The sequence below is a fragment of the Pedobacter cryoconitis genome, assembly GCF_014207135.1.
GTDB classification, from domain to species: domain Bacteria; phylum Bacteroidota; class Bacteroidia; order Sphingobacteriales; family Sphingobacteriaceae; genus Pedobacter; species Pedobacter cryoconitis_D.
The window spans coordinates 115,343-173,013 of sequence record NZ_JACHCC010000015.1; the positions used below are offsets into that span (position 1 = coordinate 115,343).

The following is a 57,671-nucleotide window of genomic DNA, read 5'->3' on the forward strand; positions in this document are numbered from 1 at the left end:
TTCTGAGAGAAGGCCAGGGCTTTCTGTAGCGTAATATAACCAGGAATAGTTCCGCCAGATTTTGGGGTCCATGGAGCGCTTCCCGGGATATCAATAGTAACTGGCTCATTTAAGACCTGGTAACAAGGAGAATAACCATTTTCAATAGCGACTGAATAGGTGAAAGGTTTGGCTGTTGAACCAACCTGTCTGGTACCCATTTTTACCTGATCATATTTAAAATGCTCATAATTAATTCCACCTACCCAGGCTTTGACATAACCCGTTTTCGGGTCCATAGCCATCATCGCATTTCTCAGCAGTAATTTGTAATACCTAACCGAATCGATAGGCTTCATTAAGGTATCCAGATTCCCTTTCCAGGTAAAGATGCTCATTTCGGTAGGCGTATTAAAATCAGCTTTAATCTCTTCATCTGATTTTCCTTCCTGTTGTAATGCTTTATAGCGGTCAGATCTTTTGATCCCCTGATCAATCTGTAATTCTTTATCCTTAAAAGGGTTTTTTCCTTTCCAGCCTCTGATAAATTGTGCCTGAAGTGTTTGCATTGCCTCTTTTTGTGCTTCTTCGGCATAGACCTGCATATCATAATTGATCGTGGTCACGATTTTTAGTCCGTCCCTGTCCAGATCATAAGGAGTACCATCGGCTTTTAAGATAGATCGTTCCTGGAAAATTCTTTTGATATCATTTTTAAGCACAGCTCTGAAATAAGGAGCAATCCCGTCATTAACTGTCGCTGCACTAAATTTAAGGGCTAATGGTTTTGTTTTTTCCTCATCAAACTGCTGCTGGGTCATCAGATCTTCCTTTACCATATTCGCCATAACTGTATTACGGCGGGCCAGTGACCTTTCAGGGTTGCGGGTAGGAGAGTAACGGGTAATTCCTTTTTGCAGTCCAACCAGTGTCGCTGCCTGGGTGACTGTCAGTTTATCGGGAGTAGTGTTGAAATAAACTCTGGCTGCCGATTTGATTCCATAGGCCTGGTTACCAAAATCCACTGTATTTAAATACATGGTGATGATCTCTTCCTTGGTAAAATTACGTTCCAGTTTTACGGCAACAATCCATTCCTGAAATTTCTGCATCAGACGTTTAAAGAAATTACGCTGACGGCCTTCTTCAGAGAAAAGGTTCAGGGCCAGCTGTTGTGTAATTGTACTGGCACCTTGTTTCTTACCGATGATATTATAAAAAATAATCGAAAAAGTACGTTTGAAGTCGATCCCCGAATGTTCTTTAAAACGGGTATCTTCTGTAGCGATCAGGGCATTAATCACATTTTGTGAAATCTCCGGGTAAGTTACATTAGAGCGGTTCTGTACAAAATAAGTACCCAGAACCCTTTTATCTTCTGTTAATATTTCAGTAGCCTGATTACTTTTTGGGTGTTCAATATCTCTGAAGGATGGCAGGGTTCCAAATAGCCCGAAACCAATTGCAACGATAAAAAGGGCAAACAGGATCACGCCGCCTATTAATAACTTCCAGAGTGTGATATTATATTTTTTAATCTCTGCAGCTGAAATATTTTTGGTCATTTTTAGTAATTATTTTTGTAGAATTCTAAATATCTAGTTACCAGATCCTTGTTTTGAAGTTTTTCGAAATTCTCCTTACTGATAATGAAGCTGGTGTAGATTCCCACCGGTACTTTCATAATCTGTTTTAAATTCGGAGTTATTCCATCCGCGTAACTTTTTGCTTCTGCAAAACTAATAAAGTTCCCAACATATATCAGTTGGTCATTGTCAAATTCTGTTAATTGATGTCTCAAACCCGCTCCAGGATAATTTCCGCGATTAAACTGGCCGATCCCAAAACGGGATGAACTTAAGGTCAGACTGGCATCTGCCACATCAATGACAAAGTAATATACCTTTGAGATATCAGTGCTGAATGTTTTATCCACTTTAACCGGAATCAGGGGAGGAGGGGTTACAACCGGAACCTCCACTGTTTTTTCTGCCGGCTGTTTGACTACTTCTACCGGCGGAACAATGGCAGCAACTACTGTTTCTGGTTTTACTGCTGGAGGAGTAACCACTGTAACAGGTGGTGGAGCAACAACCTTGACTTTTTGAGGTGTTACTGTTTGCACGATAGGTTGAACAGCCACAGGAATCACTGGCTGGACAGTTTTTTCAACGACAGCGGCTGTGGTAAAGAAGCGTGGTTCTGCCGGATCAAAATCCGGTAAAGCTACTTTTCTTTTTCTGAATTCGCTCTGGTGTGTAGCAATGTAAGCAAGGTGATCTTTAACCAGGGGGACGATTAATTTATCATCAGGATAAAGATTCGTGATTGCTTTGAAAGCCAGTGTCAGACTATCAATGGGCTGAGTCCTTCCGATTGCAATTGCTTTAAGGTAACTCAGCTGAGGATTAATCAGACTGGCAGGATATTGTTTGATTGTCGCGTTGACCTCAGTAATTACTGAAGGGAATACTTTCCCCACGTAAAGATCAAATACCTCATTATACTTTTTAATTGCAGCCGCTTCAAGATCTGACTGTTTCATTGAGTAATCTGGATCCAGGATAGTTTTTGCGTAGACACTTGCCGGAAACTTATCTAGTACCAGTGCCTTGTATTTCGCGGTATTCGCCGGATCTGTTTTTTTATAACCCAGGTATAAGCTATAATAGATAGAGGCCAGGTGGCTGTTATCAGGAAAACGGGTCAATATTAGCTGGTAAATCCGGATAGCTTCTTCCGGGTCATCCAGTTCCTGCTGATAGAAATTAGCGATTTCATAATATGCATCAATGATTTTTCCATTGGAAACTGTAATGGCTTCAGGCGTAAGCGGGATGGCAGACAGATAGTGTTTTCCACTGGTGTCTTTCTCTGCAATCACTTTTTCTGCGGCATCTTTGCCTAGCGGATAACCATTATTTTCAACTTTAGCAATACTTTCGGAGGTAGTTTGTGCAGATGACTTAATACTCTGACGCCAGTTATCTTCCGGTTTTCGGTTCCCCCATTTAGTCAGGAAGTCTGTATAACCCCTGCTCAGTGCGGTAGTATTGTTAAAATAAAAAGTCGATGATGCTCCGCCGGTATTGCCTTTTCTGGAGTCAGGGAAATAACTATTTCTGATATCCGGGGCAGAGACAACAGGCACAACTTTAGGGGTCAGGATTTTTTTGATTCTGGCCAGACGACTACCTTCAGGTAGTTTTGCCAGTGCCTGCAGGGTGTCCTGAAAAGCAATGATGTCATATCTGGTAGTGATATATTCCAGGTTCTGACTTTTCTTTACGATTTGTGCATATCCCGGATAAGTTTTAGGTAAGGTATTAACCGTACTGTCATAGTACGATTTTGCCTTCAGGAAATCTTTGAGTTTATTGAAATTCAAATCGGCCATCCTGAGATAAGACAAGCCTTTCTGATAATTATTCTTTGTACTGTTCCGGATAGACTTCTTATAGAATTTTTCAGCCTCAGTAATATTATTCTCTTCTGCGTAATCTTCAGCTATCTGAAAATAGATCTGGTCATGATATTCCAGATTTTTGTCATCCTTGAGCAAAGCCAGCAGCTGTTTTTTTCTGTTTAAGTGTTCACCATTTAATATACCACTTACTTTGATCTTATTCAGGTTTGCATTGAAATACAGTTCAAAACCAGCATTACTTTTCTCTACTTTGGTGTAAAGAGCAAGCGCCTTCTGGTATTTTTTTTGTCTTTCATATAATTGAGCGAGGATATAAGTCCAGCGGATCCGGTTACGTTGTAAAGGGCTTTCTTTGATTGCATTCTCCAGGATAGGAATGGCATCATTGAATCTGTTCTGATAAATATACGACTGAGCGATAGTCGCCATTGGTTCGGATTTCTTCGTTTTGATCAGGGCAAGGTTATCATAAACGGTATCCAGGATAACTGCAGCACCTTCCATGTCATTCAGTTGCATCAAACTTCTGGCTTTCCAGTTTTGAGCTGTGATCAGGACGTTTGGCTGCTTATGATATACCTTGGCTGTATAGTCGAAATATTCCTCGGCAACGAAATAATTGGTTTTAAGAAAATAGGCCTTACCCAATAAGAGATAGGCATCATCAATATAATTACTGAAAGCTTTGTCTGCAATAATAGCTCTTGATTTTTTGACAATGGCATCCAGGGCTCTGTCATTTGCAGGTGGCCTGAGGACAGTTTCTGAACTGAACTTATCAGGATCGGTGTAAACCGGTAGTATATCGCTATAATTATCTATATAAGAATTATATAGATCCTCCTCATAGTTATTCAGAATAACGTTGGCGTTATAAATATAGTTATAACGTGCAGTTAAGTTTTGCATTGCCCTGCTCGTTGCTGTATCTTTAGGGGTGCTGCAAGCCACTAAGAGAAAACTTCCAAGGCAAAACAATAACAATTTCAAACTGGAATGGCGGGGAGTCTTCAAATAAGTAGTATGAGTAAGCATTTAAAATATACTAGAATGTATGCAAAAATATTTTATTCATCAATATTTCTATGCAAAATATTAATTTTTTTCACACCAGTAAACCTATGAGCGATAAGCAGAAGGATAAAAAAGCGACAAATTTTATAAAGTATTCGGGAATGGGTTTCCAAATGCTGGGTACAATAGGCATTTTAGCTTTTATCGGCTATAAAATTGATCTGTACAGAGAAAGTGCTCAAATGATTTTTACCGCTCTGCTGGGAGTTTTGGGTGTAATTGTCTCCCTTTATCAGATAATCAGGCAATTGAATAATAAAGAGTAAGACAAACATTCGCTCTTAATTTTATACTTTTGTCAAAAAAATATATTTTGAGTATCTTAAAATTTACGCTGTATTATCTGATCTATGCGTTGCTCCTTGCCGGGGTGGCTGTTGCCTTACCTTTATTATTTCCAAACGTTCCTTTACTTGCCCGTAAGTTCTGGCTGCTGTTTGGTTTTATCGGGGGACTTACCTATATAGCTTATATTATGGCCTCTTTCGGGATTAGTTTGAGTCCTGAGACGGGTGTAATGGCAATTATGGGGTCAATAGTTTTGAAAATGATATTTTCTATGGCTTTTGTTCTGATTTACAGCCTGAACACTAAAGAAAAGGGGTTAGTTTTTGCGCTCAACTTTTTTTCTTTATATTTATTGTTCAGCTTCTTTGAAATATACTCTCTGTTATGTAACTTGCGCCACCAAAATAATAAGTAAAAATCTGCCAGTAAATGGATTGTAGCCACGTTTTTGATTTTAAAGTTAATAGGTTAACTGTTGTTTTTACGCTTTTTTTAGCGTTATTCTTTGTAACACCCCTGTTATATGCACAGGAGGACACATCGAAAGCAGCCTTAGCCGCTCATGCCAAACCAGAGGATGAGAAAAAGTTCAATTTAGGTAAGTTTGCCTTACACCACATTGCGGATTCGCATAGCTGGCATGTAATAGGTGATTACCATATCGGACTTCCTGTCATTTTGTATACACAAAGTGGATTTGTAAGTTTTAATTCTAATGAGTTTCATGGAGATGATGAAGCAAAATTAGTTATTGAAAAAGACGGTCAGCGTTTTGTGAAAATGCATGAGAAGATATACTATGCATCTGCTGCTGCGAATGAAGAAGGAGAGTATGTTGAGGTTGATGCTAATCATCACGCGAAAAATGCACGCCCTCTTGATTTCTCTGTAACGAAAAATGCATGTACACTATTTATCTCTGTAATCGTTCTGCTTGCAGTATTCCTTAATGTAGCTAATGGTTACAAAAAGAGAAAAGGTAAGTCGCCTAAAGGATTACAATCATGGATGGAGCCTATTATTCTGTTTGTACGTGATGATATTGCCAGACCAAACTTGGGTCACAAGTATGAGCGTTTTATGCCATACCTGCTGACAGTGTTTTTCTTTATCTGGTTTAACAATATGCTAGGACTGGTTCCATTCCTTCCGGGAGGAGCTAACTTAACAGGAAATATTGCTGTTACAGCAGTATTAGCAACAGCTACATTAATTCTTGTCGTAACTAACGGTAACAAATATTACTGGAAACACATCTTTACACCAGATGTACCATGGTGGTTATACATCGTATTGGTACCAGTTGAGATCATCGGTATATTTACTAAACCAATCGCTCTTGCGATACGTTTATTTGCCAACATTACTGCGGGGCACATTCTGGTCCTTTCACTGATAGGTCTGATCTTCGTGTTTAACTCTTTATTTGTATCTGTTGTATCAGTTCCGTTCGCCTTGTTTATCGGTGCTATCGAATTGCTGGTTGCATTTATACAAGCGTTTATATTTACAATGTTGTCTGCCCTGTTCATTGGAATGGCAATAGAAGAACACCACTAATTAGAATTTTTAACAACAATTAATATATATAATCATGATTACAGGAAGTATTGCTGCAATTGGTGCTGGATTAGCTGCTATAGGCGCTGGCGTGGGTATCGGAAAAATCGGTAGTTCAGCTATGGAAGGTATTGCTCGTCAACCAGAAGCAGCCTCTAAAATTCAAACTGCGATGTTGATCGCTGCTGCATTCGTTGAAGCAGTTGCTCTTTTCGCGGTAGTAGTTGCATTAATTGCAAACTAAAAAAAATGGTCATGTACTTTGTAGGATTGCTACAAAGTACATACTATAGATTTAAGAAATAAAGATTTAATATATATACTGAGATGGAATTATTAGTACCGGAAATTGGTTTAGTTATTTTTCAGACGATAGCATTTCTATTGTTGATGTTCGTGTTGGCCAAATTTGCATGGAAACCTGTATTAGCAGCTATCAAAGAACGTGAGCATAACATCGATGAAGCTTTAAACAAAGCTGAGTTAGCAAAACAGGAAATGGTGCGCTTGGCTGCACAGAATGAGGAGTCTTTAAAAGGCGCCCGTGCAGAGAGAGATCTGATGCTGAAAGAAGCGAAAATTTTAAAAGATTCAATCATTAATGAAGCGAAACATCAGGCACAGACTGAAGGCGCTAAATTAATTGAGAAGGCAAGAATTGAAATTGAAAATCAAAAGAAAGCTGCATTGGCTGAATTGAAAGATCAGGTTTCATCATTATCAATTGATATCGCTGAACGCGTATTGCGCAATCAGTTAGCTGATAAAGCTAAGCAACAGGATTTTGTTGCTGATTTGTTGAAAGATATTGAATTGAACTAATTCCCTGCCACACAAATTAAATTAACATGTCAGAAAATAAAGCAGCATCAAGATACGCCAAATCATTAATTGATCTTTCCACTGAGCAGAATGCTTTGGAAGAGATGAAAATTGATATGGTCCTGATTGAGCAGGTTATTGATCAGAACAGTGAGTTGGAGGCTATTCTTCAGAATCCTGTTATTACGCTGGATAAAAAATATTCAATTTTAGAAGGAATCTTTGGTAAAAGCATTCATGCCATTACTAAAGCCTATCTGAAACTGCTTGTCAATAAAGGCCGTGCTGCTATTTTATTTGATACTACTAAGGCATTCATCAGACAATATAATACTATCAAAGGTATTGTAACTGCCGAAGTATTATCAGCAACAGCATTGACCGATGCGAATAAAGCAGAGATTATTGCAGTGGTTAAAAGGGAAATTGGCGCAAACGAAGTAATCATTAAAGAAAAGATCAGCGAGAAATTAATCGGTGGTTTTATCCTGAAGGTTGGCGACAAACAATTTGATGCCAGTATCTCTGGTAGTCTAAATAAACTAAAAAAGGAATTGGCCCAGGGCGTGGTTTAGATCCGATAACAATATACAGAATTACAAAAGAAATAATATAAAATTATGGTAGAGGTAAGACCAGACGAAGTATCGGCAATTATCAGGCAACAATTGTCGGGCTTTAAATCAGAAGCCGAACTTGAAGAAGTTGGTACCGTATTACAAGTGGGTGATGGTATTGCCCGTGTTTATGGTTTAACTAAAGTTCAATCAGGTGAGCTAGTTGAATTTGAAAACGGCTTGCAGGGTATTGTTTTAAACCTTGAAGAAGATAATGTTGGTGTGGTTTTATTAGGCCCGTCAAGCACTATCAAAGAAGGTGATACAATTAAACGTACTAAAAAAATTGCCTCTATTAAAGTTGGTGAAGGTATGTTAGGCCGTGTAGTAAATACATTAGGTGAACCTATCGACGGTAAGGGACCAATCATTGGTCAGACTTACGAAATGCCAATCGAACGTAAAGCTCCTGGTGTAATTTACCGTCAGCCGGTTAATGAGCCTCTTCAGACAGGTATCAAAGCTATCGATGCGATGATTCCAATCGGTCGTGGTCAGCGTGAGCTGGTTATTGGTGACCGTCAGACTGGTAAGAGTGCCGTTTGTATTGACACTATTATCAATCAAAAAGAATTTTATGAAGCAGGTAACCCTGTTTTATGTATATATGTTGCCTGTGGTCAGAAAGCCAGTACTGTAGCTAACGTTGTACGTACTCTTGAAGAGAACGGAGCAATGGCTTATACAGTAGTTGTTTCAGCTTCAGCTGCAGATCCTGCACCATTACAGTTCTATGCTCCATTTTCTGGTGCAGCTATTGGTGAGTACTTCCGTGATACAGGTCGTCCGGCACTGATTGTTTATGATGATTTATCTAAACAGGCAGTAGCTTACCGTGAGGTTTCCCTGTTATTGCGTCGTCCACCGGGACGTGAGGCTTATCCTGGAGACGTATTTTATCTGCACAGTCGTTTATTAGAGCGTGCTGCTAAAATCAACTCTAACGATGACATCGCACAAGCTATGAACGATTTACCTGAATCATTAAAAGGTATCGTTAAAGGTGGTGGTTCATTAACAGCACTTCCTATCATCGAAACTCAGGCTGGTGATGTTTCTGCTTATATCCCAACTAACGTAATTTCAATTACTGACGGACAGATATTCCTGGAATCTAACTTGTTTAACGCAGGTGTACGTCCGGCTATTAACGTAGGTATCTCTGTATCACGTGTAGGTGGTAACGCACAGATCAAATCAATGAAAAAGGTAGCTGGTACATTAAAACTTGACCAGGCTCAATACCGTGAATTAGAGGCTTTCTCTAAATTCGGATCTGATTTGGATGCTGCAACAAAATCTGTACTGGATAAAGGTGCAAGAAACGTAGAAATATTAAAGCAAGGACAGTTCTCTCCAATGACTGTAGAGAAACAAGTTGCGATCATTTATATTGGTACTAAAAACCTGATGCGTTCAGTTCCTGTAAATAAAATCAGAGCATTTGAAGCTGAATATTTACAACAACTGGAATTACGTCACCCACAAACATTAGCTGCTTTAAAAGCTGGTAAACTGGATGATACAATTACATCGGTATTAGAAACTGTAGCTAAAGAATTAGCAGGTAAATACTAATTTAAAAAGAAGTTCTGTTTAAATTTTAAGCAGGAAAAAGAAGATTAAAAAAGAATGGCTAATTTAAAAGAAGTAAGAATTCGTATATCATCAGTGCAGTCTACGCAGCAGATCACCAAAGCCATGAAAATGGTTTCGGCGGCGAAACTGAAGCGTGCAACTAATGCTATTATACAGTTACGTCCGTATGCTACGAAGCTTAAAGAGATCTTAGGGAATCTTTCTGCCAACCTGGAAGGATCTTCATCCCCATATATTGAAGAACGCGAGCCTAATAAAGTATTATTAGTAGTAGTTTCATCAAACCGTGGTTTAGCTGGCGCATTCAACATGAATGTGATCAAGGCAACTAATAACCTGATTGCTGATAAATACAGTGAGCAGTATAAAAATGGTAATGTAAGTATCGTCGCTATCGGTAAGAAATCTCAGGATTTCTACGAGAAGAGAAATTACAATGTAATTGGAAACAATAACGAAGTATATGCTGCATTAACATTCGAAAACGTAACTAAAATCACTGATGCAATTATGGCCGGCTTTAAAAACGGCGATTACGACAGAGTTGAATTAGTTTATAACCGTTTCAAAAACGCTGCAGTTCAGATTCTGACAACTGAGCAGTTATTGCCTTTGCCACAAAACGAAAAAGAACCGGAGATTAAAGATCATCATCAGGTAGATTACATTCTTGAGCCTTCACAAGAGGAAATCGTTAAAGAATTAATTCCTAAGTCGATCAAGATCCAGTTGTATAAAGCGGTATTGGATTCTCATGCTTCAGAACATGGTGCAAGGATGACTTCAATGGACAAAGCAACAGAAAATGCGGGTGACCTGTTGAAAGCCTTAAAACTTTCTTACAACCAGGCACGTCAGGCTGCGATTACTACAGAGCTTACAGAGATTGTAAGTGGTGCTGCAGCACTGAACGGATAATCAATCCCGTTAAGCTAATAAATAAAAGGCCGTTATCGTGAGATAACGGCCTTTTTACATATAAATAACCTTTCTGGACAGATGAATAATTATTTTTGCCAAAACATTTTACCATGACCAAGATATTTCTTCCTGTAGTTCTTACCTGTTTGCTCCCATTGGGGCTGTTTGCACAAACTAATCCAGCTGCTGAAGCAGCCAAAGACTATACTATTGCAGTGGCCTGGCAACAACATTCGGGAGAGTACAGGGCGCTTTCCTTTCAGGCTTATAACTTTGCCAGGTTTTCTTTACTGGAACGCTTAAAAACTGCTGATCGGTCAAAACCCAACTGCGTAATTGTAGATATTGATGAAACCGTATTGGATAATTCACCTTTCCAGGGACATGAAATCCAGAAAGGCTTAAGTTATGCAGCCAAAGACTGGGCAGACTGGACCGCTAAAGCAGCAGCTGATACTGTACCCGGTGCCTTAGGCTTTTTAAAATATGCACAGTCTCAGCAGGTAGAGACTTTTTACATCACTAACCGTGATCAGAGCGATTATAAGGCAACATTGACCAACTTACAGCGTCTTGGCTTCCCTTTCGCTGACGAGGCCCACCTGGTCGTTAAATCGGGTACTTCTGATAAGGAGTCACGTAGACAGAAAGTGCTTGAAAAATACAATATCCTGTTACTTTGTGGTGATAACTTAAGCGATTTCTCTAATGTCTTTTACAGAGAAGGTAAAAACACAAAAGAGGAGGTGGATAAAGCACAAAAAGAATTTGGAAATCATTTTATCGTATTGCCTAATCCAATGTATGGAGATTGGGAAAAGTTACTTTATAAAGGTGATCATCTGAATGAAATAGAGAGAGCTAAACAGCGCAGAGAGGGGCTAAAGGGATACTAAGAGCCTATTTAAAACTCATTTGATAAATTTAAGCAGGCTATGGGAAAAATTCTCCGGTGAACATGCTTTTTTTGTCGGAATAATATTAATTTTGCAGCGGAATTAAAAAATAAAATAATGGAGCAAACGCCAAAACACAATACTAAAAGCATGCAGAATGCAAATCAGACATCAATATATAAATTATTGATAGCAGGTATCGTTGTGAGCATCGTAGGGGTTTATCTGCGTTTCGCATTTGACTCAACTACTTTATCATTAGTATCATGGATTATCTTATTCCTTGGTGCATTTATCTGCTGTAAAGCAGTCTTCAAAATATTAGGCTCTTAATTTTAGAAACATATACTAAAAAAGCCCTTCTGCAACATTTTTGCAGAAGGGCTTTTTTGTGCTATTAAATCCCTAAACAGTTATTGCTTTTGTAAAAAACAGAGGTGCAATTTGAGGTGATTACTCCTGGACTCATTCCTGTAAAAGGTAAGTGCTTAAATCCTTTTTCTTTTAGAAAGGGAAAAACCTGGACATAATCGGCGCGCTCTGAATTGTCCAGTACGATTACTCCGTTCTCAGTGAGTGACTGTAATGATTCTTTGCAGCAATTAACACGATCTCTGCCATCTACAATAATGATGTTAAACTTTTTATTTGTCTTAACAGCACTTTTAGAATAATCACCGCCACGGACCAGTTCACAATAGATCAGTTCTACGTTAGGTAATTTCATATTTGAATTTCTTTCAAACCATGCTTTATCATGTTCTACAGATGTAACCGACCCGGAGTTCTTTGCATAAAACAAGGTTGAATTTCCACAACCAAATTCAAAAATATCATGCTGATTGTTGATCCTGTCTTTTATGAAATCGATAAAGGAATAGGTAACCCAGGGAATTGCTTCTCCATTCTCGTCTACAGACGATCTTGTTTCAAGAGCTTTAAACCAGCCCTTTTCTGCTAAATATCCCTTAAATCCCAGTGATAATAACGCGCGTAATTTAAAGGGATTAAATAATGTCAGTTTTGATAGATTACTATCCATAATCGATTAAGTCTTAAATATAATATTATTTTACCCTTTTCTGGTTGTCTTTAGCAAAAGCACCCCAGCCGGAATATGATTTTCCGCTACCACCCGAAGGTACCCGCTGAAAGGAATGACAGACAGCTACTGCAAGTCCGTCCGTCGCATCCAGAAACTCAGGTGTCTCTTTAAAATTTAATAATCTTTGCAGCATTGCCGCAACCTGTTCTTTTCCTGCACTCCCGCTCCCGGTTATAGACTGTTTGATTTTTCTGGGGGCATATTCTGTAATCGGAATGTCTTTTGATAAAGCTGCAGCCATACAAATACCCTGGGCTCTGCCGAGTTTAAGCATGACCTGTATATTTTTCCCGTAGAAAGGAGCTTCCAGAGCCATTACATCCGGTTTATATTGTTCTACCAGCCCAACTGTTTTGGCGAAGATGCGTTGCAGTTTTAAAAAGTGGTCGTCTAAATGATTCATCTTGATTACTCCCATCGCAATCAGTTCTATCTTACTTCCCCGTTCCAGTATCACACCGTATCCCATCACAGCTGTCCCCGGGTCAATACCCATGATTACCCTTTCCTTTTTTTCCACCAACATAAAACAATATTAAGCATATTTGCACAATATAAAAGAAACGATAAGTTGAGATCAAATTATAAACGCATATTTTCTTATGTTCTAAAAGTAGCCATAGTGGCCTTTGCGTTTTGGTTCATTTATAATAAGCTGTCTTCCAATACTAATCTTAAAGATTTTCGCAATCTTATAGCAGATGTGCCACGTGCAGAGATTATTTCGGTGATCTCATTTGTGATCTTACTGATGCTGGTCAACTGGGGGCTGGAAGCGCTCAAATGGAGACGTCTGCTTCGTCAGATAGAAAAACTTAGTCTATGGAGGGCCATAGAATCCGTATTTTGTGGTCTGACCCTGGCGATATTTACACCAAACAGGATAGGAGAGTATGGTGGAAGAGTATTTTTTCTCTCCCCCAAGAGGAGGATTATCGGAGTTGTCGCTATGGCGGTAGGTAACATCGGACAGATGGTACTGACAAATATATTCGGAGCAGTTGCGCTCAGCATTTTTATCAACCGGTTTCTTGGGCTCGATTATAGACTTAATTATGCACTCATAATACTTTCAGCTATGTTTTGTGTGTTTTTTCTGGTCTTCTTTTTTAATATCCGCTGGTTAAATGGCTTGCTCCTTTCCATGCGTTTTACCAGGAAATACAAAAAATTCTATAGTATCTTAGGCAGGTACCAAAAGAAAGAACTTTTAAGAATACTTTTATTTTGTCTGGCACGATATGTGGTCTTCAGCACCCAGTATTTTATTATGTTTTATTGGCTGATTCCTGATATTCACTATTTGGATATCCTGATGATGGTTTGCATTCTGTTTTTTGTACAATCCACTTTACCTTCTCTGGATTTATTTGATATTGGGGTAAGGAGTGTAACTGCATCTTATTTTTTTAGCTTTGTCACCAAACAGGATGTTGCCGTGATTGCATGTACTGCAAGCATATGGCTTATAAATATTATTATTCCTGCTATATTAGGTTCATATTTTGTTTTTAAATTAAATTTTTTTGGAAATCTTAATCGTCGTTAGTTATCTATCCGCATTCTTAACCATTATCTACCTCTTTGTCGTTACCGGATTTATCAGGGGCTGGCATAAACTGATACCTTTTAAATATAAACAAACAACGGGTTCAACAGCTGTTTCGATTATTGTAGCGGCGCGTAATGAGGCTGATAACATACATCGTACCATAGAGGCATTATTAGCTCAGGATTATAATAAAGCATTGACTGAGATCATTTTTATAGACGATCATTCTACAGATAATACTGCCGAAATTGTCAGATCTTATGCAGACCAGGGTGTAAAACTCATCTCTCTTAAAGAAAATCAGGCGCTAAATTCCTATAAGAAAAAAGCTATTCAGACTGCTATAGGTCAGTCGACCGGCGATCTGATCATCACCACAGATGCAGATTGCAGAATGGGGACCAGCTGGCTTAAAACGATCATTGCCTATTATGAAGAGAAACAATATAAAATGATCTCTTCACCTGTGGCATATGATGAAGAAAAGAGCTTTTTTGAAAGATCACAGTCACTGGAATTTCTATACCTTATTGGTTTGGGTGCTTCAACCATTGGGAATAAAAAACCTTCTACCTGTAACGGGGCTAACCTGGCTTACGAGAAAAAGGCATTTTATGAAGTTGGTGGATTTCAGGGAATTGACGATCTTGCGTCAGGAGATGACGAATTATTGCTGCATAAAATAGCAGCCCGTTATGAGAACCGTATTGGTTTCCTGAAAAATTCTGATGCGATGGTATATACCCATGCAAAACCTAATCTGAGTGAGTTCCTGCAGCAACGTAAACGCTGGGCTTCAAAAAGCACACGTTATAAAAACAAATCCATTATTGTGCTGGGCGTATTTATCTGGTTTTTCAATGTGAGTATCTTGTTGAACCTGATTACAGGAATATTCTTTATTGGTTTTCTTAAGGTTGCACTGACTCAGCTATTATTAAAAATAATTGCTGAATTTATCTTCCTGATGGATGTGACCAAATTTGCCAGGAGAAGAAGTCTGATGGTTTTACTGCCAGTATTAAATGTATTGCATATACTTTATATCATCTATATAGGGATTGCTGGTAATTCCGGTAAATATAACTGGAAGGGCAGAATGGTTAAATAATGGAGAAAAATACTAGTCCGGCGCAAAAGATATGGGCCAGGTTTAAGAGAAATAAACCTGCTGTAGGAGGACTAATATTTATTCTGATATTGTTGGTGATGGGTGTTCTGGGTTATTTGATTACACCCGATCAGACACCCATGGCAAATACCATGCATTTACAGCTGAGCAATAAAAAACCAGGACGCACATTTCAGTTTCTGGTCATCAGTAAAACAGAGGGAGTCAGTAAAGTAAATATCCTGAGTAAAATGTTATATGGCCAGGAGAAAGCACTTAAAAGTATCCCCATTACAGCTCATAGAATATCCAATAACAGATTATTCATTAAAGAATACATCGGTGACGATGAAGAAGCTACAGAAACCAGCTTTCCACTCCCTGTTAGTCATCAGCAGGAATACCTTAAAGAACACCTGTATAAGCAGACTTTCTGGCTGGGAACAGACGGATATGGAAGAGACCTGTTAAGCCGTCTGATACTGGGCATTCGCGTTTCATTATCTGTGGGATTACTCGCTGTGCTGATCTCTATGAGTATAGGTCTGAGCCTGGGGGCAATGGCAGGATATTTTGGAGGAACGATAGATACCGCTATCAGCTGGCTGATGAATGTGATCTGGTCATTGCCCTCCCTGTTATTGGTGATCGCCATTTCATTTGCTTTGGGGAAAGGATTCTGGCAGATATTTATAGCCGTAGGTCTATCCACCTGGGTAGATGTAGCAAGGATGGTCAGAGGGCAGGTTATCGCGCTTAAGGAAGCAGAATTTGTAGAGGCAGCCAGAGCATTAGGTTTTCCCACATTTCGTATCCTCACCAGGCATATTCTGCCTAATATTGCAGGTCCTGTCCTGGTTATCGCATCAGCAAACTTTGCATCTGCTATTCTGCTTGAAACTGGTCTGAGTTTTCTTGGTTTTGGTGCACAGCCACCTATGCCCAGCTGGGGAAGTATGATCAAAGAAAATTATGGTTATATTGTAATGGATGCAGCTTATCTTGCGATTCTGCCCGGGATGGCCATTATGCTGACAGTGTATGCTTTCAATCTGATGGCAGTTGGTCTGAGCGATGCATTTAAAGTGAAATCACCTGGTACAATAGTATAAAATCAACAATCAATTTTTATTAAATCAGAACATATGTTATTAAACTGTTTTCAACAGGAATTTTTAGAAGCTGGTTGCGATGAAGCAGGCAGAGGCTGTTTAGCCGGACCTGTTTATGCAGCTGCTGTGATTCTTCCACCCGATTTTATTGCAGGAGAGTTAAATGATTCAAAAAAACTATCGCATAAACAACGCGTAGGTTTAAGACACATTATTGAAAAAGAGGCGTTAGCCTGGGCGGTCGCTTCGATAGATAACTATGAAATTGATGAAATCAATATACTAAATGCTTCCTTTCTGGCTATGCACAGAGCGATTGAAAAACTGGTTATTCAGCCAGGATATCTGAGTATTGACGGAAACCGTTTTAAAACATATCCTAGCATTCCTCATAGCTGTATCATTAAAGGAGACGGGAAGTATCTGAATATCGCTGCCGCCTCTATCCTGGCAAAGACACATCGTGACGAGTTTATGGATAATATTTCGGCCGAATATCCCCTGTATCAGTGGAAACAAAACAAGGGTTATCCTACTAAAGTTCATCGTTCTGCGGCTTTGCTTCACGGGCTTAGTCCTTACCATCGTAAAACTTTTGCAATAAGCGATCCTGCGGCTTTTATCGTTTCAGATAATGCCGGATAATTCGTATTTTCACCCTATTGAAAACACTTATACTAAGTAACCGCGTTCCTTTTCCTCCCAATAGTGGTTATCCGATCGTAGTTTACAATACGATGAAAGGATTACTGAATGTGGGGGTTGAGATTACTTTGTTTAGTATCAATACCAACAAACACCGTGTTGACGTCGATGATATTTATGATCCTGTGTATGAAAGGATCAAATTTCATTCTTTTGACCTGGATACTGAAGTTAATCTCTGGGGTGCATTTTTCAATATCTTTTCCAACGAGTCCTATAATGTTTCGCGGTTTTACGACGATGATGCCGCAAAAATTCTTGAAAATATTCTTCGGGAAACAGAGTTTGATATTATTCAGTTTGAGGGATTATTCGTTGTGCCTTATCTTGATGTGGTTAAAAATAATAGTAAAGCGAAATTAATTTATCGTGCACATAATATTGTCTTTGATGTCTGGGAGCGCTTAGCTAACTCAGAACGTTTTACCCCCAGGCGCAGGTACCTTCAGTTTCTTGCCCGCAGGTTAAAGGTTTATGAAACAGAGCAAATCAACCGTTTTCACCAGATCTTTTCCATCAGTGAGCCCGATCGCCACAGTATTCTGCAGTTTGGCTGTCAGGTAGGTGTCGAAGTATTTCCTGTGGCACTGGATTTTGAAAAATATATTATTGATCAGTCGAAAACGAGTTTTCCTACATTATTTCACCTGGGTGCAATGGATTGGCGTCCGAATAAAGAAGGGCTCGAATGGTTTATTGATGAAATCTGGCCGGATATAGAGAAACTAAGCTCCGAACTCAGGTTTTACATAGCCGGTAAACATATGCAGCAACATTTTTATGATTATGACTCCGATAACCTGGTGGTGGAGGGAGAGGTTTTCGATGCTGTTGAGTTTATGAATTCCAAGGCGATTATGATTGTTCCTCTGCTTTCCGGAAGTGGGATGCGGGTAAAAATTATAGAAGGTATGGCTATGAAAAAATGCATTATTGCCACCTCTTATGCAGCCGAAGGACTAAACTGTGAGAATGGTAAGGATATCCTGATCGCAGATACCGCAGACGAGTTTTACCGGTGTATTTTACAATGTATTACACATCCTAACCGATGGCAGGAAATAGGGGAAAATGCCCGTAAAACGGCCGAAAGAGATCATAATTTAGCTACTATTTCCCAAAGGATGCTGAATGTCTATCAGCGGTTAGTAAATGGATAATTTTTATGTACTTTTGCCCTCAATTTTAAGAGCAATAGCGCATGAATAATACCGCATTAACAGAGAAACACATTTCATTAGGAGCTAAAATGGTTCCATTTGCAGGATACAATATGCCCGTTCAGTACGAAGGCATTAATGCAGAACACGCTACAGTCAGAAAAGCCGTAGGCGTTTTTGATGTCAGCCATATGGGCGAATTCATCCTGAAGGGTGAAAATGCATTGGATCTGATTCAACGTGTAAGCAGCAATGATGCTTCGAAATTATATGACGGGAAAGTTCAGTATGCGTATCTTCCGAATGAGGATGGTGGTATCGTAGACGATTTATTGATTTATAAAATCGATGAAATTACCTACATGCTTGTTGTGAATGCTTCGAACATAGAAAAAGACTGGAACTGGATTCAGAAGTTTAACACTAAAGGTGTGGAAATGCACAATATCTCTGACAAAACATCTTTATTAGCTGTTCAGGGACCAAAAGCAGCAGAAGCATTACAGAGTCTGACAGAAATTGACCTGGCTTCTATGGAGTATTATACTTTCAAAAAAGGTGTTTTTGCTGGTGTGGATAATGTAATTGTATCTGCAACAGGTTATACAGGTGCCGGAGGTTTTGAGTTATACTGTGATAATGAGCATGCCGAAACTGTTTGGAATGCCGTTTTTGAAGCTGGTGCTGCGTTTAACATTAAGCCAATTGGTTTAGGTGCGCGTGATACCTTACGTCTGGAAATGGGCTTCTGTTTATATGGAAATGATATTGACGATACTACTTCTCCGATTGAAGCAGGTTTAGGCTGGGTAACCAAGTTCACCAAAGCATTTACCAATTCTGAAGCACTTTTAGCTGAGAAAGAAGCTGGTGTTAAACGTCGTCTGATCGGTTTCGAGATGATTGACCGTGGTATCCCGCGTCATGATTATGAAATCGTTGATGCCGCAGGAAATGTAATCGGTAAAGTAACTTCAGGTACACAATCTCCATCTTTGCAAAAAGCAATAGGCATGGGTTATGTAACCAAGGAGAATGCAAAAGAAGGTTCGGAGATCTTTATCAGTATCCGTAATACCCCGATCAAAGCTAAAGTAGTCAAATTCCCATTTTATAAATAATCCGCTGCCTGCCCTTATATGCAAAGAAAGATAGAAGTCTGTTTAACCCCTGCACTTATAGATTTATACGCTATTGAGAATAGCATTGTCGTAGTTATAGATATTTTAAGAGCAACCTCTTCCATCGTTTATGGAATTGATAATGGGGCACAGGCTATTATTCCCGTAGCCCAGGTAGAAGAATGCCTGGATTATGCCGGTAAGGGCTATTTGCTGGCAGCAGAACGAAACGGGGAAGTAGTTGAAGGCTATGACTTCGGTAATTCCCCGTTTTCCTATACCGCCGAAAAGGTGGCCGGTAAAACTATTGTTTTAACGACAACAAACGGAACCAAGGCACTAAATCTGGCAAAAAAAAGAGCAAGCCAGGTAGTTATAGGTGCTTTTTTAAACCTGGAAGCTTTATGCGGCTGGCTTAAAACACAGGATAAAGACGTATTGCTGCTTTGTGCTGGCTGGAAAGACCAGTTTAACCTGGAGGATACCATTTTTGCAGGTGCTGTTGTGCATCAGCTCCGGAATGGATTTACACATTATGACGATGCCAGCGTTGCTGCCGAAGATTTATACCTGGTTGCCAAAGACAATCTAAGGGCTTATATTAACAAATCGTCACACAGCCATCGTATGATTGCACTCAATATCGAAGAAGATGTCAACTTTTGTCTGCAGTCAAATATCTGCCAGACTATTCCTGTCCTGACAGGAGACCGCCTGGTAGCTCTGAAGACAGAAATCTAAGCATTAAATTCCCTGGCCAGTTCTTTAAAGGTTTCGCTATGCTGAATGGTTTTTAGCGTTTCTTCGTAAGCCAGCCAATAAATTGTTTCTGCTTTTTTCATATCAAAGGTGCTGATTTCTCCCATTCCTTTCGGTTCTATCAGCATATTACAGAAAGCAGATTTCTGTTCCATATCCTTATTGACTGACATTAAACCTGCCCTGGCCATTAAGGTAGTGATATGCGTGATGCTATCCACAGGTTTCAGGTGATTACAGGAAGAACCAATGATAAAATCACAGTTATTGAGTAAAGGTTCGACCGGGAAATTATTCAGAATGCCCCCGTCTACATACATCTGACCATCAATCATAATCGGTTTGAAAATCCCCGGGATACAGGATGATGCCTGAATGGCCTGTATTAACGGACCTTTTGTAAAGTAAATCAGTTTACCCTCACTGAAGTTTGTGGCCGTAATGGTCAATGGAATTTTTAGTTCCTCTATTTTATCGGCCGGAAAATAATCTTTCAGGAGCTGAGCAGTCTGTTCGATACTCACGAGTCCCAGTGCCCCTAATGATGGTCTTACAAAGCGGAGCAGTTTCGTTTTCATGAAGATATCCAGTGCTTCTTCCGGATCAATCCCGGCAGCATAAAAGGCACCTACAATAGCTCCTGCACTCGTACCACTGATATGACTAAAAGTTATTCCTGCATTAGTCAGCGCTTTCAATACACCTAAATGGGCAATTCCCCTGATCCCGCCACCTGACAAAACAATTCCTACTTTCCTCATACTTTACTGTTCATTTTTGGTTTATACTTTGCTCCGTTCAATATCTTCTGCGGATCTTGTTCTTTCATCAGCTCCTGCAGCGTAACCTTAGGGTTCTCTGCCATATATTTTCTGACCATCTGCCAGCCTATCCAAACACCCAGTTTTGGCGCGGATTCATTCTTTTCTCCCAAACCAGGTGTAAAAGGCGCTTCGCTCACATACATCTGTATTTTCTGGTCGTCTGTCTCAAACAGTAGCTTATTTTCTATAAGATAAGCCCAGATGTCCCCTTCAAAGCTTTTACACCAGGCTAATTGTTTCTCCGTATACCCAATTTTCAGGGTGTCCGGAACTTCATCCGCCAGAACCTTATCCATAAAATACAGGATTTTTCCGTTTTCAACCATTTTAGCTAAAAGAGAATGATCTTCATCTCTTTGCGGGAACATTTCTTCTCTTGCAAAAGTTTCCGTTAGTCTGGGTACAACATAATCAGGAGTAAAACGTCTGGATAGGTATAAAGGTACACTCTCTATAATCGCTCTGTAAAATTTGCTGTTTTTACCTAAAAACATATCCAGTCCTATACCCATATAACCATCACCGATTGGCGTCTGTACAGAGAAGCCGGATACAAAGGTGATAAACCTGGGGATTTTAATCTTCGGGTAGTAATATTTAATATATTTAAAAGTCTGGTTCAGGTCTTTCTCTATGGGGGCCATATCCCTGAACACACTGTCTGCTTCAGTATTCAGGTCGGTATAAGCCTTATCCTTATATAGCGTAGACAGGATTACCTGATCAGTATAACTTTTATCTCCTACCATTCTGTGGATGTAATCATCGTAAAAAAAGCCATATTTCTTCTGGAGGGAAAGATCTGTTTCCACCAGATTTTTGTGCTTTCCTGCATATAAGTCCCGGTCAAATCTTTCGATGTGGATATCCACTTTAATATCATCCACATTAGGCTTCCCACCTTGTTTGCAGGAAAAAAATGTGACTACACACAGAAAAATTAGATAAATTTGGAGATGTTTAACGTTATACTTCATTGGTAACAAATATAAACAGATCAGGGGTGTCTTCAATACCCATCACAAACAAATATGATACAAATGAAACAAATACTTACCGGAATTTTATTGACAATTTTAACAAGTACTGCCTTTGCTCAGCAGGGGCCGGAACCTTATTATGGTTTCAGATTAGGTCTAACTGCACATCCGACTTTTGGCTGGGCTAAACCGCAGAATGGTAAAGGTGACGGTTTTAGCCTGGGTTTTGCCTACGGATTACTGGCAGATTTCAATTTTGCTGAAAACTACAGCTTCTCAACCGGGTTAACGATTACCAGTATCAATGGAAAAACAACAGAAATCAATCCGCGGCCATATTATGATGCTACGGCTTATCCGAATCCCACTGCCTATAATCTTAAATATAAAATGCAGTACATTGAAATTCCGCTGACGGTAAAATTAAAGACGGAGAAAATAGGGGATGTACGCTGGTACGGTCAGTTTGGTCTTTCCAATGATTTCAATATCAGCGCAAGACAGGATGTATCTGTAGCCGGAAAAAGTATTGTTCAGGATGATCATATTGGTAAAGACACGAATTTCTACCGTGCAGGTTTGATTATCGGAGCTGGACTGGAATACGATGTGGCAAGAAATACGAGTGTAACTACTGGTTTAACATTTAATAACGGATTTACTGATATATCTTCTGCACCAGGCAGGAGTACACGCAACCATTTCGTAAGTTTAAATTTCGGGGTATTCTTTTAGCAGATTATGAAGATAGCATTGGCGCAGCTTAATTACCATGTGGGTAATTTTGAGAGCAATACAAAAAAAATTATAGACCATATTAAACTGGCAAAGGCCGATGGCGCTGACCTGGTTGTATTCGCCGAGCTGGCAGTATGTGGTTATCCGCCACGTGATTTTCTCGAATTCGAAGAATTCATCACTTTGTGTGAAGAAGCGGGGGAGGAAATCGCCAGTCATTGTGAAGGGATTGCCTGTATTGTCGGCCTTCCGGTCAGAAATGAGCAGGCAGCTGGTAAAGACTTGTTTAATGCAGCTTATTTTATTGCCGATAAACAGATCAGATCTATAGCAAGGAAGGCATTGTTACCTAATTACGATGTTTTTGATGAATACAGGTATTTTGAACCTGCATCTCAGTTTGAATGTATCGATTATAAAGGAACGCGGATTGCGCTGACTATCTGTGAGGATCTGTGGAATATTAACAATAATCCGTTGTATGTTTCTAATCCGATGGATGAGCTGATCAAACAGCGGCCGGATGTGATGATTAATATTGCTGCCTCCCCGTTTTCTTACCAGCATGATGATGAACGCAGGATCGTGCTTGCTGACAATGCGAAAAAATATAACCTCCCACTGTTGTATGTGAACCAGGTTGGTGCACAGACAGAACTTATTTTTGATGGGGGATCAATGGTATTTGACAAAGAAGGGAACATGCTCGATGAGATGCCTTACTTTAAAGAGTATTTAAGGACTTATACGCTTGCCGGACAGAGAATCGAAGGGTATAGTCCGGTTGAACATGTGCTGGTGCCTGACATCGCTCAGATTCACGATGCGCTGGTTATGGGAATTCAGGATTATTTTGTGAAATCTGGTTTTTCTAAAGCTGTACTGGGGTTATCAGGAGGAATTGATTCTGCTATAGTTTGTGCACTGGCCTGTCGTGCCCTGGGACCGGAGAATGTAATGGCAGTCTTAATGCCATCGAAATATTCTTCGGATCATTCTATACAGGATGCACTGGATCTGGTGGAAAATTTCGGCTGTAAGCATGAGATCATTTCGATTGCAGAAGCTGCAGATGCTTTTGATAGTATGATGGCAGGTGCATTTAAAGGTTTACCTTTTAATCTGACAGAAGAGAATATACAAGCCCGGAGCAGGGGGATTGTCGTGATGGCGATGTCTAATAAGTTTGGTTATATCTTGCTGAATACCTCTAATAAGAGTGAATGTGCAGTGGGTTATGGCACTTTATATGGTGACATGTGCGGCGCGATCGGTGTGATCGGGGATGTATATAAAACACAGATTTATGAGCTGGCACATTATATCAATAAGGATAAGGAACTGATTCCGGAGAATACGATCGTTAAACCACCTTCGGCAGAGCTTAGGCCAGGTCAGAAGGATTCGGACTCGCTGCCTGACTATGATACCCTGGATACGATCCTTTATCAGTTCATTGAATTGAAAAAGACTTCGAAAGATATTATTGCTATGGGTTATGAAGAAGGGCTTGTGAGGAGGATAATTAAAATGGTGAACGGAGCCGAGTTTAAACGTTATCAGACACCCCCTATACTGAGAGTTTCTCCTAAAGCATTTGGAAGTGGAAGAAGGATGCCGATTGTAGGCAAATATCTGGCATAAGTTTTAGTAAACTGGATAAAAAACAAGAGGTCGTTATTTTTGAGCCGGATCTTTAGCGAAAGATATGCTCAAAAATAACGACCCCTTGTTTTTTATTTCTGGTGTTTTTTCTTCCTGATAAAAGTATAATAAGGGATGAATAAAGCTAGTATAATACCCGTAAGGCTTAACAACTGAGCAATAATATCTCCGCTTTTTACATAGAACGTAAGCTGGTCATTAAGGTTCACATCCATTTTCAAAGCGTCGCGTGTCCACCATTTGGATTGTTTGACAACATCTCCACGTTGATTGATGAAACCGGAAATCCCTGTGTTGGCCGAACGGACAACCCATCTGCGGGTTTCGATAGCACGTAGTTTAGCATACTGGAAATGCTGGTCTTTACCCGAAGTATTACCCCACCAGCCATCGTTGGTGATGATGGCAATCAGCTGCGCTCCGTTTTTTACAGATTCTCCGATCCAGCTTCCCCATAGTGATTCATAACAGATTACCGGAGCTACACCCACACCATTTTGTGAGTAAAAGACACCTGGATTATCCTGCCATCCCCAACCAGAAACTGTTCCTCCAAGACCTGCAAATGCAGGGGCAAGGAAGGATAGGGTTTTTGGGAAAGGCATTTTTTCGACCCCGGGTACGAGTTTTGATTTATGATAAAACTGGACGTTGGCAGAGTTCTCTACCTGCATGGCAGAGTTATAATTATCGAAGTATTGATTCGCATTAGGGTTAAACTTAGCCGAGATGGTTCGCTTGTCATTGTAGAATTTCAAACTTTCTATACCTGTAATCAGCGTACCGTTTTTATACTTATTCAGGAAAGACTGAGCAGTGATAAATTCAGAAGCACTACGGATCCGGTCTTCATCTGCATAACTTGGAATCGCTGTTTCCGGCCAGATAAAGTATTCAGTATTGGGCTGGGCAATTGAATCAGACAAGTGGATCAGGGTTTTTAGCTGATCAGCAGGAGAGATTCCTCCCATTTTTTCATATGGATCAATGTTTGGCTGAACGACAACCACGTTGATGGGCATAGTCTTTTCTTTGTAGCCATAATATTTAATCAGGGAAATTCCTGCCGGGACAATCAGAAAGACCAGCCAGGCCAGACCAGGTCTGATTTTAAGATAACCCGTTTTTGATCTGAAACTTTTATATGCTTCAAATGCCAGAATATTACTGACCATAATCCATACAGAGCCACCGTATACGCCGGTAGTCTCATACCACTGGGCAAGCTGATGCATACCCGCAAGCCCGTTCCCCAGGGTCATCCATGGAAAGGCAAGATCCCAGCTTGCATGTAAATACTCCATGCCAACCCAGAAGCTGACTAAAGCAAGATAAGCAATGCGCTGATTGCTGACCACTGTGCGAAAGCGGTAATAGAGCCAGAAGGCAAAGGTCATCAGCAGGGCACCTAATCCATAAGGGATCAAAGAAATTAACAGCGCAACAACAGGACTGTTATAAGCACTGATCGCATTGTAAACCCAATAAATAGTAGCGGTGTTCCAGACCAGAAAAGTAAGACCTGAAGTCAGAAATACCTTTTTGCCTGTTTTCTTTTCTCCTTTTTTGATCAGTTCATCCAGTGCGATGAATAAAGGAACAAGACCGATCAGTAGCAAAGGAGCGGCGAAAGTATGCGGCGGCCAGGCCAGCCATAATAAAAATGCACTTAAAAGGGCAAGCAGGTAGGTAGATGTAGCTTTCATTGATGGGGTTATTGAGCTCCTTAGAACGTATCTAGTATATCAGCTTTTTTAGCTTCGTATTCGGCCTGGGTAATTAATTGTTTATCGTATAAAGTTTTAAGCTTTCTCAGTTTAAGGGTCGTCTCATCCTCAGGTTCTTCTACCGGTACAGGAGGTACATAAGCAACCACAGGTTCCTCAGCAGGAATAACTTCGGTCGCAGGTGTTTCCGTTACTGGTGCAGTAACTGGCTGATTAGCTCTTTTTTCATCCAGATCAAGCTGTCTTTGTTGTTCCTTATAGGCTTCTAATTGTTCATAAGCAGCCTGATATAGTTTGCGGGCCTGTACTTTAGGAATATATTCAGTAATGATATTTTCACCATGCTGCGGAACACAGATGAATTTAGAACCGAAGATTTCTTCTTTGAAGGAAACCTCTTTAATGCTTTTCCAGGAGATATCCTTGAAGTTCATCGTGATCCCGAAGTTTGCCGGCTCACAGTAAAAAATACGTCTGTTACTAACTACGATACAGTCAGGAAGAAGATTTACAGCAGGTCTTTTTTGTACCGCAAGGTAGATCAGCTCCTCGTTCGTTGTCAGCATGTCATTCAGTTTACCTAAAACTTTTTCAACAGCTTTAGGGTCCTGCTCATCACTCAAAAATCTATCTATTAAAATCATATTGTTTTATTTTTAAAGCCCTTACGTATTTAGTCCTTTTCGTAAGAGCGTTTTTCCTTTTTAGTTTCTTCTTTTCCGGCAACACAAATTACAAATTCACCTTTTAAAATATTGTTTTCAAAATGTGATTTTATCTCCATCAGTGTACCTCTCACAGTTTCCTCATAAAGTTTGGTCAGTTCCCTGCTAACAGAAGCTTGTCTTTCCTCGCCAAAAAACTGGGCGAATTCTTCCAGTGTCTTCAGCAAACGATGTGGGCTTTCATAAAGAATGATCGTTCTTTCTTCTTCAGCCAGCTTTTTTAAGCGTGTTTGTCTTCCTTTTTTGACAGGAAGGAAACCTTCAAAAACAAAAGAATCCGTAGGCAGACCAGAGTTAACCAGCGCTGGTACGAACGCTGTGGCGCCAGGTAAACATTCTACGGGCAAATCATTTTTTAACACTTCCCTGACCAGGAAAAACCCCGGATCAGAGATCGCAGGTGTTCCGGCATCAGAAATCAGTGCTACATTTTTCCCTTCCTTCAAAAACCGGATGATCTCTGAGGTCGCTTTATGTTCGTTATGCTGATGATGTGAATAAGCTTTTTTATCAATACCAAAATGCTTTAATAAAGGCGCACTGGTACGGGTATCTTCGGCCAGGATGACATCTGCTTCTTTTAAAACGCGGATAGCCCTGAAAGTCATGTCTTCCAGATTGCCGATAGGTGTAGGAACCAGAAATAGTTTACCGCCCATAGTATTCTCCAAACTCTTGTTATATTTGTTAAAAAAATTAAATAATGCTGCAAGTTAACTATATCCGCGAAAATAGAGAGAAAGTTTTAGAACGCCTGGGCGTCCGTAATTTCAAACAACCAGAACTGGTTGATGAAATTATCAAATTAGATGAAGAACGCAGACAAACTCAAACTTCGCTGGATAACCTGTCCGCTATCGCTAACGCTAATGCTAAACAAGTAGGCGAATTGATGCGTAATGGTAAAAAAGACGAAGCTGAGGTTATCAAAGCAGAAACAGCATCGAATAAAGAACATATCAAAACAATGTCAGATGAGCTGGCTGTCATAGAGCTGCACCTGCACAATGCATTAGTACAATTACCTAATTTACCATCAGAACAGGTACCTGCCGGAACTACACCCGAAGAGAATGAAGTTGTTCTTACCCATGGTGCACCAGCAGAATTGCATGGAAAAGCTTTACCACACTGGGAACTGACGGCTAAATATGATATTATAGATTTTGAACTGGGCACTAAAATTACCGGCGCAGGTTTCCCTGTATATAAAGGTAAGGGTGCCCGTTTACAGCGTGCCCTGATTAATTTCTTCCTTGATCGTGCTACTGAGCAGGGATACAGAGAAATGCAGGTACCTTTAATGGTTAATGAGGCTTCTGGTTTCGGAACAGGTCAGTTGCCCGATAAAGAAGGACAGATGTATCATTCTACAGTGGATAATCTATACCTGATCCCAACTGCTGAAGTTCCGGTAACGAACCTTTACCGTGATGTGATTTTAAAAGAGGAAGAATTACCGATTAAAAATACGGCTTATACACCTTGTTTCCGTCGCGAGGCTGGATCTTATGGTGCACATGTACGTGGATTAAACAGATTACACCAGTTTGATAAAGTAGAACTTGTACAGGTTGTACATCCTGAAAAATCATACGAAGTTTTAGAAGAGATGAGTGTTTATGTACAGTCTTTACTCAAAGATCTGGGCTTACATTTCCGTGTCTTACGTTTATGCGGAGGTGATATGGGCTTTACTTCAGCGATGACTTATGACATGGAAGTATGGAGTGCTGCGCAGCAGCGCTGGTTAGAAGTATCTTCTGTATCAAATTTTGAGTCTTATCAGACTAACCGTTTGAAATTAAGATTTAAGGGTAATACTGGTAAAACACAACTGGCGCATACTTTAAATGGTAGCGCTTTAGCTCTACCACGTATCGTGGCAGCTATATTGGAAAACTATCAGACTGAAGACGGAATTATGATTCCGGAAGTTTTAGTGAAATATACCGGATTTGACCGTATCAGTTAATCCTTTTCTAAGGCTAAATAAAAAAGCGGGTGTTCCTATTGAAGGGAATGCCCGCTTTTTATTTGAAGTGATCCTGCAAATTAGAGAATCAGAATCAGTAATAAGATAATGATAATAATTGCACCAACAGAAAGATAAACACCACCGCTGATTCCACGGGCACGTTGTTTCATTTCCCTTAATTCCTTGCGCAGCTCTTTCTTTTCTGCTCTGGACATATTTGATTTGTCCATTGCTTTGATTTCTTCAACGCGGTTAACGATTTTCTGAAGTTCAGCTTTTTGTTCTACAGTCATTTCAACTTTGTCTTTAGTTGTAGCGGCTGAAACAGTATTCATACTGGTTCCTAAAAGGAAGATTAATGCGAAAGAATAGATTAATTTTTTCATGGTTTTATAATTTAATTTATAGGGTGTCTGACAGATCTATGACATAACAAAAAACCTACCAAAAGAATTGATAGGTTTTTAAAGTAGTTAATTGGCTGATATATAGTTGTTTTGTTGGCTCTTTGTTACTGGTAAACAGTACATGAAACCTTCAAACGTGTATACTATGATGGTCGTTATCTGATTTCAAAAACAGTATTCATCACATAACTTAGTTTTATCTTTTTGAAATCAATTTCAGGAGCCGGGGCTGCATCCTCTGCCATAGCAGATTTCATCATCATCATTCCCGAAGCACGGTAACCTGGCTGAGGGAAGTTTTCATTTCCTTGTTCCTGGATGTCAATTACACTACCTAACTGATTTCCCAGCGCTTCTACTAAATAAGTTGCTTTTGCCTTTGCAGCCAGTAATGCCTTAATTTTAAGGTCTTTCTTTAAAGACTCAATTTTAGAATAGTCATAGCTGTCTACGTTAGTATAAGCTACACCTTTAGGGTCAACCGAACCAATAATTTCGTTCCATTTATTTAGGTCAGTAACTTTAAGACGATATTGTTTGCTTACTAAGAAGTCTGGATTTTTCTTTTTCTCAGGTGCAGTGTTATAGCTTGACAGACTATTAATCATCAGATTTTCTTTAGCAATACCTGCATTCTTTATGGCATTATATAACTGGTTTTCCAGATCTGTAATCTCTACTTTTTTCTTGCTGTTACCATCTTTCAGATATTCTTTCAATGAGATGCTGATATAGATAATATCCGGAGTAACTTCAGTTTCAGCTGTTCCGCTAACGGTAATTTTTTTTCTTAAATCTACTTGTTGAGCCATAGCACTAACACTAATTAATGTAACAAAGGCAAGGACTAATAATTTTTTCATAATAAATTTCTATTTGTGTGTATTTACAGACTAGATGTAAAAATCATGCCGTTTCCATAATTGAAATTGAAGAATTTTAATTTTATGCAAATTAAAGATATTTTCTTTTTAATATTCTATTTATTTAAAACCGCAGATGCTATGATGATAAAATGGTTTTGCTGTCCTTCCACTCGGCCCCATATGTCTTGAAAAAACCATGTCAATACTGAGACTGAATTGTATTAAAGAGAAACGTATTTCTATGTAAAATATATTTTCGAACTTTTTAATGTGTAATTAACTAATTATATGGCACTTGTTTATCTATTTAAGAAGTTTATGTTGGTTTTTAGGTTTAATAATTTTCTTTGTTTTTTGTGAACGCAATTATTATCCTGATATTACGGCCGTTTGAAGCATCTATGTTGTCAAACAAATACCTGATTTATTACACAAAGGTTATAACACGCTCAATAATGACCAAATCTATGCTGCTGCACCATACTTCTCCTTGGTGTTTTCTATCATTAAGATATTTAATTGAGCAGTAATAACAAGCAACCAAGCACCTTAACAATAATTTATTATCTAATATACTGCAACTTCAAATGAGGAACACAAGACTGCTATCGTTCAATTCCATTTATTTCTTTCCCGAGATTTATTACCTTATTCACAAGCTCAAAAGACTAGGAGCGAAAACCTTCCCTATTTTGGGACTCCTGTTATTAACTAGTATGCTGAGTAATGCTCAATCTACAGCCCCTAAAGTATTATTACCCTCGCCTAATGCTGCGGCTCTTGGTGTTTACGGTCAGGTTCCTGTTTCTCTTTTTAACGGGTTACCACAAATTTCTATTCCAATTGAAAATATTAAAGCAGGCGGGGCGGATGTGGATATTAGTTTAAGCTATTATGCAGGTGGGATACGGCCGGATGATCATCCTGGTTGGGTAGGTTCTGGCTGGAATGTGAACGTGGGGGGCTCAATTACCAGAAAAGTGAATGGAGGTGTTGATGAAATAATTACTCCAGGATTTGATGATGAAAATATTTATAGTTATTACTATGATTATGGCTATTTAAATAATCCAGATTGGTATTCTGAAGCCTCATTAAAAGGAATATATTCAAGTCCGTTGGGGCGTGCAATACCGGATCCAGATGAATTTATATTTAATTTTGGTAATTATTCCGGATCCTTTTATTATAATCATAAAGGGAAATGGCAGGTGAAATCTGATCAGCCAATAGGCCTTGAAGTAGAGTTAATGAATAATTTTGAACTTCAAAAACAGCAGGAAGGGATGTCGTCGATCTACTTAAGACGGATTTTCTATAAGTTCACACTGATCACTCCTGATGGTGCTAAATACATTTTTGGTGGAAACCCACAGTCGATTGAATTTACCAGAGGTTCAGGTTCGACTAATAGTTACAATAGTGATGTAGTCCCTAATTCATGGTTCTTAACTAAGATTATTACCAATACAAAAAGAGAGGTGAATTTCTTGTATGAACGCGGGCCTATCATTGCACCACTTTCAACTTATGCATCGATATACTCCGTTTATGCAGCAGGAAGCCCTATTGGTAACAGGGGTTTTAAGTTAGGAAAAGCAGTGTCAATTATCAATCCTGTTTATTTAAAGGAAATCCAGACTTTAGATCAAAAAGTAGTGTTTTCAAGGTCTAAAAGCAACGAGTTGTCCTATAATTATGATGATGTAAATGATGACCTTGAGAACATGGCTACAACTTATTCTGATATTAGCAGAAATGGTACAGGAAAGTCAATTCAGCAGAACATCAGCTGGCAAAAACTAGATTCGATTTCTTTCTATACGAATACATCAGTGTTTTTGAAGAAGTTTGCTTTTTCTTATAAAGAGCTGGCCACTTCCCGTTTGATGCTGGATAGTGTCAGAGAAATGGGGTCCGATAGAAGTAGTAAGCCGGCCTATCAATTTTTTTATAATAATGGAGCTCTGCCAGATTATAATTCCAGAAAAACTGATCATTGGGGTTTTTACAATGGGCGAGATTATTTTGGAGGATTTCCGAGGTATGGTACTGTAGATGAGCTATGGGCGAACGTCTACAAAAAAGAAAATATACCGGCTTATACTTTGAGCAAGGATCAGGACACGACTTTGATGGCCTATGGTACAATTTCTTCCATCAAATATCCTACAGGTGGTACGACCAATTTTAAATTTGAACCTCATGAGTTTGGTCTGGTAGCTAAACGTTATCCTTTTGAGGTCGAAAGTACGGCAAATACCAAGTTGGGAGGATTAAGAATAAGTAAGATATGGGATGAAGACGAATTTGGAAAGATAAGTAATCTTAAAGAGTACAGATATGTATTAAACTATAATGCTGATGGAAAGAATTCGAGCGGAATTTTAGCCGGCAGACCGCAGTATCTTGAAGAAGGTAAAGGTCAGTATTCAAAAGGAGGATTTATTGACTATTGGTATTGGAACGATTATTCTGTAGAACCATTGAGTCAAACAAATGGAAGTTATATAACCTATACTGAAGTCGCTGAAAAATTAGCCGATGGCAGTTACACTATTTTCAATTATTCGAATCATGATCAGATTAAATATCGTGATGCAGCCCCAATGTCAATTATTCATCCTTCCCTAAACCAGTGGCTTCTTGATCCAAACACGAGCTTCTCTTTATTGCGTGGAAAATTACTTGAAAAACGGATGTATAGTTCAGGTAATATTATACAGCGTGATACCAGGTATGAATATAATGAAACAATAGGGCGGTCTGATGAGGAGGCCATTCGTGTTGATCATTATAAGCAGCGGTATTTTAATTTGGGAAATGGTCTGTTTGAGAACAGATCAACAGCATATTACATCTACACTTTCCCGGTTTTAATGAAGAAAGAGTCGGATTTCCTGTATGATGCTATGGGGTTAAATCCGGTTAATGTCGAGAAAAACAAAGAATACGATGCTTCCACTTATAATGTAATTCAGGAAAGTCAATTAAGTAGCAGTGGAAATGGTGTAGTGGCGGTTAACCATATTACGTCTTATCGTTACCCTAATAATATGTTGAATACTGATCCTACTGGTATATATAATAAGATGTATACTGATCATGTGTTATCTCCGGTAATAGAGAAAAGTGTTTATTCCGATAAATCATTAGTGAGCGGTGAAAGAATAACTTATTACAGTCCTTTTGCCGGAATCTATCTGCCTAAACTTCAGGAACATCAGGGTGCTGATGGTCGTTATGAATCTATTTTAGCTTACAATAACTACGATAAAAACGGTAATATATTAAGCCTCACGCAGATTGGAGGAAATACGATTAATTACATCTGGAGTAACCTGGGACTTCTTCCAGCTGCTGAAATCACCAATGTGGACTATTCAACTATTGAAAATACAGTAGGTAAAGCTAAAGTTGAAGCATTAAGAGAATTGGCTGCCCCAGATAAAGTGGCTGTGGATAACTTTCTGGCACCCCTCAAAACTGCGCATCCTGAGGCTTTTATTAAGAGTTTCTCCTATAAACCTTCGGTTGGTATGAGTTCTGAAACTGATATCAAAGACAAAACGACATTTTATGATTACGATGAATTTGGAAGGTTGAGATATGTGAAAGATCAAAATAACTATATAATTAAAGCTATCAATTATAATTATTCTAATCAAAAACCTGTTTTGACTTTTAAAAATGCAACAAGATCCGGAATATTTACAAAGAATGATTGTGCTTCAGGAACTGGTACGCAGGTAACTTACGAAGTTCCCAAGGGCACCTACACCTCTTTTCAGAGTGTTGATGCCGCAAATGCGATGGCGGATCGTGAAATCGCAGCTAAAGGGCAAGCATATGCCAATCATAATGGTAGCTGTACACCAGAAGCCGTAATTTATAAAAACGTAGAGAGATCAGGAATGCTCACGAAGAATGACTGTGCCACAGGAACGGGGACTCAGGTTTTGTACACAATTCCTGCTGGCAAATACAGTTCTACTCAAAGTGTCGAAGCGGCAAATACATTAGCGGATGCTGAATTTGGGACTGAAGGACAAAAATATGCAAATACAAATGGGAGCTGTACGCCGTCAAGCGTATCAACATATTTCAACATCACGAATAAATCCAACAATATCGTCTATTTTCTGCTAAATGCGAATGGAAATATTATCGCTGGTCCTCAGTCTGTAGGGCCAAACTCAACTTTGACCATAAGTGGTAATGTCCCTGCCAGTGCCAATTCTACTCTTGTTTTTAAGATTACATCGGGTTATATACCAAACTCGGCTGTCTTAAATGCTTTCTGGGGTAGACTTTATGGAGGAATTAGTGTGAAAGATTCGGCAGTTACTTTTACTGGGGCTAAGTTATCTGTTTCACAGAGTGTTGATGTAACGTTTAATTAATATGAAGATCAAGAATATAATAATAAGTAATTCTGGAAAATTCTTTTTTTCAGCTTCAGTACTCCTGTTTTTTTTGCAAAGCAATGTAAGTGCCCAGAAAAAAGACGAGAAACTCGATAAAGATGTAGAACTTAATAAATATGATGGAAAACTTGAAATAAAGGCTTCCCGTAGTATCACCTTGTTACCTGGATTTGAGATTCCTGCTCCGCCTTTGGGCCAGTCTGTACTTATTTATACTTTGGCAGATTTTAAAAGCTATGTTGATTTTGCCGGAGTTCCAAGTCAGGGAGAAAACTTTATTAGTACCAAAATATTTAAGGTTAAAGATGTGAATCCTGATAATCTGGACTTTACAAGGCTTGTAGGCGATGTAAATCAGACTGTTCAATATTTTGATGGACTTGGCAGGGTCAAGCAAACAGTCAATGTGCAGGCTAGCAGTACTTTTCGTGATATTGTGCAGCCTATAGAATATGATGGACTTGGTAGGGAGGCTAGGAAATATTTACCATATAGTTCTACTCTGGCCAGCGGCAACGGCGGATGCAGATTAAATGGTATCAATGATCAAATGGGATTTTACCTAAATCCGACAGTGTTCAATGCACCCAATGTAGCTGCAATCCCTAATGCGGCTTTCTCCGAAACTCTTTTTGAAGTTTCACCCTTAAGCAGGGTGGCAGAGCAAGGTGCTTCAGGTGATGCATGGCAGATCAGGAATGGGCATACCATCAAGTTGAGTCATGGAAGTAATAATGATAAAGACGATCTGAAAACGGATGGAAATTATGCAGTAAGAATATATCTGGCGAATGCTGGTTCTTCGGGACCTGAGTGTACGCTTTCGGGAGCCGGTTATTATGCGGTTAATCAATTATACCTTTCTATCTCTAAAGATGAAAATTGGGTAACAGGTGATGGTAAAGCAGGAACAATTGAAGAGTATACGGATAAAGAGGACAGGATCGTGCTGCGAAGGTTCTTTAATAGAAGAACAGATGGTGCGATAGAAGTATTGTCGACCTATTATGTATATGATTATCTGGGTAATCTTTGTTATGTGATACCACCGGGTGCTAATCCAGACACTGGAACAATCAATGCTGCTGTATTGAATAGTTTTTGTTATCAGTATCGCTATGACGCCAGGAAAAGGATGATTGAAAAATGGGTGCCTGGTAATCTGGCCTGGAGCAGCACAATTTATAATAAATTAGATCAGGTGGTTTTGACACAGGATGCGAATCAGAAAAAAGGTGGAAAATGGACTTATACAAAATATGATGCGTTGGGCAGGGACATAATGACAGGGATTTACAGTAATGCAGCGTCTCGCGCTGACCTGCAGACCACGGTTAGTGCTGATAGTGTTTTGTGGGAAAAACGAAACCCTAATGAGGATTATAGTAACCTGGCTTTTCCGCGAAGTGGGGGAGAACTTTATACTGTCAAATATTATGATGATTATAGTTTTCCCTCAGGTACATCTCATATTTTTAGCGGTTCAAGTGCAAAAACCAAAGGACTCTTAACCGGGACCAGGGTTAAAGTCCTGGATGGTGATAAGCAACCAATGTTGTATGCCTGGAGTTTTTATGATGAGGAAGGCCGGGTATCAAAGACTTTTGCGGAACATTATCTTTCAGGAGAAAGAAATGCTGCGAACTACGATGAAATTGAGAATACTTATAATTTTGCAGGAGAGTTGACAGCCAGCACTAAGGTTCATCATGCAGGAGGGGGAGCAACAACGGTTGCCAATCGTTATTTTTATGATCATGCGGGTCGGAAGCTTGCGGTTCTGGAGTCAATTAACGGGAGTCCTGAGGTGGTTTTGAGCAAACTGGAATATAATGAAATAGGCCAGCTGATGAATAAATCAGTTCATAGCACTGATAACGGGAGCAGTTACCTGCAAAACAGTACTTACACCTATAATGAGAGAGGCTGGATGAAAAGTAATACCTCTCCTCAATTCAGTTTCGAATTGAAGTATCAGGATAGTGCCAGCCCTCAGTATAACGGAAATATAGGAAACCAATTTTGGGGTAAGTCAGGAACTAATACTAACATCTTTACTTATAATTATGATAAGATTAACCGGTTGATAAATGCGGTAAGTACTGGAGTAGTAATGAGTGAAACAATGTCCTATGATGCGATGGGAAATATTTCTGATTTAACAAGAGATGGAAAAAATGGACATTATACCTATATAGGTAATCAGTTAAATAGAGTTGATGGGGGGCTGGCTACTGGTATTTATAATTATGATGATAATGGAAATGCTATAACTGATGGTAGAAAAGGTGTTACATTAACTTATAACTATCTCAATTTGCCACAGAAGGCTGTTGCTGTGGATTTGAATGTAAATTATGTTTATGATGCAACGGGAAATAAGTTAAGAAAGACAAGCGGAGATACCAAAACGGATTATATTGGCGGTATTCAATATACAAATGGGGTAATCGATGTTATTGCCACAGAAGAAGGCCAGGCGAGAAATAATCAGGGTACCTACAGTTATGAATATAACTTGTCAGATCACCTGGGTAATGTAAGAATGACCTTTAACAAACATCCGGTTGAAAATATATTAGCTATACAGCAGAGTGATGATTATTATGCATTTGGATTAAGAAAAAATTCAAAACTTGGATCTAATAAGTATCTTTACAATGGGAAGGAGTTACAGGAAGAGTTAGGAGAATATGATTACGGTGCCAGGTTCTATGACCCGGTGATTGGGAGGTGGAATGTGGTGGATCCGTTGGCGGAGAAGAGTAGACGGTTTAGTCCTTATGTTTATGGGAATAATAATCCAATAAGATTTATTGACCCCGATGGTATGGAAGCAATGGATCCTGGTGATAGATTTAAGACTATTAAAGAAGCAGCTACAGATTTTGCTAAATTATACAACGATAATTCAATAAAGGAGAAGCAAGAATATGGGACTACGATTTATAAAGGAGTTGAAGGAGGTGAAACATATTACTCGTATGTAGAGCCTTCGACTGGTGGTAATGACGGTGTTAGGGTTAGTATGAGTAGCCCAGTTTATGAAACTGTAGCTACGGCTCATACGCATGGTGCCGAAGAGAAAGGATATGTAAATAATGATTTCTCACCAGCAGATAAGACGAATGCTAAATCAAGAGATGTTCCTAACTTTGTTGCAACTCCTGAAGGAACATTAAAAATGTATGATCCGTCAAACAATAAGACGAGTTTGATCGCAAAAGATATACCAAGTGATGTTAATTCTCCAACAAGGGTTAACAATATTGATTCGGGGCAGTTGCCAAAAAATGAACCTACTAGAAATATGTCGAACAGATTTAGAGATTTTATATCCTTACCTGTTGGACAAACTGCTTCGGGGGTAAGAAATGCGGCGCCAAATGCTGTTAATAATTTACGAACAGGTTTTAACGGTTTTATAAATTCTGTAAGATCAGGGATTGCATTTTATCATTAATTAAAACAGAAACAATGAGATTATTTCATAGAAGTATTAGATTGTGGTTGGTTATATTAATAACGGTTCCGCTTTTAGTGAAATGCCGTCCTAGTATAAGTCAAGCCGAGTGGGATATTAGTCAAGGGTATGTGCCGGATAGCACAACTGCGGTACAAATTGCACAAGTATTATTTGTTCGTGTTTATGGAGAGAAGGTACTTAAGAAAAAACCTTTTATTGCAACTTTGAAGAATGGAGAGATATGGGTGGTAGAAGGAAGTGTAGATGAAGGTGTGGATGGAGGTGTTCCTCATATTGAAATTCAGAAGTCTGATGGTAAGATAGTTAAACTTTACCATTACAAATAAATACTCGTCCGCGTAAATTTTATAAGAAAAAATAATTGATTTCAATGTTGATAGGGGTGGTAGTAAATTAAATGTTTTAATAAAGTGAGAACAGTGTCTTATTAAACATAGGACAAAAATTGATTATGAATATTACATTTCTCGTTGTAGGAATTGCTTCCATAGTAATAGGTGTGATTATGATGACAAAGAGTAAGTTTTATAAGTATAAGACTAGCGATATGCTGTTTACTGCTAAACTGAGGACTTTTCTTAGCTCTGCTATTTTGGCATTGTGCGGAATGTTGATTGTTGCTAACGAACTTAAGAAGTTACTGTAATAGCAATTAGGATGCTAATTGTATTCTGTTAAGCACGCGTGATGTATTAATTCCTAAATCTGGGTTAGTAGTTTATTGCGGATTATTATAGGCTAGGGCTGGATTATAGTTAGACGATAAATATTTTTCACTCCTATCGCTAGTCAGAACTTCAATACCTTTCATTCAGAATAAGTGATTTAAGCTAAAAAGGGTACAAACATTCAATGTTTGTACCCTTTTTAGCTTAAATCACTTATTCTCTAATTACTCATCGGATCAGCTACTGCAGCTTTGCTGCCAGCTTTTTGTTTACCGCCCTGTGCATTCATTGCTTTCAGTTTAGCCAGCTGATCAGGCTTAAGGATCGTCTGATATTGCTGCATACGGTATTCAGCAATCTGTTTAGATGCCCCCGGAGTTTTCTGCGTAGCTTGTTTTAACGCATCTTTACGGCGGATACATTCTGTATTTACCGCTAGGACCTTAGTATATTGGCCATCATCCAGAGAAAGTTTTTTCTGTAACTCTTTGGAATAGGCGACCGCTCTCTGCTCAGCTGGAACGGCAGCTGCCGTCTTTTGCATTGTTTTTTGTGCTTTTACTGGTACCTGTTGCTTTGCTGCAGCAACCGGAGAAGCCGTTTGCGCTACGGCAGGAAGTACTGCTGCGGCAAAGGCAAATGCTAAAATGAATTTTTTCATAAGCTTTTAATTTTTTAATGTAATAATAACAAAAAAACAATACAAAACCATGAGTTACAATTCCTTGATTTTTTAAAAGCTAAGCGCAAATTCTTTTGCGAAATCCTCTAATTTCCTTGTAGAAAGAACCGGTTTGTTCAATAGATAATCCTCCCATAAAATACCGCTTCTGATTGCTGTACCCATCTCCACATAATTCTTGGCTAACTCTTCAGATAACCCTGCCTGAATCATTCCACCTAAAGCCTGTTCGTCGGTGAATTCTACCCATGGCAATTCGGGTTTACCTACTGCTGCACCCAGTATTTTTGCTGCTTCTCCTGTAGTGCGTTCATCGCTGGCTACATAACGGACGCTTTTTCCTGTAAATGGCGACTGTATCTCTTCTGCAATGGCTATTGCGATGTCTGTCGGATGTACCATGACTAATGGAGCAGAGTCACTATAATTTGCGCCCAATATATTCGCATGTTTAATCATGTCGACATTACCATAAAAATTAAAGTAAAAATAGGCCGGACGCATATGTTTTACAGTAATGCCTTCGAGGTTATTCAATAATTGCTCGACATCATGCAATCCTTTGATAGGGCCTGTGCCATTTGGCAAATGAGCCCCAATGCTGCTCAAATTGACAACCTTTTTAACACCCGCTGCCTGGATAGCCTTTATATATCCGCGTCCTGTGTCAGCAATGTAAGTCCTGTAATCAGTTGTGGTGTAACTAGGTGGAACCATCGTATATACTACATCCGCACCTTTAAATGCTTCTGTTAAAAACTCAGTGTCAGTCACTGAACCTATAGCCGCCTGAGCGCCTAATGCTTCAATAGCTTTTACCTTATCGGCACTGCTGCTGATAATCGTTACCTCGTGTCCGGCATTGATTAATATCTCTGCCAATGGTTTACTTATATTCCCCAGGGAACCTGTTAATGTAATTTTCATAATCTTATTATTTATTGACAGATCAAAGGTATATTTGTACTTACTTTTTTACAAGTACTTACCCCAGAGTATGTATCATGACAAAAATTAAAGAGAATTCTACATCGAACCAGAACAAGGAAATTTCAGCATTAGCCTGTCCTGTCACCTATGTGATGAATAAAATTGGCGGGCACTGGAAGTCGATCATTATCTATCAGCTTAAAGAAGGACCAAAGCGTTACAGTGAATTGAAACGGGCGATACCCGCAGTGACCGAGAAAATGCTGATCCAAAGCTTAAAACAGCTGGAAGCTGATAACTTGCTGATCAGAAAAGCAGAACCGGTAGTTCCTCCGTTTGTAACCTATTTTTTAAGCAGTTCAGGGAAGGAACTTGTGCCACTGATGCACCTGATGGCAGAATGGGCTATACATGATAGCCGCAGGGAGGAAAAGACAAAAGCTTTTTCAGAGCAGGTCCTGATGATGGACTAATGCCTGAAAAAGCTTTTGTGTTATGTTTTGATCTTAGTCTTCTACGACTTCGTTGTTGGGGCCGATTTCTTCCTTAACTTCTTCCTTGAAGTATTTCTTCTGGAAAATAAGGATAGCGATTACACCTATAGATATGGCAGCATCTGCTACGTTAAATACCGGTCTGAAGAAAATATAATCTTCTCCACCCCATATTGGCACCCATTTAGGAAAAATCCCTTCCATGATCGGAAAGTAGAACATATCCACTACACGGCCATGAAACAGGCCCGCATAGCCGTATATTTTACCATAAAGCACAGAATCAATGATATTACCTAATGCTCCGGCAAAAATAAGCGCCACATTCAGGACAAGCCCTCTGTGATACTTATGTTTGATCAGGTAAACCAGACCATAGCCGATTGCCGCCACAGCAGCAATTCTGAACAATGATAAGGCCAGTTTGCCAAACTCTCCGCCAAACTCCATTCCGAAAGCCATACCATTGTTTTCAGTAAAATGTATAATGAACCAGTTTCCGATAATCTTGAACTCCTGGCCAATATACATATTGGCTTTAATCCAGCCTTTTAAAACCTGGTCTATCAGCAGCACCAGGAGAATAACCAAAAAAGGTTTAGAATAGCCTTTCATTATGCCTGCTTCAATTTAGCTTCCATGCTCAACGTAGCGTGCGGTACAGCGCGTAAACGTTCCTTCTGAATAAGTTTACCAGTTTCACGGCAGATACCGTAAGTTTTATTCTCTATACGTACCAGTGCAGCCTCTAAATTCTCGATGAATTTTTTCTGACGTGCTGCCAGTTGATTTAATTGCTCTTTTTCCAGTGTCGCAGAACCATCCTCCAAAGTCTTGTAAGTACCTGAAGTATCTTCAGTACCATTAGAATTCGGGCTGCTCAAAGAATTTGTTAAGTTGAGAAATTCCTCTCTCGCCATACGCAGTTTATCCTGGATCAATTCTTTAAATTCTTGAAGCTCGTTATCTGAATAACGCGTTTTTGTAGGTTTTTCCATGTTAATTATTGTTTTGCAATCAAAATCTGTAATTCAACATCATCGATCACTATTTTGTTTCCTTTATCTAAATTACTTATCAAATTAATAGCATCAGCTAATATTTCAGCGCAAATGTATACTTTATTTTGTGCCACCGCACCTGCAATCAAATTATGATTTTGTAAACTAACAGTAATACGGTCAGTGACTTCAAAATTAAGTTCTTTTCTTAAATTCTGGATCCTGTTAATCAATTCACGTGACAGTCCTTCTTCTTTCAGCTCTTCAGTAATAGTCACATCAAGTGCAACAGTCAGGCTGCCCATATTGGTTACCTGCCATCCAGGAATATCCTCAGCAATGATCTCTACATCTTCCAGCAGAATTTCATACGTTGTACCCGGTACAATATAAGAACCTTCCGCCTCAAATTTGCTTAATTCTTCCTGGCTCATTCCAGTAATTTTTTCGGCAACTGCTTTCATGTCCTTACCCACCTTAGGGCCAAGGGCTTTGAAATTTGGTTTAATCTTTTTCTTGATAAAACCAGCGGTATCAGAAATATATTCAATATCCTTGATGTTAGTCTCCGAAAGAATAATATCCTTCACCAGCTCTACTCTTTCTTTGAAATTTTTATCCAGTACCGGGATTAATATCTTGGCCAGTGGCTGACGTACATTGATGCTCACTTTCTTTCTTAGTGAAAGTGCCATTGAAGAGATATTCTGTGCCAGTTCCATACGCTCATTCAATTCTGTGTCGATCAGCGAAGCATCGCCTGATTTCCATAAACTCAAATGCACTGACTGCTCTGTACCAGCCTTGTTAACCGTTAAATTCTGATATAACCAATCGGCAAAGAAAGGAGCTACCGGAGACATCAGCTGAGCAACGCTCATTAAGCAAGTATATAGTGTTTCGTAAGCAGCCTTTTTATCAGCAGTCATTTCACCTTTCCAGAAACGGCGACGTGATAATCGGATATACCAGTTACTCAAATGCTCATCGACGAAAGTCTGAATCGCTCTTGCAGCTTTGGTTGGCTCATAAGTATTATAACTCTCATCTACCTCATTAATCAGGTTCTGCAACAGGGATAAAATCCATCTGTCCAGTTCAGAACGGTCTTTGACAGGAGTTTCGTTGTTTTCGTCAATTTCAAACTTATCGATGTTCGCGTATAAAGCAAAGAAAGCATAAGTATTGTACAGCGTACCGAAGAACTTACGTCTCACCTCGTCCAGACCATCTGTGTTAAACTTCAGGTTGTCCCATGGAGACGCATTGCTGATCATGTACCATCTGGTTGCATCTGCACTATAAGTATCAATCGTATGGAACGGATCAACACCATTACCTAAACGCTTAGACATTTTGTTACCGTTTTTATCCAGTACCAGTCCATTCGAAACCACATTTTTATAAGCGATACCTTTATTGCCCACACGTTCATTGATGGCTTTGATCTCATCGCTGGTTTCACTTAACATCACTGCAATCGCATGTAAGGTAAAGAACCACCCGCGGGTCTGATCTACTCCCTCAGCAATGAAATCAGCCGGGTAAGCATTTTCAAATTCCTCTTTGTTTTCAAAAGGGAAGTGCCATTGTGCATAAGGCATTGCACCACTGTCAAACCAAACGTCAATCAGGTCCAGCTCACGGGTCATTTTCTCTCCTTTTGAAGAGGTTAAGATGACATCATCCACAAATGGACGGTGCATGTCTTTCAGTTCAAAGGAAGCCTCCATAAAGCCAGCCTCAACAGATTTTTTGATCTCTGCATTCAGTTCTGCAATAGAACCGATACATTTCTCTTCCGAACCGTCCTGTGTTCTCCATATTGGTAAGGGAGTTCCCCAGTAGCGGGAGCGGGAAAGGTTCCAGTCTACCAGGTTTTCCAGCCAGTTTCCAAAACGGCCTGTTCCTGTAGCTTCCGGTTTCCAGTTAATAGTTTTATTCAGGGCAACCATTTTATCTTTCACTGCAGTGGTTTTGATAAACCAGCTGTCCAGTGGATAGTATAAAATTGGCTTGTCCGTTCTCCAGCAATGCGGATAGCTGTGCTCGTATTTTTTAACGTCGAAGGCTTTGTTGTCTTCCTTCAGTTTAATTGCAATCAGGACGTCCGTAGGCTTGAAATCTGCTGCTTTACGTTCCTCATCACTATAATATTCTTCTTTTACATAACGACCTGCAAAATCAGTTACCTCATCTACGAATTTACCCTGTTTGTTAACCAGAGGAAGTTCATTGCCCTGGTCGTCAGTAACCATGACATAAGGCATATCATTTTCCTTCACGACACGAAAATCGTCTGCGCCGAATACCGCTGCAAGATGCACAATACCGGTACCGTCTTCAGTTGTTACGTAATCCGCAGGGATTACACGGAAAGCCTTTGCTTCTAATTCTGCATTAGTTACATAAGGCATCAGCTGGTGATAAACCAGGCCAACCAGTTCCGCACCCGTAAATTCGGCTGTGACTGTCCATGGAATCAGTTTGTCCCCGCCTTTGAAATCAGCGAAAGAAAGATCTTTAGCTTCATTTTTGAAATGTTTGCCGATCAGATCTTTAGCCAGTATAACACTTACAGGTAAGAAAGTATAAGGGTTGAAAGTCTTAACTTTTACATAATTTATTTTTGCACCAACTGCCAATGCACCGTTAGACGGTAAAGTCCAGGGGGTAGTTGTCCAGGCAATGAAAGCTGTTTCTTCTGTGTCATTTTCAAATAATACCGGCATCATCGGATGCTGCTGTTCTTTTTTGATGAAGAACTGCGCAGTGATGGAAGTATCTTTCAGCATTTTGTAAGTACCCGGCTGGTTCAGTTCATGCGAACTTAAGCCAGTACCCGCAGCAGGAGAATATGGTTGTACCGTATAACCCTTATACAAAAGGCCTTTATCGTAGAAAGTCTTTAAGATCCACCAAAGAGACTCAATGTATTCATTTTCATAAGTGATATAGGGTTTCTCCAGATCCACCCAGTAACCCATCTTTTCAGTCAGGTCATTCCAGATGTCAGTATAACGCATAACTTCTTCACGACAGGCTTCATTGTACTGCTCAACCGTAATTTTAGTACCGATGTCAACTTTGGTAATTCCTAGTTTCTTCTCTACGGCAAGCTCAATAGGCAGTCCGTGTGTATCCCATCCGCCTTTACGTTTTACCTGGAAACCTTTCAGAGTCTTATAACGACAGAAAATATCTTTAATAGCGCGCGCCATGACATGGTGAATACCAGGCATGCCGTTAGCTGAAGGAGGGCCTTCATAAAAAGTAAATGGGTTTGATTTTGGGCGGGTAGAAATACTTTTTTCAAATATATTTTCTGCCTTCCAAAACTCCAGTATCTCTTTACCTATCTTAGGTAGCTCTAATTGTTTAAATTCCCTATACATCAATCCAGTATCTTAAAAAAATAAGGATGCAAAGTTAAGAATTAAGAATTAAAAAAAGGTAGATATTAAGGAAATACATTGATCTTCAAAAACTTAAATTGGTTTGGTTTTTGATGCCTTTAAATGCAAACGATAAATTAACCGTTACAATCTCAGTATTATGATCAAGATAATGAAACTTCAAAAGGCAGTAATTGCTATTATCCTGGGTATAATTGCATTAGGTGCTTATATTCTGATGAGTGCAGCACATATCAAATGGAGCAGATATATACTTGAAGTGTCCGGATTATTTCTGATGCTGGGCGCGGTTCTTTTTCTTTATCCTATTTTATTTTCCAGAAAAGACAAAGAAGGTTGTGTGGAGCTTGATCCGGAAGCACCGATAGACAAAGTCGAAACGACAGATTCAGTCTGAAGGACAGTTGACCTCCCGGACTGGTACGGTTCGTCAAAACCCCACAAATAACCTATCATCAAAACACGTTGAGGCCACCTTTTCCCTAAGGAGAAAGGTGGCCTCAACGTGGCCTAATGGTGGCCTTATGGTGGGGTAATCTGCAAGCGTACCCGAACAGGTTACGAAACAGATACGAAGATTATATACCTAATTTTTTCTTCAGTTCTTTTGACAATGCAGCTTTAGGTAATACTAAACTCACTGTGTTAATCGCGAAATAAGGTTCCGAAACTTCTATATAGCCTTTGAAAGGGCCTACTGCACCCCATGAATTTTTAACTTTAAAAAAGTATTTTCCATCAGTTGACTGTTCTAATCCGATCAGGTGCATTAAATGATCATCCTCGGTCGTCAGGTTTTCATACAACTGCTGACGCAATTCCGGTGAATAAGCCAGTTCTTTTGCATTTGGATTCAGTTTAGGTGCTTTGGCATCAGTAGTGTCTGCAAACAGGATTGCATAACCTTTTCCCTGCTGGAAATTTCTGTTGCTGACATCTGCATCCCACATAACAGTATAGCCATTTTTTAAGGCCGTTTTTGTCATACCGATCATTTCATCTAATGGCAGGTTATAAAAAGAACCATTTGAAAAATTATCAGGGGCTTCTAAAATGAAAGATGAATAAAATGGGTGATGGGTAAAGGAAGTGATATTCACATAATCGTTCGCATCAAACTTTAATACTTCTTTAGCAAATGTTTTGGGCGTATAGTTTTTGCCCTTATAATCGAAATTAGCTGGTGGAATACCAATTTTCTGGTCCAGGATCTGCTCATAGCCTTTTAGCCAGTCGGCTGCTAAAGGACGTTTTTTTAGTATGCCATCCAGGTAGGTTTTTAAAGCTTCTTCCAAACCGGAATGATTAGGAATTTCTCCACTCACACCCTGGAAAGCCTCTTGCGGCATAGCACCATAAAGTGCAGTCGCACGGATCAGGTCATGTCCCAGCCCACCTTCACCAAACTGAGCTTTGCCCTGACGCAGGATGTAGTTTTTTGCTTTTTCTATATAAATGTTACGTGCAGTGAACATCTCGGAAAGATTAAATTCACCTAATCCTTTACGCAGTTCTTCGGATTCTACCAGTGAAGTAGTAGAATAATTCCAGCAGGTACCTGATTGTCCCTGGTTTTTAACCGATGTAGCAGGATTGTCTTTAATGGTCTTTAACTGACTTTCCTGGGCCTGTGCAGCGTACATCATGCCAATCCCAAGGACAAATAAAATAGTTTTTTTCATGTAGTTATATTTTTAGAGGCGATTTTTATTTTCCTAAATTAAGGAAAAACCTCTGCAAAAATGCGGGCTCATTTGACTAGATTAAAATTTAAAATTTCAACAAATTTGCTAACTATGATAGCGGGGATGGCCAGACTGCTTGTTCGGCTGAACCTGGCAATATTTATTCCATAAAATCGTCCGTCTGTATCATATAAAGGCCCGCCGCATTCCGCAGGTTTTAATCTGCCGTCATGAACCAGAACATGATCAAATCCATCAGCTCTTTCACTCCGTCCATCCGTAAAATGAAAGGCAATATGACTTGGTACAGGTGGTTTTTTAGATACCAGAACGAGTCGGGCTTTAAAGGGGCTTCTTCCTCTGTTATATTGAATATTGACCGTGTCAAGAACTTTAGAACCTGCCATTACTTTGATCAGGTCTTCTGGCTTTTGCATCGGCGTCCCGTTAAAGCTAACCAGTTCATCTCCGTCGTCAAGATTTGCAGTACTTGCCGGACTACCTGGTGAAATCTTGCTTATCATCAGTTTTCCATCTTCTAAACTGGTGTCAAATCCAATAAACGGAGGGTCTGGTACTCCGGCTACACCAAACTGCGTATTGCCAAGTACACTTATAATATTACCGTTATCTGGCTGAGGAGAAATCAGAAACTTACCTATCTCTTCAAAACCCACCGTGTCAGTCCGGACTGATTTAAGTTTCACTCCTCCTTTAATGATGCTATCCAATTGAAGCAGGACCAGGTCATTCGCTTCATCCCGGCTTAGTACCATGGCTTTAATATTTTTACCGGTTTCTGTTTTGATCATTGGATCATCACCCACCATTGAACTTTTGCTGATTATAAAACTTTTATCTTTTAGCTTCCCGTCAGAAATAATGCCCTTCAGGTCGACAAGGGTACCGCGTATAAGCATTTCGGTGCCTTTGTTTGTGCTTTTTACCACCATTACGGTTTTATCCAGCACAGCCTCAATTTCTTGTAGGCCTGCATTGATATTTTTAATTTCCGGCATTGGTTTCAGCATTGAACTTCTCGGATCAGCGGTAAAGTTTTCTGCTGCCGGAAGTGCGTCATAGTCTACAGGACTATTCAATGCGGTCCAATATTTTCTGTACAGATCTACAGGGACTTCATAATTGGAATCCAGTGAAAGATCAACCCTACTGTGTAAACCAATTACTCTTCCCTTCATATCAAATAACGGTCCCCCTGAATCCCCTGGTTCCATGAGACAGGTAGAACGGATAAAACCGTCCCTGGTTCTGGGGTCGGCAATATATCCCAATCTCACGGTAGGCTTTTTAATACGCAGAGTACCCGGATAGGCGATGCTGATACAAGGCATATCCTTTTGTAGGGATGATGACCAGCCCATTTCGGCGTAGGGCCAGGTTCCTTTATCAGTGATTTTCAGCATGGCCGCATCATTAGAAGCAATTTTACCCAAACCTACCGCCCTGAATTTTCTACCATCGGGAAATGTAACTTCATATAAATTGGACTCTTTTTTTTGACCAGAAAACAGCGCACTATATACGTCATTTGGTCTGATTGCGTGTGCCGCAGAAAGAATATGACCGGCTGTATCAACCACTACACCGGTAAACTGTTCGGTACCTGCTGTTTGTGTAACAGAATCGTAGGAAGTGATGTAAACAGAGGAACGATATGCTTGCTGAATAGCCTTCTGAATATCTTTTTCCAACTTTTTGATACTCTGAGTAGTGTTTTGAGAAAATACCTGTGTACTAAATTGTAATGAAATGAATAAAAATAATAGTTTTTTCATGTATTGATTTATAAACCCAGGGTAATTATGATTAGCCCAATCTAATAATGATTTGTCAAAAAATCAGGTAAATAAATATGCACAAAAAAAAACCGCATCATTGACGATGCGGTTTTTTTTATTCTTTTGTTTTTATTTAGAGGTAACGAGTCTGAGAATCTTTTTAAAGAGCTCATTGTTTGCATAAGTGCCGGTAAAATCACTGGAATGCGGGCCATAGGCATAAACAGGAACCATGATATTGGTATGGTCATTGGTACTGAATTCGCCCTGGATTCTGCCTTCACTTGCAGAAGCATCCAATAGTGTTAAGCCGCCTGTTTCATGGTCTGCAGTAATTAAGACCAGCGTCTCGCCGTCCTGATCTGCAAAACGTAAAGCTTCACCTACAGTTTTATCGAAATCATGCAATTCGGTGACTACATATTTCAAATCATTCACATGGCCTCCGTAATCGATCTGTGCGCCTTCGGTCATAATGAAAAATCCTTTTTTATTAGTGGATAAAAGCTGCATAGTTTTTTTTAGTGATTCAGCGAGCATATTGCCACGGCCATCTTTAACAGGGCGTGTCGCAGAATCCGGTAGTAACACCAGTTGTTTTCCGCTGGTTTTCTGTTTAAAGTCGGTCATTGATTTACTCAAAGTATAACCTTTATTTTCTAGTTTACGCATTAAATCAGCATCCGGATTTTGCAGAAAACTTTTCTGGTTGGAGCCAACTAAAATATCTACATGACTGTCCAGGAAATCTTTCGCTATGGCCTCACTAAAAGAGCGGTCCAGCTGATGGGCATAAAATACTGCAGGAGTAGCGTCGGTTATATCACCCACGCTGATGATTCCGCTTTTTAATCCATAAGTTGCCAGCGTATCTACCAGGTTGGTTCTTTTTTTATCATCAGTCCCCATACCGATATAACGGTTGTTCGTTTTCTCGCCCATGGCAATAGCCGAACCGCCTGCGGCCGAATCTGTATTTCCTGAATTGGCTGCTGCGGTTTGTGAAAAACCACTGTTACGGATCATCGTGATGTTCAGGTTACCATGATTTGCAATCCATCCGGCATGAATTTGTGCCAGGCCCATCCCATCACCGATCAGTAAGATTATGTTTTTCACTTTCTTATCTGCACCGTCAGTTTTATAGCTTGGCTGATAAACAGGATAAGCAACCGGATTAGTATAAGTCAGTTTGTCCTTTCTTAAATAGAAATCGCGTAATTTTTCTGGTGCATCTGTATTAATCCAGTCAACTCCGAACTTTTCCAGTTCAACCCAGGTATTAGGACTATCCTGTGTCGCCCAGAAACGGAAAGGTTTGTTTTTCTGATGTGCCGCATCTATAACCGCTTTGAGTTTAAGCTCGTCGATTTTGGTTGGTGTGCCTTTACCATTCCAAACCGTATAGTGCGTAAGCTCATCGCTGATCATCGCTATACGTTCAAGCTGTTCATCTGTGTAAACGGTTGTTGGGCGGCCATCAAAAGAGATAATCTCAGGATAATCTTTGAACTTTTCAGGTACCGGCATATCCCCGCTGATGACAATACTTACCGCATCTGGGTTTGTCGGCCTGTTGACCATATCCTGAAATGGCTTCAGCTCTTTCAACAACTGAGGAAGTACATGCTGGTAATCTTCCTTGACATCAATAACCAGCTGTAACTTTAACTTCGGATCTGCATAAGGATGATTTCCATTTTGTTTATACAGTTTGTACAATGGTTCCAGATATTCTTTGACCAAAGTAGCTCCCGGTTTGATCTCTTTCAGTTCATGCGCTACAAACAGCTGCCCTTCCTTAAGAAACACATCAGCCTCAATAGACCCCATGCCCGCGTAATAGGCGCGGAGCAGGGGGATATTTTGTTTGTAATCATTGTGACTATGTCCAGCATTAGCTGATAAGGATTGCTGAGCCTGTGAATCTATCGTCAGCAGGAGCAATCCTAAGAACGAATAGCGGAATAATTTCTTCATGATCTTAAATATTTGTTTACCAACCAGCATTTTGAGTGATTACACCACCACTGTTATCAATTTCTTTTTGTGGAACTGCCCATACATTATGTACTTGTGGATCAAACTTTCTTGCTGGCCATACAACAGTTCCGCCGAACCCATGCGCAGGTTGTGCATAAGCCGCCTGTGCATCTCCCCAACGTACCATGTCGCGGTGTCTGTCTGCCCATTCGCCAGCAAGTTCATTGCGTCGTTCTCTTTTAAGATCTGTTAACGTCATTCCATTTACAGCCGGAAGACCTGCTCTTACACGGATCCTGTTTAATGCGACATCACCAGCTCCGGCACCACGTTGCATAATCGCAGCTTCAGCTTTGATCAGTAAAATTTCGGCGAAACGCAGTAAAGGAACATTTAGGTCTGTTGTCGGATGATCACCGTTAGGGCTGATATGTGAGCCTACCGGAGAAGCAAAACTGAACGGATCCATATATTTTCTGAACTGGAAGCCAGATAAACTATTGATTGAGCTATAGACACGGTCTTCTCCAAAATACATGAAATGATCTCCAGGTTTTAGAATAGTTGCTTCACGACGGATATCACCTGGCTGATAAGAATCATAAAGTTCTTTCGTAGGTACGTAATATCCCCAGCCATTATATTTCCCCCAGCCTTTGTTTTCTAACATCACACCTGGAAGGATACTTCCCCAGCCACCAGCACCCGAAGGAGTTGATAATGCTGACCAGATATATTCCGGGCCCCAGTTGTTTACGGCTTTAAATGCGTCTGCGAAATTTGGCATCAGGTCACGTTTCCCGAAATTAATCACTGAGTCGGCATATTTTTCCGAATTCAGGTAATCTTTTTTATACAGATAAACTTTAGACAAAACAGCCCAGGCTGCTACTTTGTGTGGTCTGCCATAATCGGCCGCTGCCAACTGATCAAAATAGGGCAGGTTATTGGCGGCCTGTTGTAATTCACTGATGACATAATCATAGTTCACATTGACATTTGCAGCTCTGGGTGTAGGGTTAGGATCATCCATATTTGATCTCGTTACCAGAGGTACACCTGCTTTATCGTTACCATAATTAGCAGCCAGCTGGAAATACATATATCCGCTGGTGAAATAGGCTTCACCGATATAACGCTTCTTTAAGGCAGCATCCATATCAATTGAAGGGACATAACGGATCACGTCATTTGCCCTTTTGATAGTTGCATAACGCATTTTCCATTGATTTTCAGTGTAATCTCCGCCTATATAAGCAGAGTTGAAATCCCTTACATTATCACCCTGTGCTTTTACACGGCCTGTAACCATGTCATCACTTGCGTTAATGAACCAGAAAAAACCGCGGCCATAGAAATTCTCGTCATCATAGTTATCATACATGGAGTTCACCCCCTTCAGTGCGTCACTGCTGGTTTTCCAGAAATTCCCTTTTGATGGGGCACCCTCAGGGGTGATATCTAATTGTTTCTTACAAGAGCTGATTGTAACCAGGGTTAAACCAGCAATTAATATATGGAGTATATTCTTCTTCATTTTGTATTCGTTTTACAGGTTAAAAATTGAGACTGGCACCAAACAAGAATGTTCTTGCCTGTGGATAACGGCCTACGTCTACACCATACTGATCTAAGCCAACTTCAGGATCGAAGCCAGAATACTTAGTTATGGTAAACAGGTTATTAGAGGTTACATATAAACGCAGATTGCTGATCTTAGCTGTTTTTAGTACATTTTTTGGGATAGTATAGCCAATTGTTGCGCTCTTCAACCTCAGGTAAGAACCACTCTCCAGATAGAAGTCTGAAGTTGTCGAGAAATTACCATTGGCATCACTTGCTGAGATGCGGGGCAGGTTGCTACCTGTATTTGTCGGGCTCCATGCATCCAGTACACCTTTCAATAGGTTATAATTCTGTCCGCTTCCTGCATTAAGGCCTGTATATTTTAAGGCATTAAAAAGTGTATTTCCATGTACTCCCTGTGCAAACAAGTTCAAGTCAAAACCTTTGTAACTGGCATTGAAGCTTAAACCATAAGAGAATTTAGGATAAGCACTTCCTTTGTAAACCCGGTCGTTGTTATCAATTTTACCATCATTGTTACTGTCTACAAAACGGAAATCTCCGGCTTTTGCATTTGGCTGAATAGGATTACCTGCTGCATTTTTGTAATTTTTAGCCTCAGCATCACTTTGGAAAATTCCATTCGTTTCTACCACATAATAAGAATATAGGGGCTGTCCAACCTGTAAACGAACAGGGGTCAGCGTTCCGCGAACATCGAAATCTACTGCCTGGCTAGTCAGATCAGCTGGCAATGAAATCAGTTTGTTATTCATTTTGGTGAAAGTTGCTCCAATGCTATACTGAAATGCAGCTTCTGGTTTGTTATTATAATTCAATCCGATCTCAATTCCTTTGTCTCTGGCCAAACCACCATTTTTCCATTGACCATCAACACCAGTTGTTCCCGATAAAGGCTGATAGATCAACATATCTTTGGTATCCTTGATGAAATAATCGGCAACCAGGGTCAGTCTGTTTTTTAAGACACCTAGATCCAGTCCGATATTGGTCTGTTTAGATTTAGCCCAGGTCAGGTTGGGGTTGGATAATACATTCTCGTAATAACCTAAAAGCTGAGCAGGTGTCTGTCCCATGTAGATGGTACTTTTGATCAGGTTAGGATTCACTGCTAAACTGGTTACACTGGCCAGGTTGCCCAACAGACCATAGCTACCTCTGATTTTCAGATTGTCAATCCAAGAGATATCTTTCATGAAATCTTCTCTGTTGATCACCCATCCGGCAGATGCCGAACCATAATTTGCAAAACGATTTTGTCTGGCCACCAAAGAAGTCCCGTCTCTTCTTCCGATCAGGGAAAGCAGGTATTTACTCTTGTAATCGTAATTTGCACGGGCAAAGAATGAAGTTAAGGCTTCTGTCGATACAGTACTTTCCGGCAGGAATGGTTTAGAAGCATTTACCATATAACGGTATTTGGGAGATTCATCATCAAATCCCTGTGCATAGACAGATACACCTTCTGAATGTCGGTTCTGATAAGAGAAACCACCGATTACATTCAGGTGATGAGCGCCAAAGAAGGTATCATAAGTCAGGACTTGCTCTGCTAACAGGTCATTGCTGCTCACAGAAGATTGTGTAAGCTGATTAAAATCGAAGATCTTACCAATCTCAGGAACTCTAGTCTGGAAGACCTTACTGTTGTTAAACGTTTTAGTTAATGATAAATTAGAACGGAATTTTAATCCTTTCATTAAATCCAGTTCAGCATAAGGATTAACAACTATGGTATTCACAGGATTACTTACGTCAAGTCTTTTCAGATAAGCTACAGGATTGATAATATCACCGTAAGCACCTGCATAAGTAAGGGGTAAGCCTGAAAATGCACCTGTTGAGGTATATGGAGCTACACTTGAAGGGTAAAAAATGGCAGATATGATAGCACCTGTATAGGCACTTGTTGTATTTGTTCCGCTTACTGCAGAATTAGAATTATAACCGTTTCCATTCGTATAATCGTAGAATAAATTTTCTCCTACTTTTAACCACGAATTGATACGGTGATCTGAATTAATCCTGAAATTATAGCGATTAGCATAAGTATTCAGCAAAGTTCCTTCTGCTTTACGGTAATTGAAACTCAGATAGAAATTTGATTTGTCATTTCCACCACTCATCCCCATATTATAGTCCTGAATCATTCCGGTCCTGAAAATATCATCTACCCAATCGGTTCTGGTAATTTGTCCATCAGGATACTTTGTAGCATCAAAAGCATCTTTTCTGGGTACACCGGCATTGTCAGCAGCCAGATTAGAAACATCAGCGAATTCTTTTGCATTCAGTGATTTAAGTTTTTTCCATGCGGTTTGTGCACCTAATTTAGCATCGAAAGTGATATTTAACTTTTGGTTAGCTCCTTTTTTAGTGGTAACCAGGATTACTCCTCCCGAAGCTCTTGCACCATAGATAGCTGCTGCTCCGTCTTTCAATACAGAGATAGATTCTATATCATTTGGATTAAGTGATGGGGTACCATAAAATAAGGAACCATCGATTACATATAGCGGGCTCTCTCCGTTGATACCACCCTGTCCGCGGATATTTACCTTGGGAGTTGCCGATGGATCACCACTTTCATTCACCACAACTACACCTGGAGCTTTTCCCTGTAAAATACTTCCAATATCATTCACTGATCTTGAGTTTAGTTTATCCAATGCAACTTCTGCCACGGCGCCAGAAACGGTAACCTTTTTTTGAGTACCATAACCTACCACGACAACTTCGTTCAACTGGGAGTTATCTTCTTTCAGAACGACGTTGATTGCCGACCTCCCATCAACTTTTAAAGTCTGGGTTTTATAACCGATCATCGAAAAAATTAAGGAAGCCTCTTCAGGGGCTGTGATGCTGTATTTTCCGTCAATATTAGTTGTGGTGCCGTTATTGGTACCAGATACCTTCACTGATACTCCAGGCATGGTCACCCCGGTCGAATCTTTTACCGTTCCGGAAACAGTATGGTCTGCTTTTTTTATTGGTGCAGGGATTTTTTTGAGAATGACATAATCGCCTTTTTCCAGACATTCGAATCCTAATTTATGGAGTACAAGCTCTACTTTTTCATTTTTGAAAGTCTCGTTCAGCGCAAATTTGTTGATGGTCAGCTGATCCTGGTTATAGACGAAATGAAGACCTGTTTTAGCTTCTATTTCTTTCAGGATTGCCTGTTGTGATTTGTCTTTTGTAATCGTCAGTGATACAATGGCACGGTCTAATTTCTGAGCCATTGTTGCAGAAGCGAATAAGGTCCCGCAAAAAATACAGAGGACTGAAAATATTAATAAAGAATATTTCATGGTTTTATAAAAGGCTGCTCGCCTCATATGGGAGGGTGTTTTCATTTAATTAATTTGTTTTTGGAGCTTTAATGAATATTTGTGCGATCTACTGGTACAGATCTGATCAGTACCGGTTAATGAATGAGGTTTACTGGTTCATTTTTTATAGATTTTAAAGGATTTATGATCAGGGGCTATCTTAAACTTGAAATTGTAAAGGCTGGAGAGAATACCAAGAATCTCTTCAGGAGTTTGTTTACTGTGGAAAGTTGCGGTACAACCCATATTTCCCATTTTGGCAGGTGACAGGTCTATTTTGATAGAATAAACGTATTCCAGCTTATTCATCGCCTGGCGCAGGGTGATTCCGTCAAACACGATTTTGGTATCAGGTACAGGACTCTGGCTGATCAGGGCCGACTGTTTATTTTTGTCGTAAGTGATCTGCTGCCCTTTAATCAGGGTACCAAAGACCTGGTTTTTGTTTCCAACGGCAACTTTCCCGGTGCTGACCGAAATGTTCATTTTCCTGGAGGCCTTAAATGCGCGGATAGTGAAAGAGGTACCCAGTACCCTGGTATATAATTTTTCAGGAAGCTGTACGCTGAAAGGACGTCTTTCATCATGGGCAATTTTGAAGAAAGCTTCTCCTTCTACCAGGCTGATCTCTCTTGAAGCTGAGCTGAACCTGGCCGGATATTTTAACTGACTGGAAGGATTTAAGATGATTTCCGAACCGTCACTTAAAGTGATTGTCTTTTTCTCACGGGTATTTGTACTGATGGCTAACTGTGCATCAGCCGGCTGTTCGGTCTGGGTACGTGGCGCCAGTTTCCAGTAACCGAAACCTATGCCGCAAACCATAATTGTGGTGGCCGCAATGCGAAGAAAGGAAGTATCAAGGATGAAGAGTTTTCTGGAAGGCGTACCGATATGCTGTTTCAGTGTATCCAGCATTCTGCGTTCTATGATTGCTTTGCGTCCCTTACTTAAGCTCTGGTTTTTCCCTTCATAGCTATTGTACCAGTTTTCAACCTGTTCAATTTCTTTGGGTGTCGCTTTGGCCTCTAAATATTTTTTTAGCAGGTCTTCTGCCAGTTTTTTATCTTCCATCTACCTAACAGTCATCTAAAGCTGTCTTTGGTACCGGGTGCTGGCGTTAACGTTATGTTACCTTTGTGTTAAAGGAAGAGTATGGTCAGATAAGCCAGTCTTTTCCTGATAATTTTCAGTGCTGCGGTCAGTTGGTTTTTAACGGTTTGCATAGAGAGGTTCAGTTCTTCGGAGATTTCATCATTTGATTTTTCCTGTTTTCTGCTCATGGAAAAAATCAGGCCCATACGCTCTGGGAGCTCTGCGATAGCTTCATCTAATTCCTGGTGTATCTCTTTAATTGCCAGTTTGTTGTTTGCGTGGAGGGTAGAAGTATTCCCGATCAGGGAAAGCAGGTCCTCCTGGTATTTTTCTCTGGTAATATTGGCTTTAAAATAATTGATAACCCGATATTTTACTGAGCCAAGGAGATAGGCAGTCAGCGATTCTTTAATTTCAAGGGTATCTCTTTTTTCCCATAGAGAGATAAAGATATCCTGAGTGATATCCTGTGCAATGTCTTCTATTCCAATACGTTTATAAGCTGAATCAAATACCTGCTCCCAATGTCTTTTGTAAATAATTTCCATGGCAGTTTGATCGCCTTGTTTTAAGGAAGTTATCAGATCCATACCAGTTAAAGTAGATTTCGTTTCTATACTTTTTTTTCCAAAGGTAGGCTCCGGATATTCTCTTAATGTTAAATCATCCAAAAATCAGGCTTTATTTTTTCTGTTAGTCAACGGATTCAAACTGGTTTTATTTAATAAATTTGGGTTCGTCTAAACGAATTAAATATGTTTGCTAAAGAAGTCTACCAGAAAAGAAGAAATCAACTGAAATCAGTGATTGGAGAAGGTATCATCCTTTTGCCGGGAAATGAAGAAAGCGGAATGAATTTCAGAGATAATACCTATCCCTTTCGTCAGGATAGTTGCTTTTTATATTTCACAGGTATCAGCAGACCAGGTCTCTGTCTGGTGATCGATATCGATAACGATCAGGAAATCTTATTCGGGGATGAAGCTACTGTAGATGATATTGTATGGACAGGAGCACTGGAAACACTGACGCTCCAGGCTGAAAAAACCGGGGTTGCTTTTACCAGGAAAAAAGTGGAGGTTATCAATGCACTGGCAGGAAACAGAACAGTTCATTTCCTACCTGTTTACCGCCCGGAAACCTCTTTAAAATTAATCAGCTGGGGACTGACCGGACAACCTTCAGTTGCGCTGATCAAAGCGATAGTTGCCCAACGTTCCGTAAAAAGTGAAGAAGAAGTAAAGGAAATAGAAAAAGCTGTCGGAATCAGTGTACTCATGCACCAGAAGGCTATGGAAATTGCCCGTCCGGGTATGACTGAAAATGCTGTTGCCGCACAATTACAAGCTGTAGCTACTGAGAATGGG

The 57,671-nt window shown here is 39.8% G+C and carries 49 protein-coding genes (2 of these 49 running past the window's edge); 26 read left to right on the top strand and 23 right to left on the bottom strand.

What is annotated here, in order from left to right:
- Together HDF25_RS24115 and HDF25_RS24120 are read right to left on the bottom strand one after the other, a co-directional pair.
- On the bottom strand, window positions 1–1,544 hold the 5' portion of the coding sequence (locus HDF25_RS24115; RefSeq protein ID WP_184628973.1) for a penicillin-binding protein 1A. The gene continues 682 nt to the left of window position 1, outside the view; only the first 1,544 of its 2,226 coding nucleotides appear in the window; the start codon lies at window positions 1,542–1,544; the stop codon falls past the left edge of the window.
- 2 nt (window positions 1,545–1,546) lie between these two features.
- Window positions 1,547–4,441, bottom strand: coding sequence for a tetratricopeptide repeat protein (locus HDF25_RS24120; protein ID WP_184628974.1), 2,895 nt, complete (start codon window positions 4,439–4,441; stop codon window positions 1,547–1,549).
- Between the two features lie 86 nt (window positions 4,442–4,527).
- Between HDF25_RS24120 and HDF25_RS24125 the strand changes: the two genes are divergently transcribed.
- The 10 genes from HDF25_RS24125 (at window position 4,528) to HDF25_RS24170 (ending at window position 11,516) form a co-directional block, all read left to right on the top strand.
- Complete coding sequence (locus HDF25_RS24125; protein WP_184628975.1) at window positions 4,528–4,746, top strand: AtpZ/AtpI family protein; 219 nt, start codon at window positions 4,528–4,530, stop codon at window positions 4,744–4,746.
- Window positions 4,747–4,793: 47 nt separating this feature from the next.
- The gene (locus HDF25_RS24130) at window positions 4,794–5,183 is read left to right on the top strand and encodes a hypothetical protein (RefSeq protein ID WP_184628976.1); all 390 of its coding nucleotides are present in this window, start codon (window positions 4,794–4,796) and stop codon (window positions 5,181–5,183) included.
- A gap of 14 nt (window positions 5,184–5,197) precedes the next feature.
- Window positions 5,198–6,328 carry a F0F1 ATP synthase subunit A gene (gene atpB / locus HDF25_RS24135; RefSeq protein WP_184628977.1) on the top strand — a complete coding sequence of 377 codons (1,131 nt, stop codon included), beginning with the start codon at window positions 5,198–5,200 and terminating at the stop codon, window positions 6,326–6,328.
- 37 nt (window positions 6,329–6,365) lie between these two features.
- Complete coding sequence (atpE, locus tag HDF25_RS24140) at window positions 6,366–6,572, top strand: ATP synthase F0 subunit C (protein ID WP_041879754.1); 207 nt, start codon at window positions 6,366–6,368, stop codon at window positions 6,570–6,572.
- Window positions 6,573–6,655: 83 nt separating this feature from the next.
- Window positions 6,656–7,150 carry a F0F1 ATP synthase subunit B gene (gene atpF, locus HDF25_RS24145; RefSeq protein WP_184628978.1) on the top strand — a complete coding sequence of 165 codons (495 nt, stop codon included), beginning with the start codon at window positions 6,656–6,658 and terminating at the stop codon, window positions 7,148–7,150.
- Between the two features lie 26 nt (window positions 7,151–7,176).
- Window positions 7,177–7,725, top strand: a complete 549-nt coding sequence (gene atpH, locus HDF25_RS24150; protein WP_184628979.1) for an ATP synthase F1 subunit delta — start codon at window positions 7,177–7,179, stop codon at window positions 7,723–7,725.
- A 45-nt stretch (window positions 7,726–7,770) separates the two neighbouring features.
- Window positions 7,771–9,345 (top strand): F0F1 ATP synthase subunit alpha, encoded by a 1,575-nt coding sequence (atpA, locus tag HDF25_RS24155; protein ID WP_184628980.1) that lies wholly within the window; start codon window positions 7,771–7,773, stop codon window positions 9,343–9,345.
- Window positions 9,346–9,399: 54 nt separating this feature from the next.
- Window positions 9,400–10,284 carry an ATP synthase F1 subunit gamma gene (gene atpG / locus HDF25_RS24160; protein WP_184628981.1) on the top strand — a complete coding sequence of 295 codons (885 nt, stop codon included), beginning with the start codon at window positions 9,400–9,402 and terminating at the stop codon, window positions 10,282–10,284.
- A gap of 113 nt (window positions 10,285–10,397) precedes the next feature.
- Window positions 10,398–11,183, top strand: coding sequence for a 5'-nucleotidase, lipoprotein e(P4) family (locus HDF25_RS24165; protein WP_184628982.1), 786 nt, complete (start codon window positions 10,398–10,400; stop codon window positions 11,181–11,183).
- A gap of 117 nt (window positions 11,184–11,300) precedes the next feature.
- Window positions 11,301–11,516 (top strand): hypothetical protein, encoded by a 216-nt coding sequence (locus tag HDF25_RS24170; protein ID WP_184628983.1) that lies wholly within the window; start codon window positions 11,301–11,303, stop codon window positions 11,514–11,516.
- 64 nt (window positions 11,517–11,580) lie between these two features.
- Here the strand turns inward: HDF25_RS24170 and HDF25_RS24175 are convergent, their stop codons facing one another.
- Together HDF25_RS24175 and ruvC are read right to left on the bottom strand one after the other, a co-directional pair.
- Window positions 11,581–12,225 carry an FkbM family methyltransferase gene (locus HDF25_RS24175; RefSeq protein WP_184628984.1) on the bottom strand — a complete coding sequence of 215 codons (645 nt, stop codon included), beginning with the start codon at window positions 12,223–12,225 and terminating at the stop codon, window positions 11,581–11,583.
- A gap of 25 nt (window positions 12,226–12,250) precedes the next feature.
- Complete coding sequence (gene ruvC / locus HDF25_RS24180) at window positions 12,251–12,814, bottom strand: crossover junction endodeoxyribonuclease RuvC (protein WP_184628985.1); 564 nt, start codon at window positions 12,812–12,814, stop codon at window positions 12,251–12,253.
- Window positions 12,815–12,859: 45 nt separating this feature from the next.
- Here ruvC and HDF25_RS24185 point away from each other — a divergent pair, with 45 nt between their 5' ends.
- The 7 genes from HDF25_RS24185 to HDF25_RS24215 are packed head-to-tail and all read left to right on the top strand — an operon-like array spanning window position 12,860 to window position 19,790.
- The gene (locus HDF25_RS24185; RefSeq protein ID WP_184628986.1) at window positions 12,860–13,837 is read left to right on the top strand and encodes a lysylphosphatidylglycerol synthase domain-containing protein; all 978 of its coding nucleotides are present in this window, start codon (window positions 12,860–12,862) and stop codon (window positions 13,835–13,837) included.
- Window positions 13,815–14,951 carry a glycosyltransferase family 2 protein gene (locus HDF25_RS24190; protein WP_184628987.1) on the top strand — a complete coding sequence of 379 codons (1,137 nt, stop codon included), beginning with the start codon at window positions 13,815–13,817 and terminating at the stop codon, window positions 14,949–14,951. Before HDF25_RS24185 ends, HDF25_RS24190 begins: the two co-directional genes overlap by 23 nt.
- The gene (locus tag HDF25_RS24195) at window positions 14,951–16,063 is read left to right on the top strand and encodes an ABC transporter permease (RefSeq protein ID WP_184628988.1); all 1,113 of its coding nucleotides are present in this window, start codon (window positions 14,951–14,953) and stop codon (window positions 16,061–16,063) included. The genes HDF25_RS24190 and HDF25_RS24195 overlap by 1 nt, the downstream gene beginning before the upstream one ends.
- 33 nt (window positions 16,064–16,096) lie before the next feature.
- Window positions 16,097–16,708: a ribonuclease HII gene (locus tag HDF25_RS24200; RefSeq protein WP_184628989.1), complete on the top strand. Its 612-nt coding sequence runs from the start codon at window positions 16,097–16,099 to the stop codon at window positions 16,706–16,708.
- Between the two features lie 17 nt (window positions 16,709–16,725).
- A complete protein-coding gene (locus tag HDF25_RS24205; protein WP_184628990.1) occupies window positions 16,726–17,928 on the top strand; it encodes a glycosyltransferase family 4 protein in 1,203 nt (400 codons plus the stop codon).
- Window positions 17,929–17,969: 41 nt separating this feature from the next.
- The gene (gene gcvT, locus HDF25_RS24210; RefSeq protein ID WP_184628991.1) at window positions 17,970–19,049 is read left to right on the top strand and encodes a glycine cleavage system aminomethyltransferase GcvT; all 1,080 of its coding nucleotides are present in this window, start codon (window positions 17,970–17,972) and stop codon (window positions 19,047–19,049) included.
- Between the two features lie 18 nt (window positions 19,050–19,067).
- Window positions 19,068–19,790, top strand: coding sequence for a 2-phosphosulfolactate phosphatase (locus HDF25_RS24215; protein WP_184628992.1), 723 nt, complete (start codon window positions 19,068–19,070; stop codon window positions 19,788–19,790).
- Here the strand turns inward: HDF25_RS24215 and HDF25_RS24220 are convergent.
- Both HDF25_RS24220 and gldB read right to left on the bottom strand, forming a co-directional pair.
- Window positions 19,787–20,569, bottom strand: a complete 783-nt coding sequence (locus HDF25_RS24220; RefSeq protein ID WP_184628993.1) for a patatin-like phospholipase family protein — start codon at window positions 20,567–20,569, stop codon at window positions 19,787–19,789. The two genes, HDF25_RS24215 and HDF25_RS24220, sit on opposite strands and share 4 nt — an antisense overlap.
- Window positions 20,566–21,609, bottom strand: coding sequence for a gliding motility lipoprotein GldB (gldB, locus tag HDF25_RS24225; protein ID WP_184628994.1), 1,044 nt, complete (start codon window positions 21,607–21,609; stop codon window positions 20,566–20,568). Before gldB ends, HDF25_RS24220 begins: the two co-directional genes overlap by 4 nt.
- Before the next feature lie 63 nt (window positions 21,610–21,672).
- On the opposite strand from gldB, the gene HDF25_RS24230 reads away from it, so the two are divergent.
- Both HDF25_RS24230 and HDF25_RS24235 read left to right on the top strand, forming a co-directional pair.
- Window positions 21,673–22,347 carry a porin family protein gene (locus HDF25_RS24230; protein ID WP_184628995.1) on the top strand — a complete coding sequence of 225 codons (675 nt, stop codon included), beginning with the start codon at window positions 21,673–21,675 and terminating at the stop codon, window positions 22,345–22,347.
- Between the two features lie 6 nt (window positions 22,348–22,353).
- Complete coding sequence (locus HDF25_RS24235; RefSeq protein ID WP_184628996.1) at window positions 22,354–23,994, top strand: NAD+ synthase; 1,641 nt, start codon at window positions 22,354–22,356, stop codon at window positions 23,992–23,994.
- A 92-nt stretch (window positions 23,995–24,086) separates the two neighbouring features.
- Here HDF25_RS24235 and lnt read toward each other — a convergent pair whose 3' ends face one another.
- From lnt to rsmI, 3 genes are read right to left on the bottom strand one after another with little or no spacing between them, the layout of a single operon-like run.
- The gene (gene lnt, locus HDF25_RS24240) at window positions 24,087–25,721 is read right to left on the bottom strand and encodes an apolipoprotein N-acyltransferase (RefSeq protein ID WP_184628997.1); all 1,635 of its coding nucleotides are present in this window, start codon (window positions 25,719–25,721) and stop codon (window positions 24,087–24,089) included.
- A gap of 20 nt (window positions 25,722–25,741) precedes the next feature.
- The gene (locus tag HDF25_RS24245; protein WP_184628998.1) at window positions 25,742–26,386 is read right to left on the bottom strand and encodes a PH domain-containing protein; all 645 of its coding nucleotides are present in this window, start codon (window positions 26,384–26,386) and stop codon (window positions 25,742–25,744) included.
- Between the two features lie 29 nt (window positions 26,387–26,415).
- Window positions 26,416–27,126, bottom strand: coding sequence for a 16S rRNA (cytidine(1402)-2'-O)-methyltransferase (rsmI, locus tag HDF25_RS24250; protein ID WP_184629048.1), 711 nt, complete (start codon window positions 27,124–27,126; stop codon window positions 26,416–26,418).
- Window positions 27,127–27,170: 44 nt separating this feature from the next.
- Here rsmI and serS point away from each other — a divergent pair, with 44 nt between their 5' ends.
- Window positions 27,171–28,442 carry a serine--tRNA ligase gene (gene serS, locus HDF25_RS24255; RefSeq protein ID WP_184628999.1) on the top strand — a complete coding sequence of 424 codons (1,272 nt, stop codon included), beginning with the start codon at window positions 27,171–27,173 and terminating at the stop codon, window positions 28,440–28,442.
- Between the two features lie 80 nt (window positions 28,443–28,522).
- Here serS and HDF25_RS24260 read toward each other — a convergent pair whose 3' ends face one another.
- Window positions 28,523–28,831, bottom strand: coding sequence for a hypothetical protein (locus HDF25_RS24260; protein ID WP_184629000.1), 309 nt, complete (start codon window positions 28,829–28,831; stop codon window positions 28,523–28,525).
- Between the two features lie 176 nt (window positions 28,832–29,007).
- Window positions 29,008–29,715, bottom strand: coding sequence for an SIMPL domain-containing protein (locus HDF25_RS24265; protein WP_184629001.1), 708 nt, complete (start codon window positions 29,713–29,715; stop codon window positions 29,008–29,010).
- Window positions 29,716–30,305: 590 nt separating this feature from the next.
- Between HDF25_RS24265 and HDF25_RS24270 the strand changes: the two genes are divergently transcribed.
- Genes HDF25_RS24270 through HDF25_RS24280 form a run of 3 tightly spaced genes read left to right on the top strand, consistent with a single transcriptional unit; the run spans window position 30,306 to window position 37,958 of the window.
- Window positions 30,306–34,121 (top strand): DUF5977 domain-containing protein, encoded by a 3,816-nt coding sequence (locus HDF25_RS24270; protein WP_184629002.1) that lies wholly within the window; start codon window positions 30,306–30,308, stop codon window positions 34,119–34,121.
- 1 nt (window position 34,122) lies between these two features.
- On the top strand, window positions 34,123–37,608 hold the full coding sequence (locus HDF25_RS24275; RefSeq protein WP_184629003.1) for a DUF6443 domain-containing protein: 3,486 nt from the start codon (window positions 34,123–34,125) through the stop codon (window positions 37,606–37,608).
- A gap of 14 nt (window positions 37,609–37,622) precedes the next feature.
- Complete coding sequence (locus tag HDF25_RS24280) at window positions 37,623–37,958, top strand: YbbC/YhhH family protein (protein ID WP_184629004.1); 336 nt, start codon at window positions 37,623–37,625, stop codon at window positions 37,956–37,958.
- A 562-nt stretch (window positions 37,959–38,520) separates the two neighbouring features.
- On the opposite strand, the gene HDF25_RS24285 is transcribed toward HDF25_RS24280, so the two are convergent.
- Complete coding sequence (locus tag HDF25_RS24285; RefSeq protein WP_184629005.1) at window positions 38,521–38,961, bottom strand: hypothetical protein; 441 nt, start codon at window positions 38,959–38,961, stop codon at window positions 38,521–38,523.
- A 72-nt stretch (window positions 38,962–39,033) separates the two neighbouring features.
- The gene (locus HDF25_RS24290; RefSeq protein ID WP_184629006.1) at window positions 39,034–39,909 is read right to left on the bottom strand and encodes an NAD(P)H-binding protein; all 876 of its coding nucleotides are present in this window, start codon (window positions 39,907–39,909) and stop codon (window positions 39,034–39,036) included.
- Between the two features lie 77 nt (window positions 39,910–39,986).
- On the opposite strand from HDF25_RS24290, the gene HDF25_RS24295 reads away from it, so the two are divergent.
- Window positions 39,987–40,385, top strand: a complete 399-nt coding sequence (locus HDF25_RS24295) for a winged helix-turn-helix transcriptional regulator (RefSeq protein WP_184629007.1) — start codon at window positions 39,987–39,989, stop codon at window positions 40,383–40,385.
- Between the two features lie 33 nt (window positions 40,386–40,418).
- On the opposite strand, the gene HDF25_RS24300 is transcribed toward HDF25_RS24295, so the two are convergent.
- The 3 genes from HDF25_RS24300 to ileS are packed head-to-tail and all read right to left on the bottom strand — an operon-like array spanning window position 40,419 to window position 44,802.
- Window positions 40,419–41,021, bottom strand: coding sequence for a lipoprotein signal peptidase (locus tag HDF25_RS24300; protein WP_184629008.1), 603 nt, complete (start codon window positions 41,019–41,021; stop codon window positions 40,419–40,421).
- Window positions 41,021–41,404, bottom strand: coding sequence for a TraR/DksA family transcriptional regulator (locus HDF25_RS24305; protein ID WP_041885291.1), 384 nt, complete (start codon window positions 41,402–41,404; stop codon window positions 41,021–41,023). The genes HDF25_RS24300 and HDF25_RS24305 overlap by 1 nt, the downstream gene beginning before the upstream one ends.
- A gap of 5 nt (window positions 41,405–41,409) precedes the next feature.
- Window positions 41,410–44,802: an isoleucine--tRNA ligase gene (gene ileS, locus HDF25_RS24310; RefSeq protein WP_184629009.1), complete on the bottom strand. Its 3,393-nt coding sequence runs from the start codon at window positions 44,800–44,802 to the stop codon at window positions 41,410–41,412.
- Window positions 44,803–44,962: 160 nt separating this feature from the next.
- Between ileS and HDF25_RS24315 the strand changes: the two genes are divergently transcribed.
- Window positions 44,963–45,220: an isoleucyl-tRNA synthetase gene (locus HDF25_RS24315; protein ID WP_184629010.1), complete on the top strand. Its 258-nt coding sequence runs from the start codon at window positions 44,963–44,965 to the stop codon at window positions 45,218–45,220.
- A 181-nt stretch (window positions 45,221–45,401) separates the two neighbouring features.
- Here HDF25_RS24315 and HDF25_RS24320 read toward each other — a convergent pair whose 3' ends face one another.
- The 7 genes from HDF25_RS24320 to HDF25_RS24350 form a co-directional block, all read right to left on the bottom strand.
- The gene (locus HDF25_RS24320; RefSeq protein WP_184629011.1) at window positions 45,402–46,505 is read right to left on the bottom strand and encodes a C1 family peptidase; all 1,104 of its coding nucleotides are present in this window, start codon (window positions 46,503–46,505) and stop codon (window positions 45,402–45,404) included.
- Between the two features lie 68 nt (window positions 46,506–46,573).
- Entirely contained in the window at window positions 46,574–48,304 is a 1,731-nt protein-coding gene (locus HDF25_RS24325) for a trypsin-like peptidase domain-containing protein (RefSeq protein WP_184629012.1), read from the bottom strand.
- 132 nt (window positions 48,305–48,436) lie between these two features.
- On the bottom strand, window positions 48,437–50,287 hold the full coding sequence (locus HDF25_RS24330) for an alkaline phosphatase (protein ID WP_260409458.1): 1,851 nt from the start codon (window positions 50,285–50,287) through the stop codon (window positions 48,437–48,439).
- A gap of 16 nt (window positions 50,288–50,303) precedes the next feature.
- Entirely contained in the window at window positions 50,304–51,827 is a 1,524-nt protein-coding gene (locus tag HDF25_RS24335) for a RagB/SusD family nutrient uptake outer membrane protein (RefSeq protein ID WP_184629013.1), read from the bottom strand.
- A gap of 19 nt (window positions 51,828–51,846) precedes the next feature.
- Window positions 51,847–55,188, bottom strand: coding sequence for a SusC/RagA family TonB-linked outer membrane protein (locus tag HDF25_RS24340; RefSeq protein WP_184629014.1), 3,342 nt, complete (start codon window positions 55,186–55,188; stop codon window positions 51,847–51,849).
- Between the two features lie 138 nt (window positions 55,189–55,326).
- Window positions 55,327–56,283 (bottom strand): FecR family protein, encoded by a 957-nt coding sequence (locus HDF25_RS24345; protein WP_184629015.1) that lies wholly within the window; start codon window positions 56,281–56,283, stop codon window positions 55,327–55,329.
- Window positions 56,284–56,351: 68 nt separating this feature from the next.
- Window positions 56,352–56,975 (bottom strand): RNA polymerase sigma-70 factor, encoded by a 624-nt coding sequence (locus HDF25_RS24350; RefSeq protein WP_184629016.1) that lies wholly within the window; start codon window positions 56,973–56,975, stop codon window positions 56,352–56,354.
- Window positions 56,976–57,059: 84 nt separating this feature from the next.
- On the opposite strand from HDF25_RS24350, the gene HDF25_RS24355 reads away from it, so the two are divergent.
- Window positions 57,060–57,671, top strand: the 5' end (the start) of a protein-coding gene (locus HDF25_RS24355) for an aminopeptidase P family protein (RefSeq protein ID WP_184629017.1). Its footprint extends 753 nt past the window's final position; only the first 612 of its 1,365 coding nucleotides appear in the window; the start codon lies at window positions 57,060–57,062; its stop codon lies off the right edge, out of view.

Bases quoted from the DNA above. Each gene is read 5' to 3' on its own strand.
- HDF25_RS24260 (WP_184629000.1), bottom strand. From the start codon at position 28,831: ATGAAAAAATTAATCTATTCTTTCGCATTAATCTTCCTTTTAGGAACC.
- HDF25_RS24170 (WP_184628983.1), top strand. From the start codon at position 11,301: ATGGAGCAAACGCCAAAACACAATACTAAAAGCATGCAGAATGCAAAT.
- HDF25_RS24245 (WP_184628998.1), bottom strand. From the start codon at position 26,386: ATGATTTTAATAGATAGATTTTTGAGTGATGAGCAGGACCCTAAAGCT.
- atpF (WP_184628978.1), top strand. From the start codon at position 6,656: ATGGAATTATTAGTACCGGAAATTGGTTTAGTTATTTTTCAGACGATA.
- atpG (WP_184628981.1), top strand. From the start codon at position 9,400: ATGGCTAATTTAAAAGAAGTAAGAATTCGTATATCATCAGTGCAGTCT.
- HDF25_RS24345 (WP_184629015.1), bottom strand. From the start codon at position 56,283: ATGGAAGATAAAAAACTGGCAGAAGACCTGCTAAAAAAATATTTAGAG.
- HDF25_RS24200 (WP_184628989.1), top strand. From the start codon at position 16,097: ATGTTATTAAACTGTTTTCAACAGGAATTTTTAGAAGCTGGTTGCGAT.
- HDF25_RS24325 (WP_184629012.1), bottom strand. From the start codon at position 48,304: ATGAAAAAACTATTATTTTTATTCATTTCATTACAATTTAGTACACAG.
- HDF25_RS24275 (WP_184629003.1), top strand. From the start codon at position 34,123: ATGAAGATCAAGAATATAATAATAAGTAATTCTGGAAAATTCTTTTTT.
- HDF25_RS24285 (WP_184629005.1), bottom strand. From the start codon at position 38,961: ATGAAAAAATTCATTTTAGCATTTGCCTTTGCCGCAGCAGTACTTCCT.
- atpH (WP_184628979.1), top strand. From the start codon at position 7,177: ATGTCAGAAAATAAAGCAGCATCAAGATACGCCAAATCATTAATTGAT.
- HDF25_RS24280 (WP_184629004.1), top strand. From the start codon at position 37,623: ATGAGATTATTTCATAGAAGTATTAGATTGTGGTTGGTTATATTAATA.
- ileS (WP_184629009.1), bottom strand. From the start codon at position 44,802: ATGTATAGGGAATTTAAACAATTAGAGCTACCTAAGATAGGTAAAGAG.
- HDF25_RS24235 (WP_184628996.1), top strand. From the start codon at position 22,354: ATGAAGATAGCATTGGCGCAGCTTAATTACCATGTGGGTAATTTTGAG.
- HDF25_RS24220 (WP_184628993.1), bottom strand. From the start codon at position 20,569: ATGAGGAAAGTAGGAATTGTTTTGTCAGGTGGCGGGATCAGGGGAATT.
- atpB (WP_184628977.1), top strand. From the start codon at position 5,198: ATGGATTGTAGCCACGTTTTTGATTTTAAAGTTAATAGGTTAACTGTT.
- atpA (WP_184628980.1), top strand. From the start codon at position 7,771: ATGGTAGAGGTAAGACCAGACGAAGTATCGGCAATTATCAGGCAACAA.
- ruvC (WP_184628985.1), bottom strand. From the start codon at position 12,814: ATGTTGGTGGAAAAAAAGGAAAGGGTAATCATGGGTATTGACCCGGGG.
- HDF25_RS24335 (WP_184629013.1), bottom strand. From the start codon at position 51,827: ATGAAGAAGAATATACTCCATATATTAATTGCTGGTTTAACCCTGGTT.
- HDF25_RS24175 (WP_184628984.1), bottom strand. From the start codon at position 12,225: ATGGATAGTAATCTATCAAAACTGACATTATTTAATCCCTTTAAATTA.
- HDF25_RS24125 (WP_184628975.1), top strand. From the start codon at position 4,528: ATGAGCGATAAGCAGAAGGATAAAAAAGCGACAAATTTTATAAAGTAT.
- HDF25_RS24265 (WP_184629001.1), bottom strand. From the start codon at position 29,715: ATGAAAAAATTATTAGTCCTTGCCTTTGTTACATTAATTAGTGTTAGT.
- lnt (WP_184628997.1), bottom strand. From the start codon at position 25,721: ATGAAAGCTACATCTACCTACCTGCTTGCCCTTTTAAGTGCATTTTTA.
- HDF25_RS24230 (WP_184628995.1), top strand. From the start codon at position 21,673: ATGAAACAAATACTTACCGGAATTTTATTGACAATTTTAACAAGTACT.
- HDF25_RS24340 (WP_184629014.1), bottom strand. From the start codon at position 55,188: ATGAAATATTCTTTATTAATATTTTCAGTCCTCTGTATTTTTTGCGGG.
- HDF25_RS24165 (WP_184628982.1), top strand. From the start codon at position 10,398: ATGACCAAGATATTTCTTCCTGTAGTTCTTACCTGTTTGCTCCCATTG.
- gcvT (WP_184628991.1), top strand. From the start codon at position 17,970: ATGAATAATACCGCATTAACAGAGAAACACATTTCATTAGGAGCTAAA.
- HDF25_RS24330 (WP_260409458.1), bottom strand. From the start codon at position 50,287: ATGAAGAAATTATTCCGCTATTCGTTCTTAGGATTGCTCCTGCTGACG.
- HDF25_RS24300 (WP_184629008.1), bottom strand. From the start codon at position 41,021: ATGAAAGGCTATTCTAAACCTTTTTTGGTTATTCTCCTGGTGCTGCTG.
- HDF25_RS24215 (WP_184628992.1), top strand. From the start codon at position 19,068: ATGCAAAGAAAGATAGAAGTCTGTTTAACCCCTGCACTTATAGATTTA.
- HDF25_RS24295 (WP_184629007.1), top strand. From the start codon at position 39,987: ATGACAAAAATTAAAGAGAATTCTACATCGAACCAGAACAAGGAAATT.
- HDF25_RS24290 (WP_184629006.1), bottom strand. From the start codon at position 39,909: ATGAAAATTACATTAACAGGTTCCCTGGGGAATATAAGTAAACCATTG.
- serS (WP_184628999.1), top strand. From the start codon at position 27,171: ATGCTGCAAGTTAACTATATCCGCGAAAATAGAGAGAAAGTTTTAGAA.
- HDF25_RS24120 (WP_184628974.1), bottom strand. From the start codon at position 4,441: ATGCTTACTCATACTACTTATTTGAAGACTCCCCGCCATTCCAGTTTG.
- HDF25_RS24315 (WP_184629010.1), top strand. From the start codon at position 44,963: ATGATCAAGATAATGAAACTTCAAAAGGCAGTAATTGCTATTATCCTG.
- rsmI (WP_184629048.1), bottom strand. From the start codon at position 27,126: ATGGGCGGTAAACTATTTCTGGTTCCTACACCTATCGGCAATCTGGAA.
- HDF25_RS24195 (WP_184628988.1), top strand. From the start codon at position 14,951: ATGGAGAAAAATACTAGTCCGGCGCAAAAGATATGGGCCAGGTTTAAG.
- HDF25_RS24270 (WP_184629002.1), top strand. From the start codon at position 30,306: ATGAGGAACACAAGACTGCTATCGTTCAATTCCATTTATTTCTTTCCC.
- gldB (WP_184628994.1), bottom strand. From the start codon at position 21,609: ATGAAGTATAACGTTAAACATCTCCAAATTTATCTAATTTTTCTGTGT.
- HDF25_RS24305 (WP_041885291.1), bottom strand. From the start codon at position 41,404: ATGGAAAAACCTACAAAAACGCGTTATTCAGATAACGAGCTTCAAGAA.
- HDF25_RS24320 (WP_184629011.1), bottom strand. From the start codon at position 46,505: ATGAAAAAAACTATTTTATTTGTCCTTGGGATTGGCATGATGTACGCT.